Source organism: Amycolatopsis japonica, from assembly GCF_000732925.1.
GTDB classification, from domain to species: Bacteria; Actinomycetota; Actinomycetes; order Mycobacteriales; family Pseudonocardiaceae; genus Amycolatopsis; species Amycolatopsis japonica.
This window is the reverse complement of sequence record NZ_CP008953.1, coordinates 1,524,061-1,578,746: the sequence shown is the minus strand read 5'-3', so window position 1 is coordinate 1,578,746 and position 54,686 is coordinate 1,524,061. Positions and strand designations below refer to the sequence as shown.

60 protein-coding genes (2 of these 60 only partly in view) are annotated in these 54,686 nt (G+C 69.1%); 30 read left to right on the top strand and 30 right to left on the bottom strand.

Going from position 1 to position 54,686, the window contains the following annotated elements; translation table 11 throughout:
* A protein-coding gene (locus AJAP_RS07810; RefSeq protein WP_038509262.1) for a sigma-70 family RNA polymerase sigma factor crosses the window boundary here: on the top strand, nucleotides 1-787 show its 3' portion. Its footprint begins 161 nt before the window's first position; the window shows 787 of its 948 coding nt (coding positions 162-948); the start codon falls outside the window, past its left edge; its stop codon occupies nucleotides 785-787.
* A 2-nt stretch (nucleotides 788-789) separates the two neighbouring features.
* Complete coding sequence (locus AJAP_RS07805) at nucleotides 790-1,584, top strand: alpha/beta hydrolase (protein WP_038509259.1); 795 nt, start codon at nucleotides 790-792, stop codon at nucleotides 1,582-1,584.
* A 4-nt stretch (nucleotides 1,585-1,588) separates the two neighbouring features.
* On the opposite strand, the gene AJAP_RS07800 is transcribed toward AJAP_RS07805, so the two are convergent.
* Together AJAP_RS07800 and AJAP_RS07795 are read right to left on the bottom strand one after the other, a co-directional pair.
* Nucleotides 1,589-2,575 carry an acyl-CoA desaturase gene (locus AJAP_RS07800; protein WP_051972380.1) on the bottom strand — a complete coding sequence of 329 codons (987 nt, stop codon included), beginning with the start codon at nucleotides 2,573-2,575 and terminating at the stop codon, nucleotides 1,589-1,591.
* Between the two features lie 449 nt (nucleotides 2,576-3,024).
* The gene (locus AJAP_RS07795; protein ID WP_051972782.1) at nucleotides 3,025-3,813 is read right to left on the bottom strand and encodes a nitroreductase/quinone reductase family protein; all 789 of its coding nucleotides are present in this window, start codon (nucleotides 3,811-3,813) and stop codon (nucleotides 3,025-3,027) included.
* Nucleotides 3,814-4,238: 425 nt separating this feature from the next.
* Between AJAP_RS07795 and AJAP_RS07790 the strand changes: the two genes are divergently transcribed.
* Nucleotides 4,239-5,495, top strand: coding sequence for an HNH endonuclease signature motif containing protein (locus AJAP_RS07790; protein ID WP_038509256.1), 1,257 nt, complete (start codon nucleotides 4,239-4,241; stop codon nucleotides 5,493-5,495).
* An 89-nt stretch (nucleotides 5,496-5,584) separates the two neighbouring features.
* On the opposite strand, the gene AJAP_RS07785 is transcribed toward AJAP_RS07790, so the two are convergent.
* Nucleotides 5,585-6,049 (bottom strand): GNAT family N-acetyltransferase, encoded by a 465-nt coding sequence (locus tag AJAP_RS07785; protein WP_038522629.1) that lies wholly within the window; start codon nucleotides 6,047-6,049, stop codon nucleotides 5,585-5,587.
* The gene (locus AJAP_RS07780) at nucleotides 6,046-6,933 is read right to left on the bottom strand and encodes an aminoglycoside phosphotransferase family protein (protein ID WP_038509255.1); all 888 of its coding nucleotides are present in this window, start codon (nucleotides 6,931-6,933) and stop codon (nucleotides 6,046-6,048) included. The genes AJAP_RS07785 and AJAP_RS07780 overlap by 4 nt, the downstream gene beginning before the upstream one ends.
* A gap of 103 nt (nucleotides 6,934-7,036) precedes the next feature.
* On the opposite strand from AJAP_RS07780, the gene AJAP_RS07775 reads away from it, so the two are divergent.
* A complete protein-coding gene (locus AJAP_RS07775; RefSeq protein ID WP_228694891.1) occupies nucleotides 7,037-7,504 on the top strand; it encodes a GNAT family protein in 468 nt (155 codons plus the stop codon).
* Here the strand turns inward: AJAP_RS07775 and AJAP_RS07770 are convergent.
* Together AJAP_RS07770 and AJAP_RS07765 are read right to left on the bottom strand one after the other, a co-directional pair.
* Nucleotides 7,475-7,900 (bottom strand): acyl-CoA thioesterase, encoded by a 426-nt coding sequence (locus AJAP_RS07770; protein ID WP_038509254.1) that lies wholly within the window; start codon nucleotides 7,898-7,900, stop codon nucleotides 7,475-7,477. The genes AJAP_RS07775 and AJAP_RS07770 overlap by 30 nt on opposite strands.
* Nucleotides 7,901-7,928: 28 nt before the next feature.
* Nucleotides 7,929-8,705 carry a helix-turn-helix domain-containing protein gene (locus AJAP_RS07765; RefSeq protein WP_038522623.1) on the bottom strand — a complete coding sequence of 259 codons (777 nt, stop codon included), beginning with the start codon at nucleotides 8,703-8,705 and terminating at the stop codon, nucleotides 7,929-7,931.
* 67 nt (nucleotides 8,706-8,772) lie between these two features.
* Between AJAP_RS07765 and AJAP_RS07760 the strand changes: the two genes are divergently transcribed.
* Nucleotides 8,773-9,492 carry a hypothetical protein gene (locus tag AJAP_RS07760; RefSeq protein WP_038509253.1) on the top strand — a complete coding sequence of 240 codons (720 nt, stop codon included), beginning with the start codon at nucleotides 8,773-8,775 and terminating at the stop codon, nucleotides 9,490-9,492.
* A 5-nt stretch (nucleotides 9,493-9,497) separates the two neighbouring features.
* Here AJAP_RS07760 and AJAP_RS07755 read toward each other — a convergent pair whose 3' ends face one another.
* Genes AJAP_RS07755 through AJAP_RS07730 form a run of 6 tightly spaced genes read right to left on the bottom strand, consistent with a single transcriptional unit; the run spans nucleotide 9,498 to nucleotide 14,472 of the window.
* Nucleotides 9,498-9,872, bottom strand: a complete 375-nt coding sequence (locus tag AJAP_RS07755; protein ID WP_038509252.1) for a DUF427 domain-containing protein — start codon at nucleotides 9,870-9,872, stop codon at nucleotides 9,498-9,500.
* Between the two features lie 37 nt (nucleotides 9,873-9,909).
* Nucleotides 9,910-10,674 carry an HAD family acid phosphatase gene (locus AJAP_RS07750; protein ID WP_038509251.1) on the bottom strand — a complete coding sequence of 255 codons (765 nt, stop codon included), beginning with the start codon at nucleotides 10,672-10,674 and terminating at the stop codon, nucleotides 9,910-9,912.
* Between the two features lie 11 nt (nucleotides 10,675-10,685).
* Nucleotides 10,686-11,855 (bottom strand): class I SAM-dependent methyltransferase, encoded by a 1,170-nt coding sequence (locus tag AJAP_RS07745; RefSeq protein WP_038509250.1) that lies wholly within the window; start codon nucleotides 11,853-11,855, stop codon nucleotides 10,686-10,688.
* A 1-nt stretch (nucleotide 11,856) separates the two neighbouring features.
* On the bottom strand, nucleotides 11,857-12,819 hold the full coding sequence (locus AJAP_RS07740; protein ID WP_038509249.1) for a class I SAM-dependent methyltransferase: 963 nt from the start codon (nucleotides 12,817-12,819) through the stop codon (nucleotides 11,857-11,859).
* Between the two features lie 5 nt (nucleotides 12,820-12,824).
* Nucleotides 12,825-13,604, bottom strand: coding sequence for an enoyl-CoA hydratase/isomerase family protein (locus tag AJAP_RS07735; RefSeq protein WP_005167845.1), 780 nt, complete (start codon nucleotides 13,602-13,604; stop codon nucleotides 12,825-12,827).
* Nucleotides 13,605-13,659: 55 nt separating this feature from the next.
* A complete protein-coding gene (locus tag AJAP_RS07730) occupies nucleotides 13,660-14,472 on the bottom strand; it encodes an ABC transporter ATP-binding protein (RefSeq protein WP_037341789.1) in 813 nt (270 codons plus the stop codon).
* Between the two features lie 323 nt (nucleotides 14,473-14,795).
* Between AJAP_RS07730 and AJAP_RS07725 the strand changes: the two genes are divergently transcribed.
* Nucleotides 14,796-15,344: a cysteine dioxygenase gene (locus AJAP_RS07725; RefSeq protein WP_038509248.1), complete on the top strand. Its 549-nt coding sequence runs from the start codon at nucleotides 14,796-14,798 to the stop codon at nucleotides 15,342-15,344.
* Entirely contained in the window at nucleotides 15,341-15,736 is a 396-nt protein-coding gene (locus AJAP_RS07720; RefSeq protein ID WP_038509247.1) for a rhodanese-like domain-containing protein, read from the top strand. The genes AJAP_RS07725 and AJAP_RS07720 overlap by 4 nt, the downstream gene beginning before the upstream one ends.
* On the opposite strand, the gene AJAP_RS07715 is transcribed toward AJAP_RS07720, so the two are convergent.
* The 4 genes from AJAP_RS07715 to AJAP_RS07700 all read right to left on the bottom strand — a co-directional run bounded on the left by AJAP_RS07715 (nucleotide 15,733) and on the right by AJAP_RS07700 (nucleotide 18,495).
* A complete protein-coding gene (locus AJAP_RS07715; protein ID WP_038509246.1) occupies nucleotides 15,733-16,557 on the bottom strand; it encodes a hypothetical protein in 825 nt (274 codons plus the stop codon). The genes AJAP_RS07720 and AJAP_RS07715 overlap by 4 nt on opposite strands.
* Before the next feature lie 76 nt (nucleotides 16,558-16,633).
* Complete coding sequence (locus tag AJAP_RS07710; protein ID WP_038509245.1) at nucleotides 16,634-17,275, bottom strand: hypothetical protein; 642 nt, start codon at nucleotides 17,273-17,275, stop codon at nucleotides 16,634-16,636.
* Nucleotides 17,276-17,292: 17 nt separating this feature from the next.
* Nucleotides 17,293-17,658: a hypothetical protein gene (locus AJAP_RS07705; protein WP_038509244.1), complete on the bottom strand. Its 366-nt coding sequence runs from the start codon at nucleotides 17,656-17,658 to the stop codon at nucleotides 17,293-17,295.
* Between the two features lie 21 nt (nucleotides 17,659-17,679).
* Nucleotides 17,680-18,495 carry a hypothetical protein gene (locus tag AJAP_RS07700; RefSeq protein WP_038509243.1) on the bottom strand — a complete coding sequence of 272 codons (816 nt, stop codon included), beginning with the start codon at nucleotides 18,493-18,495 and terminating at the stop codon, nucleotides 17,680-17,682.
* Nucleotides 18,496-18,854: 359 nt separating this feature from the next.
* On the opposite strand from AJAP_RS07700, the gene AJAP_RS07695 reads away from it, so the two are divergent.
* Complete coding sequence (locus tag AJAP_RS07695; RefSeq protein WP_038509242.1) at nucleotides 18,855-19,049, top strand: hypothetical protein; 195 nt, start codon at nucleotides 18,855-18,857, stop codon at nucleotides 19,047-19,049.
* 1 nt (nucleotide 19,050) lies between these two features.
* Here the strand turns inward: AJAP_RS07695 and glgP are convergent, their stop codons facing one another.
* Nucleotides 19,051-21,591, bottom strand: a complete 2,541-nt coding sequence (gene glgP, locus AJAP_RS07690) for an alpha-glucan family phosphorylase (protein WP_038509241.1) — start codon at nucleotides 21,589-21,591, stop codon at nucleotides 19,051-19,053.
* Between the two features lie 138 nt (nucleotides 21,592-21,729).
* Here glgP and AJAP_RS07685 point away from each other — a divergent pair, with 138 nt between their 5' ends.
* On the top strand, nucleotides 21,730-23,199 hold the full coding sequence (locus AJAP_RS07685) for a neutral zinc metallopeptidase (protein WP_083650089.1): 1,470 nt from the start codon (nucleotides 21,730-21,732) through the stop codon (nucleotides 23,197-23,199).
* A gap of 107 nt (nucleotides 23,200-23,306) precedes the next feature.
* On the opposite strand, the gene AJAP_RS07680 is transcribed toward AJAP_RS07685, so the two are convergent.
* The gene (locus AJAP_RS07680) at nucleotides 23,307-24,269 is read right to left on the bottom strand and encodes a tetratricopeptide repeat protein (protein WP_038522617.1); all 963 of its coding nucleotides are present in this window, start codon (nucleotides 24,267-24,269) and stop codon (nucleotides 23,307-23,309) included.
* A gap of 98 nt (nucleotides 24,270-24,367) precedes the next feature.
* Between AJAP_RS07680 and AJAP_RS07675 the strand changes: the two genes are divergently transcribed.
* Nucleotides 24,368-24,784: a hypothetical protein gene (locus AJAP_RS07675; RefSeq protein ID WP_038509240.1), complete on the top strand. Its 417-nt coding sequence runs from the start codon at nucleotides 24,368-24,370 to the stop codon at nucleotides 24,782-24,784.
* Between the two features lies 1 nt (nucleotide 24,785).
* On the opposite strand, the gene AJAP_RS07670 is transcribed toward AJAP_RS07675, so the two are convergent.
* Nucleotides 24,786-25,085 (bottom strand): thiamine-binding protein, encoded by a 300-nt coding sequence (locus AJAP_RS07670; RefSeq protein WP_016336630.1) that lies wholly within the window; start codon nucleotides 25,083-25,085, stop codon nucleotides 24,786-24,788.
* An 87-nt stretch (nucleotides 25,086-25,172) separates the two neighbouring features.
* Here AJAP_RS07670 and AJAP_RS07665 point away from each other — a divergent pair, with 87 nt between their 5' ends.
* Nucleotides 25,173-25,673, top strand: a complete 501-nt coding sequence (locus AJAP_RS07665; RefSeq protein ID WP_037341773.1) for a MarR family winged helix-turn-helix transcriptional regulator — start codon at nucleotides 25,173-25,175, stop codon at nucleotides 25,671-25,673.
* A gap of 70 nt (nucleotides 25,674-25,743) precedes the next feature.
* Here the strand turns inward: AJAP_RS07665 and AJAP_RS07660 are convergent, their stop codons facing one another.
* Together AJAP_RS07660 and AJAP_RS07655 are read right to left on the bottom strand one after the other, a co-directional pair.
* Entirely contained in the window at nucleotides 25,744-26,112 is a 369-nt protein-coding gene (locus tag AJAP_RS07660) for a DUF3817 domain-containing protein (RefSeq protein WP_037341771.1), read from the bottom strand.
* A 203-nt stretch (nucleotides 26,113-26,315) separates the two neighbouring features.
* Entirely contained in the window at nucleotides 26,316-28,703 is a 2,388-nt protein-coding gene (locus AJAP_RS07655; RefSeq protein WP_038509239.1) for a GH92 family glycosyl hydrolase, read from the bottom strand.
* Between the two features lie 263 nt (nucleotides 28,704-28,966).
* Here AJAP_RS07655 and AJAP_RS07650 point away from each other — a divergent pair, with 263 nt between their 5' ends.
* The 5 genes from AJAP_RS07650 to AJAP_RS07630 are packed head-to-tail and all read left to right on the top strand — an operon-like array spanning nucleotide 28,967 to nucleotide 33,842.
* Nucleotides 28,967-29,953, top strand: a complete 987-nt coding sequence (locus tag AJAP_RS07650; protein WP_038509238.1) for a LacI family DNA-binding transcriptional regulator — start codon at nucleotides 28,967-28,969, stop codon at nucleotides 29,951-29,953.
* On the top strand, nucleotides 29,950-31,005 hold the full coding sequence (locus tag AJAP_RS07645; protein WP_038509237.1) for a class I mannose-6-phosphate isomerase: 1,056 nt from the start codon (nucleotides 29,950-29,952) through the stop codon (nucleotides 31,003-31,005). The genes AJAP_RS07650 and AJAP_RS07645 overlap by 4 nt, the downstream gene beginning before the upstream one ends.
* The gene (locus tag AJAP_RS07640; protein ID WP_038509236.1) at nucleotides 31,002-31,766 is read left to right on the top strand and encodes an ATP-binding cassette domain-containing protein; all 765 of its coding nucleotides are present in this window, start codon (nucleotides 31,002-31,004) and stop codon (nucleotides 31,764-31,766) included. Before AJAP_RS07645 ends, AJAP_RS07640 begins: the two co-directional genes overlap by 4 nt.
* Complete coding sequence (locus AJAP_RS07635) at nucleotides 31,763-32,824, top strand: ABC transporter permease (protein WP_038509235.1); 1,062 nt, start codon at nucleotides 31,763-31,765, stop codon at nucleotides 32,822-32,824. Before AJAP_RS07640 ends, AJAP_RS07635 begins: the two co-directional genes overlap by 4 nt.
* A 28-nt stretch (nucleotides 32,825-32,852) precedes the next feature.
* On the top strand, nucleotides 32,853-33,842 hold the full coding sequence (locus AJAP_RS07630; protein ID WP_038509234.1) for an ABC transporter substrate-binding protein: 990 nt from the start codon (nucleotides 32,853-32,855) through the stop codon (nucleotides 33,840-33,842).
* 252 nt (nucleotides 33,843-34,094) lie between these two features.
* Here the strand turns inward: AJAP_RS07630 and AJAP_RS07625 are convergent, their stop codons facing one another.
* Nucleotides 34,095-34,574, bottom strand: coding sequence for a hypothetical protein (locus tag AJAP_RS07625; RefSeq protein WP_228694890.1), 480 nt, complete (start codon nucleotides 34,572-34,574; stop codon nucleotides 34,095-34,097).
* 71 nt (nucleotides 34,575-34,645) lie between these two features.
* On the opposite strand from AJAP_RS07625, the gene AJAP_RS07620 reads away from it, so the two are divergent.
* The 6 genes from AJAP_RS07620 (at nucleotide 34,646) to AJAP_RS07595 (ending at nucleotide 40,570) form a co-directional block, all read left to right on the top strand.
* On the top strand, nucleotides 34,646-35,692 hold the full coding sequence (locus tag AJAP_RS07620) for a sensor histidine kinase (RefSeq protein ID WP_038509232.1): 1,047 nt from the start codon (nucleotides 34,646-34,648) through the stop codon (nucleotides 35,690-35,692).
* On the top strand, nucleotides 35,689-36,459 hold the full coding sequence (locus AJAP_RS07615; RefSeq protein ID WP_038509231.1) for a LytR/AlgR family response regulator transcription factor: 771 nt from the start codon (nucleotides 35,689-35,691) through the stop codon (nucleotides 36,457-36,459). The genes AJAP_RS07620 and AJAP_RS07615 overlap by 4 nt, the downstream gene beginning before the upstream one ends.
* Complete coding sequence (locus AJAP_RS07610; protein ID WP_038509230.1) at nucleotides 36,456-36,803, top strand: membrane protein; 348 nt, start codon at nucleotides 36,456-36,458, stop codon at nucleotides 36,801-36,803. Before AJAP_RS07615 ends, AJAP_RS07610 begins: the two co-directional genes overlap by 4 nt.
* The gene (locus AJAP_RS07605; RefSeq protein ID WP_038509229.1) at nucleotides 36,803-38,536 is read left to right on the top strand and encodes a sodium/solute symporter; all 1,734 of its coding nucleotides are present in this window, start codon (nucleotides 36,803-36,805) and stop codon (nucleotides 38,534-38,536) included. The genes AJAP_RS07610 and AJAP_RS07605 overlap by 1 nt, the downstream gene beginning before the upstream one ends.
* Nucleotides 38,537-38,603: 67 nt before the next feature.
* Nucleotides 38,604-38,945 (top strand): DUF485 domain-containing protein, encoded by a 342-nt coding sequence (locus tag AJAP_RS07600; protein WP_038509228.1) that lies wholly within the window; start codon nucleotides 38,604-38,606, stop codon nucleotides 38,943-38,945.
* Nucleotides 38,942-40,570 (top strand): solute symporter family protein, encoded by a 1,629-nt coding sequence (locus tag AJAP_RS07595; protein WP_038509227.1) that lies wholly within the window; start codon nucleotides 38,942-38,944, stop codon nucleotides 40,568-40,570. Before AJAP_RS07600 ends, AJAP_RS07595 begins: the two co-directional genes overlap by 4 nt.
* 64 nt (nucleotides 40,571-40,634) lie before the next feature.
* Here AJAP_RS07595 and AJAP_RS07590 read toward each other — a convergent pair whose 3' ends face one another.
* Together AJAP_RS07590 and AJAP_RS07585 are read right to left on the bottom strand one after the other, a co-directional pair.
* Nucleotides 40,635-41,378, bottom strand: coding sequence for an isocitrate lyase/PEP mutase family protein (locus tag AJAP_RS07590; RefSeq protein WP_038509226.1), 744 nt, complete (start codon nucleotides 41,376-41,378; stop codon nucleotides 40,635-40,637).
* A complete protein-coding gene (locus AJAP_RS07585; RefSeq protein WP_016336647.1) occupies nucleotides 41,375-41,839 on the bottom strand; it encodes a carboxymuconolactone decarboxylase family protein in 465 nt (154 codons plus the stop codon). Before AJAP_RS07585 ends, AJAP_RS07590 begins: the two co-directional genes overlap by 4 nt.
* Before the next feature lie 46 nt (nucleotides 41,840-41,885).
* Between AJAP_RS07585 and pdxR the strand changes: the two genes are divergently transcribed.
* Nucleotides 41,886-43,265: a MocR-like pyridoxine biosynthesis transcription factor PdxR gene (gene pdxR / locus AJAP_RS07580; protein WP_038509225.1), complete on the top strand. Its 1,380-nt coding sequence runs from the start codon at nucleotides 41,886-41,888 to the stop codon at nucleotides 43,263-43,265.
* Nucleotides 43,266-43,349: 84 nt separating this feature from the next.
* Here the strand turns inward: pdxR and AJAP_RS07575 are convergent, their stop codons facing one another.
* Complete coding sequence (locus AJAP_RS07575) at nucleotides 43,350-44,030, bottom strand: peptidylprolyl isomerase (protein ID WP_051972780.1); 681 nt, start codon at nucleotides 44,028-44,030, stop codon at nucleotides 43,350-43,352.
* Nucleotides 44,031-44,176: 146 nt separating this feature from the next.
* Here AJAP_RS07575 and AJAP_RS07570 point away from each other — a divergent pair, with 146 nt between their 5' ends.
* Nucleotides 44,177-44,764, top strand: a complete 588-nt coding sequence (locus AJAP_RS07570; RefSeq protein WP_038509223.1) for a hypothetical protein — start codon at nucleotides 44,177-44,179, stop codon at nucleotides 44,762-44,764.
* Nucleotides 44,765-44,880: 116 nt separating this feature from the next.
* Nucleotides 44,881-45,225 (top strand): beta/gamma crystallin domain-containing protein, encoded by a 345-nt coding sequence (locus AJAP_RS07565; RefSeq protein ID WP_038509222.1) that lies wholly within the window; start codon nucleotides 44,881-44,883, stop codon nucleotides 45,223-45,225.
* Nucleotides 45,226-45,229: 4 nt separating this feature from the next.
* On the opposite strand, the gene meaB is transcribed toward AJAP_RS07565, so the two are convergent.
* Both meaB and AJAP_RS07555 read right to left on the bottom strand, forming a co-directional pair.
* Nucleotides 45,230-46,198 (bottom strand): methylmalonyl Co-A mutase-associated GTPase MeaB, encoded by a 969-nt coding sequence (meaB, locus tag AJAP_RS07560; protein WP_038509221.1) that lies wholly within the window; start codon nucleotides 46,196-46,198, stop codon nucleotides 45,230-45,232.
* A gap of 5 nt (nucleotides 46,199-46,203) precedes the next feature.
* Nucleotides 46,204-47,385, bottom strand: a complete 1,182-nt coding sequence (locus AJAP_RS07555; RefSeq protein WP_038509220.1) for an acetyl-CoA C-acetyltransferase — start codon at nucleotides 47,383-47,385, stop codon at nucleotides 46,204-46,206.
* Between the two features lie 131 nt (nucleotides 47,386-47,516).
* Between AJAP_RS07555 and mce the strand changes: the two genes are divergently transcribed.
* Nucleotides 47,517-47,966, top strand: coding sequence for a methylmalonyl-CoA epimerase (gene mce / locus AJAP_RS07550; RefSeq protein ID WP_038509219.1), 450 nt, complete (start codon nucleotides 47,517-47,519; stop codon nucleotides 47,964-47,966).
* Here the strand turns inward: mce and AJAP_RS07545 are convergent.
* Nucleotides 47,960-48,523 (bottom strand): TetR/AcrR family transcriptional regulator, encoded by a 564-nt coding sequence (locus AJAP_RS07545; protein ID WP_037341723.1) that lies wholly within the window; start codon nucleotides 48,521-48,523, stop codon nucleotides 47,960-47,962. The two genes, mce and AJAP_RS07545, sit on opposite strands and share 7 nt — an antisense overlap.
* 16 nt (nucleotides 48,524-48,539) lie before the next feature.
* Nucleotides 48,540-48,908, bottom strand: a complete 369-nt coding sequence (locus AJAP_RS07540) for an SPW repeat protein (protein ID WP_038509218.1) — start codon at nucleotides 48,906-48,908, stop codon at nucleotides 48,540-48,542.
* A gap of 203 nt (nucleotides 48,909-49,111) precedes the next feature.
* On the opposite strand from AJAP_RS07540, the gene ccrA reads away from it, so the two are divergent.
* The 4 genes from ccrA to AJAP_RS07520 all read left to right on the top strand — a co-directional run bounded on the left by ccrA (nucleotide 49,112) and on the right by AJAP_RS07520 (nucleotide 53,366).
* Nucleotides 49,112-50,452: a crotonyl-CoA carboxylase/reductase gene (gene ccrA, locus AJAP_RS07535; RefSeq protein ID WP_038509217.1), complete on the top strand. Its 1,341-nt coding sequence runs from the start codon at nucleotides 49,112-49,114 to the stop codon at nucleotides 50,450-50,452.
* A 104-nt stretch (nucleotides 50,453-50,556) separates the two neighbouring features.
* On the top strand, nucleotides 50,557-51,666 hold the full coding sequence (locus tag AJAP_RS07530) for a coiled-coil domain-containing protein (protein ID WP_038509216.1): 1,110 nt from the start codon (nucleotides 50,557-50,559) through the stop codon (nucleotides 51,664-51,666).
* Between the two features lie 105 nt (nucleotides 51,667-51,771).
* Nucleotides 51,772-52,221: a universal stress protein gene (locus AJAP_RS07525; RefSeq protein WP_037341714.1), complete on the top strand. Its 450-nt coding sequence runs from the start codon at nucleotides 51,772-51,774 to the stop codon at nucleotides 52,219-52,221.
* Complete coding sequence (locus AJAP_RS07520; RefSeq protein ID WP_038509215.1) at nucleotides 52,221-53,366, top strand: adenylate/guanylate cyclase domain-containing protein; 1,146 nt, start codon at nucleotides 52,221-52,223, stop codon at nucleotides 53,364-53,366. The genes AJAP_RS07525 and AJAP_RS07520 overlap by 1 nt, the downstream gene beginning before the upstream one ends.
* Before the next feature lie 145 nt (nucleotides 53,367-53,511).
* On the opposite strand, the gene AJAP_RS07515 is transcribed toward AJAP_RS07520, so the two are convergent.
* Nucleotides 53,512-54,686, bottom strand: partial view of an aldehyde dehydrogenase family protein gene (locus tag AJAP_RS07515; RefSeq protein ID WP_038509214.1) — the 3' portion only. 58 nt of this gene lie beyond the right edge of the window; 1,175 of the gene's 1,233 nt are visible here — the last part of the coding sequence; its start codon lies beyond the right edge, outside the window; the stop codon is at nucleotides 53,512-53,514.

Sequence of the window (54,686 nt, the reverse complement as noted above, 5' to 3'; positions counted from 1 at the left end):
GAGCTCGATGCGCACCTGGCTCTACACCATCGCCACCCGCACCTGCCTCGACATCGTGGCGGCGCGCGGGAAACGCGCGCTGCCGATGGACCTCGGCCCGTCGAGCGAGCAGGTCGTGCTCGAACACGCCCCGTTGACCGAGGTGGCGTGGCTCGGCCCGTACCCCGAGGGCCCGGAGACCCGGTACGAGCGGCGCGAGGCCATCGAGCTGGCGTTCGTCGCCGCGTTGCAGCACCTGCCGGGCAACCAGCGGGCCGCACTGGTGCTCTTCGACGTCCTCGGTTTCCCGGCCGCCGAAATCGCGTCCATAATGGACACTTCGGTGGCGGCGGTGAACAGCGCGTTGCAACGCGCGCGGGCGATCGTGGCGGAGAAGGTCCCGCCGCCCGGCGAGCAGCGGCAACTGGACGACACCCGGACGCGCGAGATCGCCGCGGGCTTCGCCTCCGCGCTGGAGCGTGGTGACGCCGACGCGCTCGTGGCGCTGCTGACGGAGGACGTCACCTGGTCCATGCCGCCACTCGCGCACTGGTACAGCGGTATCGAGGCGGTCTCCGGCTTCGCCGCCGAGGTCCCGCTCGGCCGGTGCCCGAGCTGGCACACCGAGATCGTCACCGCCAACGGGCAGCCCGCCGTCGCCTGCTACCTCGGTGAGTCGGCGGACGCCGTCCACACCCCCTGGTCGATCACCGTGCTGTCCCTTCGTGACGATCGGATCCGCGACATCACCTCGTTCCTCGACGCGGACCTGTTCGCACGGTTCGGCCTTCCCCCGGCGAAGCCTTGAGCGTGCGCAAGAAGGTGTTGATCGCGCTGGCGGTGGCCGTCACCCTCGTCGGTGTGGTCTTCGGTGGCGCGTTCGCCTTCCAGCGCAAGCTGATCTACCTGCCCGAGGCGGGTCCGGTTCCCGGTGCGGCCACGGTCCTGCCCGGCGGCAGGGACGTCACGCTCACCACCTCGGACGGGCTCAGCCTGGCGAGCTGGTACTTCCCGGTCGCGGGCGCGAAAGCGGCCGTACTGGTCGCGCCGGGCAACGCCGGGAACCGGTCGTTCCGCGCGCCGCTGGCCCGCGCGCTGACCGCGCGCGGGCTCTCGGTGCTGCTCCTGGACTATCGCGGATACGGGGGCAATCCCGGCGAGCCGTCCGAGAACGGGCTCGCGCTCGACGTCCGCGCCGCACAGGACTTCCTGACGCGCGAGGCCGGAACGCCCATGATCTATTTCGGCGAGAGCCTCGGCTCGGCGGTCGTCACCGAATTGGCCACCGAACGTCCGCCGTCCGCGCTCGTGTTGCGTTCGCCGTTCGTCGACCTCGCGTCGGTCGGACAACGGCACTACCCGTTCCTGCCGGTCCGCTGGCTGCTGCGGGACGAGTTCCCGACGAAGGACGCCGTCGCCCGGGTGAAGGCGCCGGTGACCGTCGTGTTCGGCGCCGAGGACTCGATCGTCCCCGCCGAGCAGAGCCGTGAGGTGGCACGGGCCGCCGGTGCCAGGACGATCGAAGTCCCCGGCGCGGATCACAACGACCCGGTGTTCTCCGACGGGCCGGAGCTGATCGACGCCATCGCGGGCGCGATCCGCTGACAGCTCAAGCCCGCTGCGTACGACGGCGCAGCGACAACGAGTGGCCGGGATTGAGTTTGCGACCGAGACGGTCGGCCTTCGGCCAGCGGACGTCCGTCGCCCAGCCCGCTTTCTCGAACAGCCAGATCAGCCGTGCGGAGATGTCGAGCTGGCCGCGGCGGACGCCGTGCCGGGCGCCGGTCGGGTCGGCGTGGTGCGAGTTGTGCCAGGACTCACCCATCGAGGCGATGGCGAGCGGCCAGAAGTTCGCGGACTTGTCGCGGGCGGCGAACGGGCGGTCGCCGATCAGATGGCACAGCGAGTTCACCGACCAGGTGACGTGGTGCAGCAGCGCCACCCGGACGAGGCTCGCCCAGAAGAACGCGGTGACCGCGCCCCACCAGGACAAGGTGATCACGCCGCCGAGGACGGCCGGCGCGAGCAACGTCACGACGGTCAGCAGCGGGAACAGGCGATCGATCCGGGCGATGTCACGATCGGTGAGCAGATCCGGGGCGAACCGCCGCGCGTTGGTCTTCTCGCGGTCGAACAGCCAGCCCATATGGGCGTGCCAGAAGCCGCGGGCCAGCGCGGCCGGGGTGGTGCCGAAGCGCCAGGGGGAATGCGGGTCGCCCTCGCGGTCGGCGAAGGCGTGATGCCGCCGGTGGTCGGCCACCCAGCCGATGACCGGGCCCTGCATGGCCATGCTGCCCGCGACCGCGAGGGCGATCCGCAGGCCGCGGTTGGCCTTGAAGGCGCCATGGGTGAAGTAGCGGTGGAATCCGATGGTCACGCCGAGGCCGGTGAGGAAGTAGAACCCGGCGGCGAGGCCGAGGTCCACCCAGCCGAGGCCCCAGCCCCACGCGAAGGGGACGGAGGCGGCCAGTGCCACGAGGGGCACCACCGCGAACAGCTTGACGAGAAGGTTTTCGGTGCGGGACTGCTCTCCCGACAGGAGGGGTTGCGGCGACTGCCGCTCTTCGCTGGCCGGGGGTCTGAGAACTGAGGTCATGTCGCCGTTTCTTGTCGATGGCCGCGGCATGTGCCGGCTGCTGGAGCCTGAGGCACGACGCGGCGCACGAAAGGCATGCCCGCGACGAATTCTGCGCGAGCGTGCTGGGACAACACGACACCCAAAACGTTGGACTGGTCAGTTCAACGAACGACGTCGGCCGATGGTTCCGGTGCGGGATAAGAAGGTTCGCGAAAAAGATCCATGTATCGCTCGCCCTGGGGAGTGGTCGGCTCGTGGGGCTCGTCCTGAGCTGCGAGCGGGTGACTGAACAGCGCACTGTCCGTGCTGTGAGTTTTGACGGTGAAACCTTTCGAGGGGGACCGCTGTTTCGCGGTCTTCGGCGAGGCCGGGGACGATTTCCGCCCGCCTCGCGGCGTCACGCCGAGGGCGCCGCCACCTCTCACGGTACACGCCCCGGGGCCGAAACCCCAGGGCGTCCACCCTGATCAGCCGGTCACTGTCACATTGAGCGCGGCCACGACGCTCCGCTCTTCGTAGGCGAAATGCGCTTCAAGCTTCCCCGCGAGGGCGTCGAACTCGTCACGCAAGCGTGCCGGATCACCCTCGCCGTGCACGTAGCCCTCCACGAGGTCGCGGATCCGCTTCTGCGTCGCCGCGACGACGACATGGTCTTCCCCCAGCTTCGTCAACGTCGGCGCGAGCGCGGGAAACCGTTGTGCCAGCAGGGGAAACGCGCCCATGTCCTCGCCGGTGTGATGTTTGGTCAGCGCCTCGCAGAACGAAACACAGTGCGCCTTCAAGGATTTCTCCATGACGAGCGCGTCGGCGCGGCCGGCCACGATGTCTTCCACCCCGGCGCGTAACGTCCTGAGCTCCTCCCGCAGCCACTCATGGACTTCCACCAGGAAGTCGCCCATCCCTCGCACCCGGTCATCGATCCGGTGCAGGATCACGACCGGCAGCTTGCGCGTCGTTTTCGCCTGATACTCGGCGAATCCCGGCTCCTCGGCGACAATCTTCGCGAACAGCGCGTCACGCTCCGCGGCGGGCGGGATGGACGCGATGGCCTCGTAAGTCTCGGTCTCCGTCTCGATCGTGACCCGATGGTCACGCCGGATGTTGTGGTACCAGCCCGGATGCGCCGGGGCGCCCATGTTCGAAGCGACGACGACGGTCTTGCCGTCGATTTCGAGATACCCCAACGGATTCGTCCGCCGCTGACCGGTCTTGGCGCCGGTGGTGGTGAGCAGGATCAGCCTCCAGCCCTCGAGCATGCCGCTCTTGCCCTGCCTGAATTCTTCGATCACCTGGTCGTTGAAGGTCACTGCGTTCCTTTCCCATCGCCGTGTCGACAGGAGGGCGCGGAACAGTCACTGGAGGAGCACACATACGCCCGTTTTCGGGCGCACCACATGGAGGCGTCATCCCACGACGCGGGGATGAGTGAAAGGAGAGACGGTGTGTGCCGGTCTCTGGTGGCCGAGTAGCCGCTACCTCCATGCGTAGGCCCATACGGGGCTCAGCGACGACGTTAGCACGGGCCGCAGCCGACGCGCACCCACCTTGCTCTCCCCCGCCGCATTTAGTCGACTAAATGCGGCCACTCACGCCCTCCGCATTACCTTAGGCGCCCTACACCTTTCGATATAGTCTGAATACGCTATAGCACAGGTGTTCGAATCGGCGTAGCGTTGATCTTGTGTTCAACGACAGCAGACCCGAGACGACGCCCGCCGAGTGGTGGCGCGTCGACACGGCGACGCTGCACGCCCGCAAACAGGAACTCGAAGTTCTTAAGCGCCAACTGGATGCCGAACAGAACGCGATCCTCGCTGAGATCAATTCCCGGGGGATCCGTGGCTGTAGCGGTCATTCGGCGCTGGCTGGGCTGATACTCGAAGACTTCTTGGTCTCTGACAAGGAAGCCGCCGCCCGCGCCGACCGCGTCCTGGCTCTACATGCCGGTCCGTCGATCGGTGGCGACCCCGAACCGCCCCTGGCGCCGCTCACTGCCGAGGCTGCCGCGGAGGGCACGATCGGCGGCGGCCAGATCGACGCCATCATCAAGACCCTCACCCGGATCCCGTCGAGCGTGCCCGAAGCGGACGTGCGAGCTGGGGAGAAGATCCTCGTCGAACTGGCCAGACATGCGGGACCACGCCAGATCGCCCGCGCCGGACGCCGTCTGCTGGACGAACTCGACCCCGATGGGAAAGAACCCCGCAACGAGGACCCGAAGGAGACCCGGCCGGAGCTGCGGTTCGTCAAGCACCGCGACGGGTCACTCGGTTTGAAAGCCAGGCTCGACCTGGAAACCTACGCGCGGTTGAAGTCCGATCTGGATCCGATGGCCAAGCCGCACAAGGCCATCGACGGAGTCCGGGACTCTCGCACTCAGGACGAACGCTACGGCGACGCCTTCACCGACTACGTCCGCCTGAAGACCACCAGCCGGAACCTCCCCGGCCAAGCAGGCGAAGCCACCCACATCCTCATCACCATGTCCTACGACGACCTGATCCGGGACATCGGTGAAGCCCACCTGGATCTGGTCGGCCCGATCAGTGCGACCGACGCCCGGATCCTTGCCTGCGATGCCCGTGTCCGACCCGGTGTCCTCGGGACGGCGGGCGAACCACTGGACATCGGCCGCTCCAAACGCACCGTGTCGCTGGCGCAGAAATACGCGCTCACCCTCCGGGACGGAGGCTGCGCGTTCCCCGGCTGCGACATGCCCGTCCCCCGGTGCACGGCTCATCACATTGTTTTCTGGCGACACCACGGCGAAACCAAAATCGACAACCTCGTACTCCTGTGCACCAAGCACCACCGACTCATCCACCGCAGCGAATGGAAAGTCCAGATCGCCCAAGACGGCCTACCCGAATTCACCCCACCCGCCTACCTCGACCCGACCGGAACGCCAAGGAGGAACACCATGCACCTCAGGACATAGGCCGACCTCGCGAAGCTTCCGAGACCGAACAGCCGGCCACCTTGAGAACTCACGGCCGGGGTTCGTCCCTGCCCACCGATCAGGCACTCCTAATCCAACGCCAGCTCTCCGACCACCTGGTCTCCGCTCATCTCTCCCGTCAACCGGAAGCCGAGCCTGAGGTAGAAGCGCTCGGGACCGTCCTCGCCGGAATGCCAGGTGGCGGTGAGGCGGTTTCCGCCCCGGCGGCGGATCTCGGCGGCCACGGCCTCGACCGCGAAACGGCCGTAGCCCCGGCCCTGCTCGCCTGCCGCGATGTTGAGGCGCCACAGACCGGAGCGGATGTCGGTGCCCGTGCCGTCGCCCGCGAAGTCGATGTCCAGGAAGGCCATGAGGAACCCCACCAGCCGGTCGCCGTCGAAAATGAGGCGTGGCCAAGCGATACCGGGATACACGAATGCCTCGGCAAGAGACTTCACGACCGGCGCGACCAGATGCTCTTGCGCCGGGTGGACCTTCAGATCGATCGCGGCGTCGAAGTCGGCGGCCGTCACCTCGGCCAGTCGGAGAGTCATGCCCACCCCACCTCCTCCAGCACGGCCCGGATCACGTGCCGCGCGTTGCCCGCCATGGCCTCGTTGATCGTGCGGTAGTACGGCAGCGCGATCAGCGCCTGCGAAAGTGTCCGGCCGCGGCCGCGGCTCCAGGTCGCGTCGTCCACGCCCAGCGCCTCCCGGAAGACGCCTCTCGCGTCGGCGGGCAACAGGTTCCACGCCGGGAACAGGTCGCAGGCCGGATCGCCCACACCCAGGCAACCGAAGTCGATCACCGCGGAAAGGCGGCCACCATCCACCAGCAGATTGCCCGGCATCAGATCGGCGTGCAGCCACACCGCCGGCTCCTCCCACACGGGGATCCGCAAAGCCTCCTCCCAAAGCGCGAGGACGGCGTCGCAGTCGACGTTCTCTTCCGGAATCGTGCGGAGGCTCTCGATCGCCGACCGGGTCTCCGCGTCCAACGTCGCGAGCGGTCCGCCACGGTGCGCGAGAGAAGGCGCGGGTACCGGCGGGACACGGCGCATCGCGAGCACGAACTCCGCCAGGTCTTCGGCCAGCGGCACGGGCGAGCCGAGTGCTTCCGGCCGCGGGTTCTCGCCGGGCAGCCAGCGGTACACCGACCACGGCCACGGGTATCCGTCGGCGGGCACTCCTGCCCCGAGTACCTCCGGGATCGGCGTGGGCAGCTTCGGGGCGAGCCGGGGCAGCCACTTCTGTTCCAATGCGATGTCCTTCGCGCCGCTCTTGGTCAGGGGCAACCGCACGACCAGGTCGTCGCCCAGCCGGAACATGGCGTTGACCGTGCCATCGGAGGGCCATCGTTCGATCGCCTGCCCGGCCCATCGGGGGAACTGTGCCGCGATCAGCTTCCGTACGAGGTTCTCGTCGACCACGACGGTCATCCAACCACCGCCGGGGCATCATCGGGGCAGGCCGATCCTCGCCGGTCCCGAGCCGCTCACCCCGGAGGCCACCATCCGCCCTGCGCGGGCGGGCGAGGACGACGTGGTCCTCGATCTTCTCGCCGAAGCCGCGGCCTGGCTGGCCACGCGCGGGATTCACCAATGGCCGCAACGCTTTCCCGTGGCTTCCGTGCGGCACCAGATCCGGGTGGGTGAGGCGCTGCTGATCGTCGGGCCCGGCGGGCCGGTCGCGACCTGTGCGGTGGCCGAGGCGGATCCCGGGCTCTGGGGCGAAACCACGGAACCGGCCTACTATCTGGGCCGCCTCGCGGTGGCGCGGGAAGCGGCCGGGCTCGGGATCCGGATCGTCGGCTGGGTCGGCGAGAAGGCCGCGGCTCACCACAAGACCTTCGTCCGCGTGGCGACCACGAGGGACAACCCGGCGTTGCGCGGGTACTACGAGCGCGCGGGATTCGAGCACGTCGCGGACCCGCCTGAAGCGAAATGGCCCACCAGCCTCTACGAAAAGCGGGTGACCGAGTCACGGCAAGCCCAGGACCTCCGGCCGTGAGGCGTATTTCCGCCAATACCGTCCCGGCTCCGGGACCAGGCGCCGCGACTCGAGATCCAGCAGTCCGGAGACACTTTCGACCTCGGCCACGACGGCACCGTCCGGCGCCACGAACTCCTGGTCGACCCGGGACACCTTGCCCGGCTCCCAGACGAACCGGGTCAGGACGTCGATCCGCGCGCGGGCACGAAGCTCGCGGCGGAAGCGGATCGTCGTTTCGAGGTTGACCGGGCCGAGGTTCCCCGCCTTCAAGGCCAGCGGGTCCACCCCGGCCGCCCAAACGCATTCCCAGCGCGCGTGATCGGCGTACGCGAGGTAGGCGGGGCCGCGGACGTGGCCGTTGAGGTCGAGATCGTCCGTACGGATGTCGATGGTGACGCGGAAAGGTTCGAGCACTTCCCGATCTTCGCTTCGGCGGGCCGCCTCAGTCTGGAACGTTTCGGCCAGTCCAGGACCGCACGAGCGCGCCGGGGGAAGCGCCCGACAGACGGCGGCATTCCCGCCCGAGATGGGACTGATCCGCGTAGCCCACATCGGCGGCGACGTCGGCGAGCGACGCCTGGTCGCGCGCCACGGCCTCGACCCGCTTCAGGAAACCGTGGAATCGCAGCACCCGCTGCAACGCCTTGGGGCCGACGCCGACGTCGTGCCGGACATGCCGCCGAAGGCCGCGCTCGCTGACGCCCAGCCGAGCCGCTACCCGATCAGTGCGGGCGCCGGGCGCGCTCAACGCGCGAGCGGCCGCGATCGACAGCCCGTCCACCTCGACATCCCGGAGCCTCTCGGCGACCAACGCTTCCAACACCGACCGCGCCTCGCCGGGCGTCCCGCATCCGGCCAGCTCGGACTCCGCACGACGAGCCTGGGCGGCCCACAGGTCACGCAACGGGGTGGCGCCCGCGGAAAGCTCCGTCATCGGCAGGCCCAGCACCGCACCGCCGACGCCGCACCGCAGGCGGAGCCCGGCGGTCCACACCACCGACGGCAGCTCGTGCCGCAGCACCCCGCGCACCGTGGTGACCGCGGCCAGCACCGTCCCGTCCCAGACGAGATCGACACAGCCGTCCGGGAACACCCTCAGCGGACGACGGCAGCCCACCAAGCCCGTCCAGACGCTCTCGACGACGCCGGCCACCGCCGCGACCGGCCTGCTTTCGCGGTACACCGAGCGACCTGACCGTCGACGCAGCGGAACACCCACGTCCGGCAGTATGCCCCCGGCCACCGACAAGATGCGCTTCACTTGATCTTGCTGAAGACTTGCCGTCGTGCTGCTGCCGGTGCTCGACCCGTCCCCCGCCGAGTGGATCTCCCCCAGGCTCGGTGGGGCGTTCGGCGCGGCGGGCCGCACGGTTCCGCGTGGCTACGCCGCGTACGCACGTGTCTGCCATCCCGCCGAGCGTGATCGCGGCGGCTGGGCGAGCTGGCGCGAAGCCGCGGCCGAGACGGGGCGCCGGGCCCATGCCGCCATGCAGTGGCACGCGCTCGTCGGCTCCCCGGATCCGGTGAATCTCACCGGCTCGCTCTGGCGGGGCTCCCCGCCGGACCGGGGCTCGCTGCCGTCACACAGCCTCACCGCGCTGCTGGCCGTGCTCGGCCGGCACACGAGCACACTGAACGGCTGGTTCTGCCTTTGGGAAGGCTACGGCTGGGCCGACGAGGCGACGCTGTCGCGCGAACACCTCGCCGCGCCTCGCCTGCGCCATCCCGGCCGGGACTACCTGCTGTTCCACGGGCCGCTGACGGCCGCGACCGAACTCGGCTGGCGGCCCCGGCCGAACTGGTTCGAGGCGCAGTCGCCCAACCTGTTCTGGCCGGACGACCGCGCGTGGTGCGTCGCCACCGAGGTCGACTTCGACTCGACCCTCGTCGCGGGTGACGAGGCCCTGATCGACGCACTGCTGGACGCGCCGGGCCTGGAGGCCTGGCGCATCGAGTCCGACACCTCGCTCGCGGCCGACGGGGACCGGATCAACCAGCTCCCGTGAGCGGGTCAGCGCTCTTCGATCGAGTCGACCTTCGTCGGGTAGAACGCCACGTGGTCCTTGATCTCGGCGACCGCGTCGTGCGGCGCCTCGTAGGTCCAGACGGCGTTCTCGGCGAGGCCGTCGCCGGTGCGGATGCTGTAGTACGACGCGTCGCCCTTGAACGGGCAGTACGTCGAGTGGTCCGTCCGCTCCAGCAGGTCGAAGTCGACGTCGGCACGCGGGATGTACTGCGCGGGCGGGTAGTTCGCCTCCCGCAGGGTGAGCGCGTTCGCGCTGTCCGCCACGACCTTGCCGCCGATCGTGACGACCACTCGCGCCTCGTTCGGCGCCACCGTGATCGGGTGGTCCGCGCTGGGCTTCAACACCTTTTTGTCAGACATACCGGGCACAGCGACGCCGAACGTGCGGATATTCCCGTCAGGGCAGGTAGTACATCGGATTCGGCAGCTTGACCGGGAATTCGGCGTATCCGCCTTCGAGGTCGCTGAACTGGTCGCCGAAGTTGGCCAGGATGGTCGCCCCGGTCGAGGCGATGTGCTTCCGCGTGCCCGCCTTGTACTGGACGGTGGTGCAGGTCAGCCCGCACGGCAGGTAGTCCGGCGCGGTGGTCTTCGGCTTGAAGAACGCCCCCGCCGGCGCCGGGTAGCCCTCGTTCGCGAGGTTCTTGAGCGACTGCGGGCCCTGGAACTCGTTGCGCCCGGTCAGGAAGTAGATCTTCACGCCGCGCTGCGCGGCCCAGTTCGCCAGTTCCAGCACCGGCTTGTTCGCGACGAACGTGCCCTTGTCGATCGCTTCCTGCTGCTTCTTCGGGTCGAAGCCGAAGTCGTTGTCCGCTTCCCAGCCGTAGGTGACTTCGGCGGTGTCGTCGACGTCGAACACGACGGCGGGGTTCTTCACGCCGCGGTCCAGCCTGCGCGTGAGATAGCGCTTGGCGTCTTCGACTTGGCGCTTGGTGTCGGAGACGAACCGGCTGCCCTCGGAGTACCCGTGCTTGCCGTCGCTGCCGACGACGTCGCCGTAGTAGGCCTTCACGTCGAGTTTGACCTGGCCGATGTTCGCGGGCTCGTGACCGCGCCGCCAGGTGGCGTCGTCGGTGTTCGCGACGGCGGTGGCGCCGCCCGCGAGGACGGCTCCGGCGGCCGCGGCGGCGGCCAGTTTCAACAGACCGGTGAACCGGCTCATGGAAATGCTCCTCACGTCAGCTGTGCGCGGCAAAGGAACGCTACTCCAGAACGACCGATTCTGGTCAGAACCAAAGTAGCTTCTTCACCTCCGCGAGGTTTCAGCTTGCGCCGCAAGGCATCCGGGTCTATATCGAGACCGCGGACGAGGATTTCCAGTCGACCGATATCGTGTTTTTTCAGCAGTACACGAAGATTCTTCTCGCTGTACGGTCCGTGCTCGAACACCCGGAACGCCCGGATTCCCGGCGGCGGAGTGTCGCCGGTCAGGTACGCGATGCGTTCGTCGAGCTGCCACAAACCGTGCCGTGCGGCGTAATGCCGCACGAGTCCGGCACGGACGACGGCGCCGTCGGGGTCGACGATCCATTCGCCCGGCTCGCGCACGGGGATCTCGTCGGGATCGGCGTCGGTGACCGTCCACTGTGCACCGTCCGAACGCAACACCGTCGCGCGGCGCGACACCGTCGAATCCACGCCGCGCCACAGGCACGCCTCGCGGACCTGACCGTCCAAGGAGACCAGTTCGACCTCGTCCGCCCAGGGCGCGATGGAGAAATCGAGCCCCGGCGCGCATTTCACCGAGAGTTCGCGGCCTGGATACGCCTCGACCAGGCCGTCCAGCGGTGGCAGGAATTCGCCGGGCTTCCACGCCCGGCGTCCGGCGGAGTCGCGGCGGGCCGGGTCGGCGACGACGACCGAAGACCGGCTGACCGGCCGCAGCGCGTCGGCCCGGAGCAACGCGGGCGAAACCCCGGCCTCGGCGGCGTTGTGGCGCGCCATCGCCAGCCGGACCTCGTCCAGATCCGAACCCAGCGCCTTCGCGGCGACGCGGGCGATCTCGACCAGGTCCGCGCCGACCGAACACGTCACGTCGTGGACGTCGCGGCCGGCGAGCCGCGAAGCCCGGTGCCGGGCGACGAGTGTGGCGCTGGCCTGTTGAAGGGCGTCGCCGGTGAACAGCCACGAACCCGCGGAGTCCAGTTTGGCCGACGACTTCCGCCGCAGCACCACCGTTTCCAGCACGGCGGCCGCGTGGTCCGGGGCGATCCGGCGCACGGCGGCGACGTCGGCGATGCGGGTCTTGTCGGTCAGCGGCAGGGACGAGCATGCGGCGAGCGCCGCGCTTCCCGCGCCGGAGCGCAGGAAGGCGACGTCGTCGAGCGTGAAGTGGTACGGCAACCTACGAGCGCTTGGTACCGGTGATCATCACGTTGTAGAACAGCTCGCGCGGCAGCACCTTGGCGAGCAGCTTCTTGTCCAATGCGGACAGCCGCAGCCACAGCCGGTACGCGAACAGACGCCAGCGCAGGGTCAGCTTCTCCTGCGGCACGGCGGCCTCGAAGGTGCGGATCGGCCAGCCCGCCAGCGCCGCGGCGAACTCCTCGGTGACCGCGCGGACGTCCTGCGCGCCCGCGCCGCGGGCCATCGACTCGAGTTCGGACGGGTCGAAGGTGTGGATGTCGACCACGGCCTCCAGCGCGGCCGCGCGGGAGGACTCGTCGAGTTCCTCCTGCGGACGGCGCCAGCCGTTCAGCACCGGGATCTTCGTCAGGTTGGTGGTGAGATACCACGTGACCTGGCCGAGTTTGCGCGCGTAGAAGTCGCCGACCTTCGTCGGCTCGCCCGCGAAGACGAACCGGCCGCCCGGCTTCAGCACCCGCAGCACCTCGGCGAACGCCGCGCGGACGTCCGGGATGTGGTGCAGCACCGCGTGCCCGACGACGAGGTCGAAGCTGTTGTCCTCGTAGGGGATCCGCTCCGCGTCGGCGACCCGGCCGTCGACGTCGAGGCCGAGGTTCTCGGCGTTGCGCAGCGCGACCTGCACCATGCCCGGCGAGAGGTCGGTGACCGAACCCTTCTTGATCACCCCGCCCTGCATCAGGTTCAGCAGGAAGAAACCGGTGCCGCTGCCCAGTTCCATCGCGGTCGGGTACGGCTGGCCGTCTTCACCGGCGACGGCGTTGAACACGTCCGTCGCGTAGGAGATGCAGCGCTCGTCGTAGGAGATGGACCACTTCTCGTCGTAGGTCCCGGCTTCCCAGTCGTGGTAGAGCACGTTGGCGAGCTTGGGGTCGTCGAAGGCGGCCTTGACCTCTTCAGCGGTGGCGTGCGGATTCGGCGCCGGATCGTTCACCTGGGTCATCGCGCTTACTTCCCCTCGAAGGTGGCCTTGCCGGGGCCGTTTTCGATGAACGACTTCATGCCGTTGCGCTGGTCCTCGGTCGCCCAGAGCGCGGCGAAGAGGTGGGATTCGAGCTTCAGGCCGCTCGCGAGGTCGGTGTCGAGACCGCCGTCGATTGCGGCCTTCGCGGCGCGAAGCGCGACAGCCGGGCCGTTCGCGAACTGCGAGGCCCACTTGTGCGCGGCGGCGTAGACGTCGTCCGGCGCCACGACCTCGTCGAGGATGCCCAGCGCGAGAGCCTCTTCGGCCTTCACGAACCGGCCGGTGAACACGAGGTCCTTGGTCTTGCTCGGGCCGATGAGCCGCGCGAGGCGCTGCGTGCCGCCGGCGCCGGGGATGACGCCGAGCTGGATCTCGGGCTGCCCGACCTTGACGTTGTCGCCGGCGATGCGGCGGTCGGCGGTCAGCGCGAGTTCGAGGCCGCCGCCCAGCGCGTAGCCGGTGATGGCCGCGACGACCGGCTTCGGGATGTTCGCGATGGTGGCCAGCGACGCCGTCAGCGCGGCGCCGAACTTCGCGATTTCGGGGTACGTGCGCTCGGCCATCTCCTTGATGTCCGCGCCACCCGCGAAGGTCTTCTCACCGCCGTAGAGGATCACGGCGCGCACGTCGTCGCGCTCGGAGGCCTCACGGGCCGCCTCGGCCAGCTCGGCCTGCACCTGGTTGTTCAGCGCGTTGACCGGCGGGCGGTCCAGCCGGATCGTGCCGACCCCGCCTTCGACCTCGAGACTTACGAACTCTCCCACGCCGTCCTCCTTAACCGTCCAAGACAGATTGCAGGCTACCGGTCAGTACGACCCGTCAGCGGCGACGGGCGAAGAAGCGATCACCGGACCGTTCGAGCAGCAGGTCCTGATCGAACGTCTTGGACAGGTTGTCGCTGGTCACGACGTCGTCCACGAGCCCGGACGCCACCGCGCGGCCGTCGCGCAGCAGCAGCGCGTGGGTGAACCCCGGCGGGATTTCTTCCACGTGATGGGTGACGAGCACCATGGCGGGCGCCTCCGGGTCGAGGGCCAGCTCCGAAAGACGGGCGACGAGGTCCTCGCGGCCGCCGAGGTCGAGCCCCGCGGCGGGCTCGTCGAGCAGCAGCATCTCCGGATCGGTCATCAGCGAACGCGCGATCAGGGTCCGCTTGCGCTCACCCTCCGACAGCGTGCCGAAGGTGCGCTCGGCCAGGTGCGCGATGCCGAGCGCGCCCAGGAGCTCCAGGGCGCGGTCGGTGTCGAGGCTGTCGTATTCCTCACGCCAGCGGCCGACGACGGCGTACCCGGCGCTCACCACGACGTCGACGACGCGCTCCTCACCCGGCACACGCTGGGCGATCGCGGCCGAAGTGAACCCGATCCGCGGGCGCAGCTCGAAGATGTTGACCTTGCCGATCCGGTCGCCGAGCAGGTCGACCGTTCCCGAGGTCGGGTGGAGTTCGGCCGCGGCCAGCCGGAGCAGGGTGGTCTTGCCCGCGCCGTTCGGGCCGAGCACCACCCAGCGCTCGTCCAGTTCCACGGTCCAATCGAGGTCGGCGAGGAGGTCGTTGCCTGTTCGGCGGACCCCGACACCGGTCATCCTCACCACGAGGTCGTCAAGTTCGCTGGGCTGGATCGGCTCGCTCACGCGCCCATTGTGTCCGCACTCGCGCGCGTGTGTGCACCGGGCCGCCGGTCGGTGGAAAGCGGCTGGTCCAGGGAGTGGGACGAAGCGACCCGGAAGCGGCCGCTGTGGCAGCATCGAGCACGTGATCAGGTCCGTGTCCGCCGCCTTCCCCGTCATCGGGGGCTCTTTCTGGCGCCGCCGGGCCATCGACCTGCTGCTCGTCGCCTCGTGCGGGTGTACCACCGCGCGACACGGCTGAGTCCTCACTCTTCCGACGGCACTCCCGTGTCGCGCCGCGTTCGGCCCTGCTTCCGAGCCCGCGAACCTTCACGAGGAGCCTCACCGTGACCACGTCCATCACCCCGCGCCAGGACTTCGAGATCCATCCGCAGCTGGTCGACCCGCTGCTGCCGGAACTGCTGCACCCCGACCGTCTGCTGTGGACGCCGCGGGAACTGGCCGACCTGACCTCCACCGTCGCCACCGAACTGACCTCGGGCCTGCGCGGCCTGCTGCGCTTCGACGCCGACCACCGCTGGTGGGCGCGTCTCGCGCTGACCGACGGCGTCGAACTGTGGCTGCTGTCCTGGCTGCCCGGCCAGCAGACCAAGCCGCACGACCACGGCGGCGCGTCCGGCTCGTTCACCGTGCTGCAGGGCGAACTCGGCGAGGAGTACCGCTACCCCGGCGGCCCGATCCGGCGCCGCACGCACGTCGCGGGCGAGGGCATCGGCTTCGGCGCGGGGCGCGCGCACCAGGTGACCGGCATCGGCACCGAGCCCGCCGCCAGCGTCCACGCCTACTCGCCGCCGCTGGTCGCGACCCGCGAATACCGCACGCTCGCCGACGTTCCCGCCGAGATCCCCTCGCTGGCCCCGATACTGGGCCGATGAGCGCTATCGACAACCTGTTGGCCGCCGCCCGGGCCGGACTGGACCGGGCGGCGCCCGAGCAGGCGCTGCGCCTGCAGCGCGACGGCGCCCTGATCGTGGACATCCGCCCCCACGTCAACCGGCTCGAAGAGGGCGAGATCCCGGATTCGGTGGTCGTCGAGCGGATCCACCTCGAGTGGCGGCTCGCGCCGGACAGCGAGTGGCGGCTGCCGCAGGTGAACCCGGACTCGACGGTGATCGTCGTGTGCAACGAGGGCTATTCGTCGAGCCTCGCCGCCGCGGACCTGCAGCGGCTCGGCCTGCCGGGCGCGACCGATCTCGAAGGCGGGTTCCGGGCCTGGCGTTCGGCCGGCCTCCCGATCCGGGAAGGCGGCACGCCCGCCGTTCCCTAGCGGCGGACCGCGAGCCGCGCGATCGAGTCCGGGGAGAGCGGGAGCGCGGCGTGGATCCCGGCGCCTCGCGTCGGCCTGGGGTTGACCAGCACCCCCGTCGCCGCGTCGCGACCGGCGGCGGCGAGCACGACCTCGCGGCCGGTCCGGTGCCGGATCCGGGCCCAGCCCGCGCCGGTGACCGCACGGTACTCGGCCAGCAGACGCTCGTCGGTGAAGACGCAGAGCCACTCGCCGTGCGCGCCGAGGCGGGCCGGGATCGGCGCGCCCGCCTCGTCCGCCGGGCCGCATACCGTGCCGTCGAGGAACATCCGCATGACCGACGGCACGGGCTCGCTCGGATTTCGCTCCCGTTCGGGACGGACGTTCTCGGCGATCCATCGCGAAGCGAGCCTGAAGTCCTCGCCGGTGAGGTCCTCCTGGAAGCCGTCCAGGCTGTTCTTGACACTCCCCAGGAAGTCGTAGAACCGCCTGGTGCAGGTCCGCTCGGAGACGGCGACCCGGCCGCGGCCGACCATGGTCCGGATCCGGCCGACCATGCCCGCCCCGCCGTTCACCGGATCCACGCCGAGGTTGTACGCGGTCCAGACGATCTCGGGCATGAGCGGGTCGGCGAACCGCTCGAGAACGCGGTTCAGCCGCAGCAGGACGATTTCGCGCACCCGGCCCGCCTCGGCGTCCTCGGCGATCCCCCAGATGTCCCGCAGTTCCGGCCCGAGCGCGCGGCGCAGGCCGTCCTGCCGGATCCCGGCGCGGGCGTGGACATGGTGCAGCCGGTCCTTGGCCCTGCGCGATGTTTTCGTTTCCTTCGCCGAAGCCACCATTCCTCCGCGATTCGCGATCGGCCCGGCAAAGTCTATTTCACCGGGCTTTCCCGCATTGTTCGGGGAAAATCGAGAATCAGGGGTTTCCTTTGTTCGCCACCGGCTTGACAAGCGGCGGCATCGACCAGAATCGCCACATGGCGTCGCTCAGTCCCTGTGTCCGCCGGTCGAATTCGGCCGGGTCGGTGAGGAGCAACGCGGGCGCGAGCCCAGTCTGACCGGTGACCGCGTCGGGCGGCGGTGAAATCGGCTTCGCTTCGCGAGCGGGCCGGGGTTCCCGCACCACGCTCCGGTCGACCTCACCGAGCACCGTCTTCAACGCGGCCAGATCCTTGCCCACTTCGGTGAGCGTGGCTGCGGCCCGTGCCGCCGCCTCGGTCCGCTGGGCGATCAGTCTCCGCACGAGCGACGGATCCGAAGTGTCCCGAGCGTTCCTGGTCAACTGCTCCAGGACCGCCACGAAATCGTCCAGCGCCCGCGCGGCGCGGCCGTGCTCCTCCGCGACCACCCGGCACCGGGCGGTCAGCTCGGCCCGGCGGCCCAGATACGCGTCGTGTCCGGGACCGGACCAGCCATGAGGATCGATCTGGCGTACCTCGACGGCTTGGTCCTCCAACGACCGGGAAACCGCTCGCAGGCGTTCCGCCTCGCTTCGGAGCACGCTGACCGTCCCAGCCGTCCAGGGCGCGCTCGGCCCGTCCGGGTCTTCCGGCTTCATCGTCCGTCCTCTTCGCTTCAGCCGAGAACGGCCTGGATGGTGTTGACGTTCCCCGCGTCGAAGGCGAGGGCCCGCCGACTGAGGCTTTCGGCGGCATCGATCAGGTTGACCTTCTCGACCGCCGCTTCTTCACCGTTCCGGTAGTCCCGCGCTGCCTTGCCCAGCCGGTCGCCGAGGCGCCGCACGTCCTCGGCGAGAACGGTGACACTGTGCGCGGAAGCCTCCTGAAAGCTCTCCAGCGCCGCCACGAGCACGGGATCCCCCGCTTCGCTCGCCGTCGCCTTGAACTTCAGCGCCGGTTGCCTGGTGATCATCTCGGTGATGTCGTGGAGCCGGTCGCCCGCCCGGCTCAGTTCGTCGGGAACGGCCTCGAAATCGATCATGTCCGGTGTCCTCGTCTCGGATCAGCATTCACGGGCGAGCCGGGCGATCTCCTCCGGCGGGAGGGGCAAGGTGGCGTCGGCCCCCGCTCCCATCACCGGACTCGGATCGATCAGGATCCCGGTCGGGAAGATCCGGCCCGCGGCCGTCCGCACGACGTCCCGGCCCGTCCAGCGGCCGATCCTGGGCCACCCCGCACCGGCGGACTCGCGATACGCGGCCAGCAGCCCCTCTCCGGTGAAGACGCACAGCCACTCGCCCTGAGCACCGAGTTTCGCCGCGAGCGGGACACCGTCGCCGTCCGCGGGGCCGTGGACAGTGCCGTCGAGGAACATCTTCAGCACCGGTTCCATCGGCGCGCGCAGCCTTTTGATGGCTGTGGACAGTCCGCCCGCGGCCGCCGCGGGTTCCGGTGCACCGGGCCGGATGTTCGCGGCCAGCCAGCGCGAAGCCCGGGCGAGATCCCCGTCGGTGATCGCGCTCTGCCCGCCGCTCAAGCTCTTCACCACGGCCGGCAGGAAGACGTCGTTGAACCGCCGGGTGCAGGTTCGGACACTGCGTTCGACCTCGCCCTGGCCGACCAGCCTTTCGAGCCGCCGGACGACGCCGCTTTCCTCGCCGGGCGAACCGGCACCGAGGTTGTACGCGGTCCAGACGATCACGGGCATTTCGGGTTTCCGGAAGTGGTCCAGCACCCGGTTCAAGCGCACGAGCACGATCTCCCGCACGCGTGACGCCTCGGCGTCTTCCGCGATTCCCCAGCGTTCGAGTAGTTCCGGCCCCATCACCGTGGCGAGCCCGTCCTGCCAGATGCCGTTGCGCTTGTGGATCCCGAGCACGCTGTCCTCGGGTTTTTTCTTTTCCTCGTCGAAGTCACCATTCCTCCCCTGTGCGACCTCAAGTCGAAGAGCCTAGGCGATCACAATGCGCCGCACGAATCACCCCCAATCGCTCGATAAAGCGGCTTTCACCTGCACTTTTGCCATTTATTGGACACCATCCGGGCCCGGGTTCGCCTTTTGTTTGCCACCGACTTGACAACGGGCGGGGATGACCGATCGATGGCAAATGAAAACCGTACGTACGTCTCCTGACCACTTCCTGGCCAAGGTCCCGCAAGGGATGCGCGAAGACGATCCCTTTGCTTAGCGTCGAAGCGACAGCCGCCGATCGAGCGGCCGGGAATCAGGAGCACGGAATGGAACTCGTCGTGATCGCCGGGCTGGCGATGCTGCTCGGTGCCGGAGCGGGCTGGCTCGTTTCGGCGCGGTGGCATCAGCGCCGCCAGGCGGAACTCGTTCACTTCGCCCAGGCATGGGAATACGCGCGGTACGCCGGATACGTCTCGACGCACCGGTACCCGAACGGGACCGGTGCGCCGTTCTTGCGGTGATTCAGGCGTGGACGACGCGGGCCAGTTCCGCGGGCGTGGCCAGCAGACGGTGTTTCGGCAGCACGCGGACGGTGTAGCCGATCGAGCCCGGATGCGGCAGTTTCAGCCGCGCCGCGAACGCGCCGATGCCGTCGCCCGACATGCCGACGGTGACGGGGTCGCTCAATTCGTCCCCGTCGCCCACCTTCCCGACGACGGCCTGGACGTCCACTTCGGACGGTTCCAGGCCGGCGAGGTCGATCCGCGCCCGGATGGTCACCTCGGTGCCGGTGACCATCGGCGCGGAATCCTCGACGAGCAGTTCGGTGTCGAAGATCCGCACCCGCGGCCAGGAAACGTCCAGTTTGGTCCGGTAGTCGGCCAGCGACAACGCGCCGCGGTAGCCGTCACCCGTGGCTTCGGCGACCATCCGGGAGGCGGGCAGGTAACCCGATTCGACGTATTCGCGCACCATCCGCGAAGCCTGCACACGCGGCCCGAGGGTCTCCAGCGTGTGCCACACCATCGACAGCCAGCCGCCGGGCACGCCGTCGGCACCGCGGTCGTAGAACAGCGGCGCGATCTGGTGACCCAGCAGGTCGTAGAGCGCCGCGGCCTCCAGTTCGTCGCGGCGCAGCGGGTCGGTGACACCGTCCGCGGTCGGGATCGCCCAGCCGTTGCTGCCGTCGTAGCACTCGTCCCACCAGCCGTCGCGGATGGACAGGTTGAGACCGCCGTTGAGCGCGGACTTCATCCCCGACGTGCCGCACGCCTCGAGCTGCCGCACCGGCGTGTTCAGCCAGACGTCGCAGCCGCGGTAGAGATAGCGCGCCATGGACATGTCGTAGTCCGGCAGGAAGACGATGCGGCGCCGGACCTCGGGATCGTCGACGAACCGGACGATCTGCTGGATCAGCTGCTTGCCGCCCTCGTCGGCCGGATGCGATTTGCCCGCGACGACGAGCTGGATCGGGCGCCGCTCGTCCAGCAGCAGCGCGCGCAGGCGATCCGGGTCGCGCAGCATCAGCGTGAGCCGTTTGTACGTCGGCACTCGGCGCGCGAAGCCGACGGTCAGCACGTCCGGGTCGAAGACCGTGTCGGTCCACCCGAGTTCGAGCGCGGACGCGCCACGTTGCATCCACGCGGCCCGCACCCGGCGCCGCACCTCCGCGACCAGCTTCTCGCGCAGCTCCCGCCGCAGCGCCCACAGCTGTTCGTCGGTGACGCCGTCCCGCAGCGGCTTGCCCTGTGCCCCGTCGAGGCCCAGCTCCTCGTGGTTGCGCCCGAGCAGCGCGCTCAGCTCGCGCGCCACCCAGGTCGGCCCGTGGACGCCGTTGGTGACCGACGAGACGGGCACCTCGTCGAAATCGAACCCGGGCCACAGCCGGGAGAACATCCGCCGCGAGACGCGCCCGTGCAGGGCCGAGACGCCGTTCGCGCGCTGGGCCAGCCGCAGGCCCATATGAGCCATGTTGAACAGGCCGGGGTTGTCCTCCGCGCCGAGGGCGAGCACGCGGCGCGGGTCGACGTCCGGGACCAGCCTGCCGTCGGTGAAGTACCGCTGGACCAGGTCGACGGGGAACCGGTCGATCCCGGCGCTGACCGGCGTATGCGTGGTGAACACGGTGCCGGCGCGGACGGCGGGCAGCGCCTCGTCGAACGCCAGCCCGTCGGCCTGGATGATCTCGCGGGCCCGCTCCAGCCCGAGGAATCCGGCGTGGCCTTCGTTGGTGTGGAACACCTTCGGCTGCGGATGCCCGGTCAGCTCGCAGTAGCGCCGCACCGCGCGGAAACCGCCGATCCCGGACAGGATCTCCTGCCGGATGCGGTGGTCGGCGTCGCCGCCGTACAGCCGGTCGGTGACCGCGCGCAGGTCTTCGTCGTTCGCCTCGGTGTCGGTGTCCAGCAGCAGCAGCGGGATCCGGCCGACGCGGGCCTTCCAGATCTGCGCGTGCAGCGTGCGCCCGGCGGGCATCGCGACGTCGACCAGCACCGGTTCGCCGCCGTCGGTCAGCAGTTCCAGCGGGAAGGCGTTGGGGTCGATCACCGGGTAGTGCTCGACCTGCCAGCCGTCGAGGGACAGCGCCTGCCGGAAGTACCCGGCGCGGTAGAGCAGCCCGACGCCGACCATCGGCACCCCGAGGTCCGACGCCGCCTTGAGGTGGTCCCCGGCGAGCACGCCGAGGCCGCCGGAGTAGTTCGGCAGCGCTTCGGTGACGCCGAACTCCATCGAGAAGTACGCGACGGCCGGCGGGAGATCGGGGTCGTCCTGCTTCTGATACCAGCGCGGCTCGGCGAGATAGCGGTCCAGATCGGCGACCGCCTCGCGCGCGTGGGCGAGGAACGCGTCGTCCACGGCGAGTTCGTCGAGCCGGGCGGGCGGGAGGGCAGTGAGCATCCGCAGCGGATCGCGAACGCGGTTGAACAGCTCCGCGTCCATCGACGCGAACAGGTCGCGCGTGGGCGGATGCCAGGTCCAGCGCAGATTCGTGGCGAGGTCACCGAGGCCGGAAAGCGACTCCGGCAGGCTCGCGCGGACGGTGAACCGGCGGACTGCTCTCATGAGGAGCGACCATATCGGCAGGGCCCCCGCCCCGCTCAAGACCCACTTCGGGGATTACCTGCACGCGGGCCATAAGCGCTGGGTAGGGTCCGTGCTTGCCGGAGTACGCGGCCCGGTCGGGGCCCTGACGACAAGCGAGTGAACATGATCCAAGGGGGAGCGCGGGGCTTTCGCCGCCCGGCTCTGATCGCGGTCGTGACGGTGCTGGCCCTCGGGCTGAGCGCTTGCAGCGACAAGGGAAGCTCGACCGGTCAGCAAGGCAGCCAGCCGGGCGCCGGTGACGTCGCCGGCCTGCCGATCACGCATTTCGAGAGCGGGCTCAAGCCGAACGCGCCGAAACCGGACCTGCAGGTCCGCAACGAGGACGGCTCCGAAGACGACCAGCTGGCCATCGCCGCGATCGCCGACTCGCAGGCCTACTGGACCGAGGTCATGCCGCGCGATTTCGGGCAGCCGTACGAGCCGCTGAAGTCGCTGCTGTCCTACAGCGCGAAGACCGACGACGAAGAGACCGAATGCGGGAGCGTCAAGAAGCTCGTCAACGCGTTCTACTGCCCGCCGGGTGACCTGGTGGCGTGGGACCGCGGCGTGCTGCTGCCGATGCTGCGCGAGCGGTTCGGGAAGATGGCGGGCGCCGTCGTGCTGTCGCACGAACTCGGGCACGCCGTGCAGTACCGGCTCGCCGAGAAGGCGGGCATCAAGAAGAACACCCCGTCGATCGTCAAGGAACAGCAGGCCGACTGCTTCGCCGGCGGCTACTTCCGCTGGGTCGCCGAGGACAAGAGCAAGTACTACCGGGTCTCCACGTCCGAAGGCCTCAACCAGGTCATGGCGTCGCTGTTCCTGATCCGCGACCAGGCGGGCACCAGCGCGACCAAACAGGGCGCGCACGGCACGGCGTTCGACCGCACGTACGCGTTCCAGGTCGGGTTCGAGAAGGGCCCGAAGGAATGCGCCGCGATGAACGAGGACAACATCAAGGCGCGGATCACCGAGCGCCCGTTCGACAAGGGTGACAAGGGCAAGGGCGACGAGAAGCTCGACGCCGAGATCATCGGGATCCTGAAGAAGAGCCTCGACGAGGCCTTCAAGGGCGCGGGCGTGCCCGGCCCGGAGATCACCGAGGACGGCAACGGCAGCTGCCCCGGCGGCCCCAGCACCCCGCCCGCGTCGTACTGCCCGTCGAACAACACCGTCAGCATCGACATGGCCAAGCTGCGGGAACTCGCCCAGCCGGTCGACCAGCAGGCGGAATGGGAAAGCGGGCACAGCGAGGGCAAGGGCGACTTCGCCGCGTTCTCGGAGATCGCGTCCCGGTACGCGATGGGCATCCAGAAGGGTGTCGGCGCGTCGATCGACAACGCGAACGCGGGACTGCGCACCGCCTGCCTGGTCGGCGCGTGGGCGAAGGCCAGCACCGTGCCCGGTGCGACGCTGCGGCTTTCGGCCGGTGACCTCGACGAGGCCATCTCGGACCTGCTGAGCCCGGAGAGCCTGGTCTCGGCCGACGTCAACGGCAAGCGCGTGGACAACGGTTTCGAGCGGCTCGAGGCCCTGCGGAAGGGCTACCTGGAGAGCTCGTCCGTCTGCTCGACCCAGTACGGCTGATCGGGCTGAACGGTCCGGTCATCGCTCCCTGAAGTGCCATGAAAGGTCCTTTCCTTGCAAAATTTGCAAGGAAAGGACCTTTCATGGCGTTCGGGAGTCGCGGAAGCTCAGTAGAGCGCGCTCGCCAGATCCCGGCGCGCCTTCATGACGCGCTCGTCCGCCGAGTCGAACAGTTCGAACAGCGCCACCAGGTGTTCCCGCACCTTGTTGCGCTCGTCGCCCGCCGTACGCCGCACGGCGTCGATCAGCCTCGCGAAGCCCGCCTCGGGCTGCTGCCCGGCGACCTCGAGGTCGGCGGCGGCGAGCTGGGCGTCGAGGTCGGCCGGGTCGGCGTCGGCCTTCGCGATCGCGTCCGGGCCGGCGGCCTCGGCGCGTGCGGTGAACTTGACCTGCGCGAGCGCGGTCTTGGCCTCTTCGTTCGCCGGTTCGACGTCCAGGATGCGCTCGTAGGCCGCCTGCGCCGCGGCGAAGTCACCGCGTTCGAAGGCCTCCTCCGCCTCGGTGAACCGCGGGTCCTCCGGCACCTCGACACCGCCGCCGTTCTCCTCGGCGGCCTTGATACCGGGCAGCCGGTCGCGCAGCGCGTCGAGCAGCGAACCGAGCCACTTGCGGATCTCGGGTTCGGGCAGGGCACCGGAGAACGCGTCAACCGGCTGGCCGCCACCGATGGCGATGACCGTCGGGATCGACTGCGCGCCGAAGAGCTGCGCGATACGCGGGTTGGCGTCGACGTCCACCTTCGCGAGCACCCAGGCGCCACCGGACTCGGCGGCGAGGCGCTCCAGCACCGGGCTGAGCTGCTTGCACGGGCCGCACCATTCGGCCCACAGGTCGACGACCACCAGCTGCTGCAGGGAGCGCTCGACGACCTCGGTCTGGAAGGTCGCCTCGGTGACGTCGATCACGGCACCACCCGCGGCGGGGGCGGCACCGTCCGCCGGACGAGGTGGGGCAGGAGGCTGTTTCTGGGGCGCTTCGGCACGCGCCTTGAGCGCGGAAAGGTCGACCGCGCCGGAAAGCGCGGCGGACAGGGCCGCCGTCTTCGATGCTGATCCGCGTGGGTGTGTCACGGGTTCCATCCTGGCACGCATCCCCGAGCGTTTCACCGCATGCCCCCGGCTGCCCGCTTGGCAGGACGCCGGTGTTCCGGCAGGCTCGCCACGAGGGGGTGATCGACATTCCGACACGCAGGACGGCCACCGTGGCCATCGCGATCGCCATCGCCGTCACGTGGGTGAGCGTCATCACGGTCCTGATCGCCCATCAGCCCGACCCCGGTGTCGCCAGTCCCGGGCAGCTCCGGGAAGGCCTCACCGCCGCACTCAACGAGCACGACGTCGAGGCCCTCTCGGAACTCATCGACTACCCGCCCGCGTCGGCGGGTGACTTCGCCAAGTCCTATATCGACACGCTGGCCGGCCGCGGCGCCCACGACGTCACGGTGAAGTTCGCGCCGGACGATCTCGCGCCGACCTCGGCCACCGTCAGCGGGAAGCTCGGCGACGGCCGCTCCTTCGGCTATCCGGTGGCCGTCGCGGTCAAGGACAAGCTGTGGCTGGTCTCGTTCACCCCGCCACTCCCCTGACTCAGTCGCTCAGGTGCTTCTCGACGCGCTCCACCTTCGCGGTCAGCTGGCCTTCGTAGCCGGGACGGATATCGGCCTTGAGCACCAGCCCGACCCGTGACGATCCCTCGCCCGCGGCCTCGACGGCCCGCTTGACGACGTCCATCACCTCGTCCCACGAGCCCTCGATGTTCGTGAACATCGCGTTGGTGGAATTGGGCAAGCCGGACTCGCGGACCACTTTCACCGCGCGGGCGACCGCCTCGCTGACACCGCCGTCCTCCTCGGCCGCGGACGGGCTGACACTGAAGGCCACGATCATCTTTCGCTCCTCATTCAGACGGTTTTTCCACGCATAACACCCGGTGGTGCGGCATGGCACGGGTACCCGCTGGTAACTTCGAGCGCCATGAGCCGTCCGTTGCCGTTCGACCCGATCGCCCGCGCGGCGCAGCTGTGGGAAGCCCGTATCGGGCCTTCCGAAACCATGGCCGCGGTGACCGGGATCATGCGCGTGCAACAGATCATCCAGTCCGCGGTGGACGGCGCGCTCAAACCCCACGGGCTGACCTTCGCCCGGTACGAGGCACTGGTCCTGCTGACCTTCGCCCGCGCGTCCCATCTGCCGATGCGCGTGATGGGCGAGCGGCTGCAGCTGCACCCGACGAGCGTCACCAACATCGTCGACCGGCTGGAGAAGGACGGCTTGGTCAAACGCGTGCCGCATCCGACCGACCGCCGGACCACGCTGGTCGAGATCACCGACGAAGGCCGCGCACGCCGCGAAGAGGCCACGAAGGCGGTCACCGAGATCGACTTCGGCTTGACCGGGCTCACCGGCAAGCAGACCGAGCAGCTGACCGACCTGCTCACGAAGGTCCGCAAGGCCACCGGCGACTTCACCGAATAACCCCGGAAGTACGTGAAGGCCCCCTTCACTCGGCTGAGCCGAGTGAAGGGGGCCTTCACGCGCTAAAGAATCAGACGGCGGCGGGTTCCGCGGACTTGGCCGCGAACAGGCCGACACCACCGTGCGACAGCCGCTGCGGGCCGTCGAGCTTGCCGTTGCGCAGCGCCCAGGACTCGAACAGCCAGGTGAACAGCGGCGGGATGCTGGAGAGCAGCGCGAGGATCAGGGTCTTCGGACGCCAGCCGAGCGGCTTCGCCACGGACAGGGAGACCAGCACGTAGAGGACGAACACGACGCCGTGCACCATGCCGAGGACGGGGACGCCGCCCTCGCCGAGCTTGACGGCGTACTTGAGGAACATCCCGACCAGCAGCCCGGCCCAGGAGAGGGCTTCGGCTACCGCGGCCACGCGGAATACTAGAGCGGCCTTGCTGGACACTTTCTCCTCCTGTGGGGTCTCACCACTATGCGTGCACACATGACTACGTCCGACGAGCACTGTCCAAGGCGGACTCGCCAAGAACGTCAACAGCACTGTCGGACGTGGTAATACCAGTGTGAGGCGTGACGGCCCTCACCGGAACACCGGGGGTCGTGATGCTGCTCACGACCCCCGGTGAGAACCGGTCTAAACCACTCGGATCACCCGGCGCAGGGCGATTTCGGCGCACCTTCCGGGCCGGTCGCCCAGGTGGCCTTGGCCACATCCCCGGTGAGCTCGAAGTCCAAAGTGGTCCCGCGCGTCAACTGTTCCAACCCGACATACGCCCGCTGCGAACCGGATCCCAGTCCCTGGACGTACTTGAGCTTCGCCCCGTCGGCGCCGTCGGCCTTGATCGTGATGTCACGACCGTTCTCCAAGTGCACCACGGACTTCTCGAACCGCGGCGCGTTCAGGAGGAACTGCCCGGTTCCCGGCACCGCCGGATAGAGCCCCAGCGCACTGAAGACGTACCACGCGGACATGGTCCCGAGGTCGTCGTTGCCGGTGACCCCGTTGGGCGCGTTGGTGAACAACGTGTGCGCCGCGCGGACGACGGCCGAGGTCTTCCACGGCTGCCCGGTCAGCGTGTACATCCAGGGCGAGTGCAGATCCGGCTCGTTGTTCGGGTTGTAGCGGAACTGGTTGTAGTAGTTGTACGGGCCGACGACCCATTCCTCGCGCACGGTCTTCGCCGGGTCCTTGACCAGATCCCCGTAGGCGAAGAAGTCGTCGAGCCGCTTGCCGACGTTCTCCTTGCCGCCCATCCGCTCGACGAGGCCGGGCACGTCCTGCTGCGTCAGCCACTGGTACTGCCACGACGTGCCCTCGTGGAACCCGTCCGGGCTCTGCGGGGTGTACGGCTTGTCCGCCGGGCTGAACCAGTCCCCACCGGTCACCTTGGGGCGGTAGAAACCGGTGAAGCCGCGATCGCTGACCGAAGAATCCCACAGGGTGCGATAACTGCGACCCTTGTCCGCCAAGGCCTTCGCGTCGTCCTTCTTGCCGAGACCGGCGGCCATGATGGACAGCGAGCAGTCCGCGAGCGCGTATTCCAACGTGGCCGAAGCGCCGTGGTTCGGGTCGGTGTCCTGCCCCTTCTTCGGGAAGTCCTTGTCGTACTGGACGAATCCGTCCTTCTGGTAGCTCGCGTTGCCCGAGCGGCCCTGGAACGGCGAGGACGCGGGCGGGATCTCCCGCGAGTTCTGCAGAAGTGCCTGGTACGCCTTGAGCTCCTGCCCGGACAGCGCGCCGAAACGCCACAGGTCGACCAGGAACGGGGTGACCGGATCGCCGGTCATCGTGTTCGTCTCCTGGTTCGCGTACGCCCAGCGCGGCAGCCAGCCACCCTGGTCGTGGATGGCGAGCACCGACTTCGCGACGTCCTTCGCCCGCGACGGCCGCAGGAGCGCGAGCAGCTGGTTCTGCGTGCGATAGGTGTCCCATAACGAGAAGAACTCGTAATACGTCCAGCCCAGCGCGCGGTGGATCTTGTCGTCGAACCCGCGGTAACGGCCGTCGGCGTCGTTGCCGGTCAACGGTTGCAGCAGCGCGTGGTACAGCGAGGTGTAGAACACCGTGCGGTCGTCCTTCGTACCGCCCTTGATGTCCACTGAGGACAGTTCCTTGCGCCAGGCGCGCTGGGCACCGTCGCGGACCGCGTCGAACGAACGACCCTTCTCCGAGGCCAGGTTGAGCTTGGCGCCGGAAGCGTCCACATGGGAGATCGCCGTCGTCGCGGTGACCTGCCCGCCACCGAAGGTCAGCCACGCGCCGCGCAGCCCTTCACCACCGGCGGACTCCTTCGAGCCCGGCGTGCCGCCCGTCGGCGACCAGGTGCCGAAGGACTTGAACGGCTTGTCGAACGTCGTGGTGAACCAGGTCTTGTACGGCTTCCCACCGCAGAACGCCTGCGACTCGACCATTCCCTCGACCGTCCGGTCGCCGACGACGCGGATCTGGCTCGCCGTCACCGGTTCCTTGTCGTTGGCCTGCCCGACGTTGACGAAAACGTTCGCGTCGCCCGATTTCGCGAAGGTGTACCGCTCGACACCGGTCCGCGTGGTCGCGGTGGTCTCCGCGTCGACGCCGCCGTAACCGGTGAGCCGCACCTTGTAGTAGCCGGGTTTCCCGACCTCGCCCTCGTGCGTGTACGGCGAGGCGTACTTCTTGTGGTCGAACGTCTCGGGTTTCGCGGTGTCGAACGCCGCGCCGGGCCCGACCGCGCCGGTGGTGGGCAGGGTCGACACGAGGCCGCCCTGCTCCCAGCAGCCCGCCCCGGACAGGAAGAAATGCCCGAAGCCGCGGATCGCGGTGTCGTCGTAGCGGTAGCCGGCGTAATGCGACGAGATCGGGCTGACCTGCGTCATCCCGAACGGGGCCGAAGCGCCGGGGAAGGTGTTGCCGTCGTCCTTGGTGCCGATGAAGGTGTTGACCGCGTCCACAGGGTCGCCACCGGGCGCCGCCGCCGCGACGGGCGTGAGAAGCCCGGCGGGAACGACCAGCGCGGTGAGCAACCCGGCGACGCGGGTCGAAGTGCGTGCAGGCATGGGAAAGGCCGCCTCCTGACAACGTTGTCGCTGCCTGCTCACCTTCGACAAGAACAGACCACCTGGTCAAGAGGTCCGCCAAACCCTGTCCGATTCAGGACAGCGACCCGGACGGCCGTAACGGTTCGAACTCGGAAAGCGGACCCAGGACGAACCGGGCATTGACACGGCGGCGTCGCTGGCGTTCAATTCCGGCCACTATGACAACGTTGTCTTCCAGCGGACCGGACAACGGCCACCGCACAACCGGCCGACGGGCCACGATGAGTGACGTGGCCCGGCTCGCGGGCGTGAGCATCAAGACCGTCTCGCGGGTGGTGAACGACGAGCCCGCCGTCCATCCGGACACCGCGGAGCGCGTCATGGCGGCGATCGAGCAGCTCGGGTTCCGGCGCAACCTCGGCGCGCGGAACCTGCGGCGCGGCTCGACGACCGGGACGATCGGCCTGATCGTCGAAGACGTCGGCAACCCCTTCTACTCCGAGCTCAACCGGGCGGTGGAACGTATCGCGACCTCGTTCGGCCGCCAGGTGCTGACCGGGTCGTCGGAGGAGAACTCCGACCGCGAACGCGAACTCGTCCTGGAGTTCTGCTCCCGCCGGGTGGACGGCATCCTCGTCGTGCCCGCCGGGATGCAGCACGGCTATCTGGTCCCCGAGATGCGCGCCGGCACGCCCGTGGTGTTCCTCGACCGGCCCGCCGGCGACATCATGGCCGACACGGTGCTGGTCGACAACATCGGCGGCACCGTCGAAGCGGTCGCCCACCTCGCGAAACACGGCCATCGCCGGATCGCGTTCCTCGCCGACAGTCCCGACATCTTCACCGCGGGCGAGCGCCTGCGCGGATTCCGGGAAGGCTGCGTGCGCAACGGGATCCCCTTCGACGACAGCCTCGTCGTGATGCGGACGCCGACCGCCGAGAGCGTCGGCGACGCCGTGAAACGGCTGCTCACCGGCGCGAATCCGGCCACCGCCGTGGTCGCGGGCAACAACCGGGTCGCCGTGCACCTGCTGCGCGCGCTGGCCCACGCGGAGCGGCGTCCCGCGATGATCAGCTTCGACGACTTCGAACTGGCGGATCTGCTGGATCCGCCGGTCTCCGTGATCGCGCACGACGTGAGCGCGCTGGGCCGGGCGGCCGCGGAACTGCTGTTCGCCCGGGTACAGGGAGATCAATCCGCACCGAGAAAGGTAGTTCTGCCCGTGCATCTCGTAGCCCGCGGTTCCGGGGAGGTCGCGCCTTCATGAGCGGTCACCTCGAACCGATCCGCCTGCCGGCGAACCAGCCGCCGCAGTTCTACCGCGGCGGCGACGCCATCGCGGCGTTGCGGGGCGCCCCGTCGGAGTCCAAATTCGGGCCCGAAGACTGGGTCGGCTCGGCCACCACGATGTTCGGCCAGGAGACCAACGGCCTGACCAAGCTGCCCGGCGGGGTCTGGCTGCGCGACGCCGTCCGCGAGAACCCGGCCGCCTGGCTCGGCGCCAAGCACGTCGAGGCGCTCGGCGACTCGACCGGTCTGCTGGTGAAACTGCTCGACGCGGGCCAGCGCCTGCCCGTGCACTTCCACCCGTCGGACTCGTTCGCGAAGCGGCATTTCGACTCGCACTTCGGCAAGACCGAGGCGTGGATCGTGGTCGGCACCTACGGCGACGACCCGCGCGTCTATCCCGGCTTCAAGGAGACCGTCGACAAAGCGACGGTCAACGAATGGGCCCGCACCCAGGACGCGCCCGCCATGCTCGAGGCGCTGAACAGTGTCGCGGTCACGCCCGGCGACACGGTCTACATCCCGGCGGGCCTGCCGCACGCGATCGGCGAAGGCGTGTTCGTCGTCGAACTCCAGCAGCCGACCGACTTCTCGCTCACCCTGGAATGGCGCGACTTCCTGGCGAACCCGGAGAAGGCGCACCTCGGCATCGGCTTCGAGACCGCCATCGAAACCCTGGACACCACAGGCTGGGACGAAGAACGGCTCGGCTCGATCGTCAAGCGGACCGCCGGCGATGAAGCGTCCACTGTGGACCTGCTCGCCGACGGCAGTGACGCGTTCTTCCGCGCCGACCAGCTCCGTCCGGCTGTTTCGGGTAGGGCGACAACGTTGTCACTCGATCCGTCGTTCGCGGTACTGGTCGTCATGGACGGTGCGGGCACGCTCCGCACCGAACACGGCGGCGAGTACGCGCTACGGAAGGGCGAGACGTACGTGGTCCCGCACGACGCCGGTCAATCCACTGTGGAGGGTGATCTCACGGTCATCCGCTGCCGTCCGCCGGCACCCGAGAAGAGGGAGCGATCGTGAGCGAACTCCTGCTCGACGCACAGAACCTCGTCAAACGCTACGGCTCGGTGGAAGCCCTGCGCGGCGCGTCCTTCCAGGCCCGCGCCGGTGAGGTCACCGCACTGATCGGCGACAACGGCGCCGGGAAGTCCACTTTGGTCAAATGCCTGTCCGGCGCGGAACAGCCGACGTCCGGCAGCATCCTGCTCGACGGATCCGCGGTGGTGCTCGACTCCCCCACCACGGCACGGCGGATGGGCATCGAGACGGTGTACCAGGACCTCGCGGTCGCCCCGGAACTCGACCCGGCCGCGAACCTGTTCCTCGGCAGGGAGATCCATCGCAAGGGGATCCTCGGCAAGCTCGGGATGCTGGACAAGAAGGAGATGAAACGCCAGGCCGTGGAGGAGTTCCAGCGGCTCGGCGTGACCCTGCAGAGCACCGACGTCCCCATCGGCTCGCTTTCGGGTGGGCAGCGGCAAAGTGTCGCCGTCGCGCGTTCGGTCGTCTGGGCGTCGAAGGTCGTGTTCATGGACGAGCCGACGGCCGCGCTCGGCGTCGTGCAGCGCGAACGCGTGCTCGACGTGATCAAGAAGGTGCGGGACAAGGGCATCGCCGTCGTGCTGATCAGCCACAACATGCCCGAGGTGCTGTCGGTGGCCGACCGGATCGAGGTGCTGCGGCTCGGCAAACGCGTCGCCCGGTTCACCGGCGACGGCACGAAACTGGAAGACCTGGTCGCCGCGATGACGGGCGCCCTCGTACAAGAGGAGGCGGCGTGACCGTGTCCACTCCGACGAAGAACGGCTCCGAGATCCAGACCTCTGTGGACGGTGGCTTCGGCAAACGTTCGATCGGGCAACGGCTCATCGGGGCCAACACGTTCTGGATCGCGCTGGTGCTGCTGGCGCTGATCATCGTGTTCACCGCGATCGCGCCCGCCGAGTTCGCGACGCTGTTCACCTTCCAGACCCTGCTCATCGAAACTTCGGTGCTGCTGGTGCTCTCGGTCGGCATGACGTTCGTGATCATCACCTCCGGAATCGACCTCTCGGTCGGCTCGGTGCTGATCTTCGCGGGCATGGTGGCCGGCAAGACGATGGAGGCGCTGAGCCCGGACGGCGACGCGACGAAGGCCGGTTGGGGCGTCATCACCGCCGGGCTCGTGGCGGCCGTCGTCGCGGGCACGATCTGGGGCCTGATCAACGGTTTCCTGATCGCGGTGGCGAACATCCCGCCGCTGATCGTCACGCTCGGCACGATGGGTGCCGCGCTCGGCGCCGCGTACCTGCTGAACAACGGGTCCGACGTGCGCAGCGTGCCGACCGAGCTCAACAAGACGCTCGGCTACGGGACGTCGTTCGGCGGCGTGCCGAACCTGGTGCTGGTGGCCGTGGTGATCACGCTGATCGGCGCCTGGTTGTTGCACACCACCAAATTCGGCCGCTACACCTACGCCGTCGGCTCGAACGCCGAGGGCGCGCGGCGGGCGGGCATCGGGGTGACCGCGCACCTGCTGAAGGTGTACACGCTCACCGGTTTCCTCGCCGGTGTCGCCGGTTTCCTCTCGCTGGCGTACTACGCGTCGACGACGATTTCGGCGCACACCACCGACAACCTCAACGCCATCGCCGCCACGGTGATGGGCGGGACGAGTCTCTTCGGCGGTGTCGGTTCGGTGCTGGGCACGGTGATCGGCGTGTTCATCCCGGCCGTGCTGAAGAAGGGCTTCAACATCACGCAGGTCCAGGACTTCTGGCAGATGATCGCGGTCGGCGCGGTGCTGATCGCCGCGGTCTGGTTCGACCAGCGGCGCCGTCGTCGCCGCAATTCTCGCTGATCCCTACGCACAAAGAGGTGCAATCCCCATGAAGAAGACCCTGCTCGTGACCGGTGCCGCCCTGTCCGCGGCCCTCCTGCTGAGCGCCTGCGGCGGTGGCACCGTCGGCGAGGCGCCGTCGGGCGACTCCGGCGCCAAGACCAACAACAAGAAGCTGTCGCTCATCCCGGGCGTGCAGGCCGAGCCGTTCTACATCTCGATGCAGTGCGGCGCCGAGGCCGAGGCCAAGAAGGCGGGCTACGAGCTCACCACGCAGGCCCCGCAGAAGTTCGACGCGGCCATGCAGACCCAGCTCGTCAACGCGCTGGGCTCCAACCCGCCCGCCGCGCTGCTCATCGCGCCGACCGACGCCCAGGCGATGCTCGCGCCGATCCAGCAGGTCAAGGGCCGCGGCTCGAAGATCATCGAGGTCGACACCGCGCTGAAGGACACCAGCGTGGCCGAGTCGTCGATCTCGTCGGACAACGCCGAGGGCGGCAAGCTCGCCGCGAAGACCATGGCGGAACTGGCCGCGGGCAAGACCGGTTCGGTGCTGGTGCTCGACACCATCGCCGGCACGTCGACCACGAACACCCGCGCGAAGGGTTTCGAGGACGAGCTGAAGAACTACCCGAACCTGAAGTCGGCGGGGGTGCAGTTCACCCAGAACGAGCCCGACCAGGCCGCGTCCAAGGTGACCGCCGCGCTGGCGTCCACCCCGGACCTGATCGGCATCTTCGCGACCAACCTCAACACCGGTGAGGGCGCCGCGACCGGTCTGCGGAACGCGGGCAAGGTCGGCGCGGTCAACCTGATCGGTTTCGACGCCTCGCCGTCGGAGATCGAGGGCCTGAAGAAGGGCGAGTACCAGGGCCTCATCGCGCAGGACCCGGCCGCCATCGGGCAGCAGGGCGTGCAGCAGGCCATCGCGGCGCTGGAGGGCAAGCCGGTGACGCGGAACCTGACCGCTTCGCTGCACTCGATCACCAAGGCGAACATGGACGCGAACGCCCAGTACTTCTACAAGCAGAGCTGCTGACGCGCTTTGGTAATGCCATGAAAGGTCCTTTCCTTGCAAATTTTGCAAGGAAAGGACCTTTCATAGCGTTCGGGACCGGCTCACTCGGCGAACTCGACCAGCTTCCTTCGCGTGAGATGAAGGGGCCTTTCATAGCGAAAGTTGCGATGAAAGGCCCCTTCATCTCACGTGGTCGAGGGGCTGGATGTCATGAAAGGGTCGTTCAGGACGAAAAACGTCCTGAACGACCCTTTCATGACATCCAGGGCGCGCTCACTCGGCGAACTCGACCACCCCAGCGGGCGCGAAGCGCGTGAGAGCCGCGTACAGCCGAGCGCCCCCACCAAGGTGACCCAGCGCGTACGCATACTCGCCGTCCTCAAGCAACACTTCGGGCCCCGAGCCGGTCCAGTCGAGCCGGTAGTGCCACCAGTGCATCCACCGCCCCACCCGCCGCTTCTCCCGGTACACCCGCAGCCGGGTCACCTCGGTCCACCGGACCTCGAACACGCCCGGCACCGAAAACCCCACAGCAGAAATCACCAACGAACTAGCCGACTTCCGCAGAGCGAGCAGGATCAGCCCCGCGAAAGCCACGCTGAGCAGGCTGAACACCACCCCGGAAACCGAGCCGGAGGACAACGCCAGTACGACGGCCACCAGGCCGCCGACGCCGAACACCACGAAACCGACCATCGCGACCCGCCGCATCACGACGTCCAGGCGCACCATCACCGCATCACCGGGGACCATGCCCGGAGCGTAACCGGCGAAACCACGCACCGACGTTAGGATCTAGGCCCCGACGTCGTGGAGGAGGCCGGATGACCACCCGTCTGCCCTGGCGTCCGGCCGCGAGCGCGGATCCGGTGCCGGTGCTCGCCGCCGCCCAGCGCGTTTCCGACGACCTCATGGACGGCCTCGCCGGGCCCCGCGCCCGCCACGCGGCGCACGGCCTCCGACGGCTGTTCGACGTCCCCGGCCTCGGGCTGACCGACCTCTCCGGCTCGCTGATCTGGTCGGGCCGACCGGCCGCCGACGACGTCGTGGTCGCGGCGCTCGACGAGGTCCTCCACTCCGAGACACCGGTGTCCGAACCCGGGCTGCTGGCGATGCCCCTGCACGTCCACGACGAACTGGCCGGGGTCCTCCTGGTCACCGAAACCACGAACGCCGTCGCCCGCCAGGCCGTCGAACTCGTCGTCCACGCGCTCGAACGCGGCAGGCTGGAGGCCTCCGCCGAGCAGGCCGCCGAGGCGGAACTGCGGGCGTTGCGGGCCGAGATCTCGCCGCATTTCGTCTACAACGCGCTCACCGTGATCTCCTCGCTGGTCCGCTCCGATCCGGACCGCGCCCGCGACCTGATGCTCGATTTCGCCGAGTACACGCGCTACAGCCTCGCGCGGCACGGCGAGTACACGATGGTCGCCGAGGAGTTCCGCGCCATCGAGACGTACTTGGCGTTGCAGCGCGCCGTGCTCGGCGAACGGCTACGCGTGCAGGTGCGCGTCGCGCCGGAGGTGCTGGCCGTCGCGGTGCCGTACCTCGTGCTGGAACCGTTGGTGGAGAACGCGATCCGGCACGGGATCGAGCCACGCGCCGAGGCGGGGTTCATCCAGGTTCAGGGAATGGCGGAAGGGAACGACTGCGTGATCAGCGTCGAGGACGACGGTGTCGGCATGGACCCCGCACGCGCGGCGGCGATCCTGGCCGGGCGTGGCGACGACGGCGGCGTCGGACTGGCCAATGTGGACAGAAGGCTGCGCAGCGTCTACGGCCCCTGGTACGGCCTGACGGTGGAGACCGAGTCCGGCGCGGGTACCAGGGTCGTGGTGCGGGTGCCCCGGTTCCAGCCGGGGGTGCTGCCGTGACGAACGGGCTGCGGGTGCTGGCGGTCGACGACGTCCCGCCCGCCCTCGACGAGCTGTGCAGCCTGCTGCGCGAAGCTCCGGAAGTCGCCGAAGTGGTCGCCGCGGGTGACGCGGTCAACGCGCTCAAGCTGTTGCAGGGCAGTCATTTCGACGCCGTGTTCCTCGACATCTCCATGCCGGGACTCGACGGTCTCGAACTCGCCTCCCTGCTGGCGCGGCTCAACGAACCGCCGGTGATCGTGTTCGTCACCGCGCACGACGGGCACGCCGTGGCGGCGTACGGTATCGGCGCGGTCGACTACCTGCTCAAACCGGTCCGCGCGGAACGGCTGTCCGCCGCACTGTCCAAAGTGGTCCGGATGGCGGGCAACCAGGCCGACGAGCCGAAACCCGCGCCGGACGCGATGTCCGCGCTGCCGGTGGAATCCGGCGGGCGCACCCGGTACGTCCGGCGCGACGACGTCCAGTTCGTCGAGGCGCACGGCGATTACGTCCGGTTGCACACGAAATCCGGCGTGCATGTCACGCGGATGCCGATCTCCCGGCTCGAAGAGTATTGGGAGGGAACGGGATTCACCCGTGTCCACCGGGGTTTCCTGCTCGCCGTGGACGCGGTGCTCGAACTGCGCAGCGACACCACCGGCGGGCTGCTGGCGCATACGGAGGCGGGTGACGTGCCGGTGAGCCGCCGCCACGCGCGCGACCTGCGGGATCGGCTACTCGCAGCCGCGCAACGCGGGGAACTGGGCCGGGGAGGCCGCCCGTGAGCCGCGTCAAACGGGTCGCCGTCACCAGCCCGCAGACCCGGCTCGCGCGGTCGCGGCCCCGGGCACGCGGCCGCTGGCGCGTCCCCCGGCTGGCGGCGAGCGACGCCGAGCGCGCGGACCTGCTGTACCGCGCCCAGCGCCGTGGCGGACTCCCCGCGCTGGCCGGGATGTTCGGGCTGGTCTTCGGGCTCCCGCTGGTGTTCGGGATCTTCCCCGGGCTGGATTCGGTGCGGCTGGCGGGAATCCCGCTGTCCTGGCTGATGATCGCGATCCTCCCGTACCCGGCCATGGCCCTGCTGTCGTGGTGGCAGTTGCGCCGGGCGGAAAAGATCGAGGACGAATAGTGGTCGCGGCGCTCTCGGTGGCCCCGGTCGTGCTGGTCACCCTGTTGATCGGGTTGCGCGGGGTCGCGGCCATGCGCACGACGTCGGATTTCCTCGTCGCCTCGCGCCGGATCTCACCGCTGGTCAACTCCGCCGCGGTCTCCGGCGAATACCTGTCCGCGGCGTCGTTCCTCGGCGTCGCGGGGCTGGTGGTGAAGGACGGGATCGGCGCGCTCTGGTATCCGGTCGGGTTCACCGCCGGGTACATCGCGATGCTGGTGCTCGTCGCGGCACCGATGCGGCGCTCCGGCGCGCTCACCGTCCCGGACTTCGCCGAAGCGCGGCTCGCCTCCCCCGCCCTGCGCCGCCTCGCCGCCGTGGTCGTCCTCGTGATCGGAACCCTTTACCTGGTACCGCAATTCCGTACGGCGGGGCTCGTGCTCACCGCGGTCGGCGGGACGCCGTACTGGGTCGGTGTCGTCATCGCGGGCACCGCCGTCAGCGCGACACTGGCGCTCGGCGGGATGCGTGCGGCGACCTACGTCCAGGCCTTCCAGTTCGTGCTGAAACTGCTGCTGTTCATCGTTCCCGCGATCTGGCTGGTCTCCCAGGTGTCCCCGGAGCAGCGGTCGGCTTCGGTGCATCCGGTGGAATTCAGCCACTTCGCCCGCGACACCCGGCTGTCCTTCGAGATCGACGTGACGCTGACCCTGCGCGAGCCGACCACCCTGCTCACGCCGGAAAAGCATGTCGTGCCACCGGGTGAGCTGGTTGCCAGGAGCGGCGAGACCCTGGAATTCGCCGAAGGGACCCCGGTTCCCGCCGTCCGGGGCGGTGCCCCGCTCGGCGGGCCGGACTGGCAACGGCCGCTGCTCGACCTCGGCGACCAGGGCTATCCGCTGCTCGGCACGTGGGCCATCCTGATCGCCACCATGCTCGGCACGATGGGCCTGCCGCATGTCCTGATGCGCTTCCACACCAGCCCGGACGGCCGCGCCGCCCGCCGGACCGCGGCGATCACCGTCGCCCTGCTCGGCGTCTTCTACCTGTTCCCAGGGGTTTACGGCGTTTTCGGCCGGGTGCTGGTGCCCGAGCTGTACGTCTCCGGCGCGACGGACACGGTCGTCGTCGCGTTACCGGCGCAGATCGACGACGGCTGGGCGGGATCGCTGTTCACCGGGCTGCTGACGGCGGGCGCGTTCGCCGCGTTCCTGGCGACGTCGCTCGGATTGCTGCTGGTGATCTCCGGCGCGGTCGCGCACGACCTCGCGCCCGGCGGCCTGAGGAGACTGCGATGGTCGGTACTCGGCGCGGCGGCGGTGATGGTCCTGCTCGCGTTGCCGTCGGCCAGATTGGACGCGGGTGTCCTCGTCACCTGGGGTTTCACCGTGGCCGCGTCGACGTTCTGCCCGTTGCTGGTGCTCGGCATCTGGTGGAACCGGCTCACCGCCGCGGGCGCGATCAGCGGTGTCCTCGCCGGGCTCGTCGCGTCTTCGGGCTCGATCCTGGTGGCCCTGTTCGTCCCCAGCCTGAGCGGCCTGCCCGCGATCCTGGTGTCGCAGCCCGCGCCTTGGTCGGTTCCGCTGGCATTCGGCGTAATGATCGTGGTTTCCTGGCGGGGCAGGCCTCCCGCCTGGTCCACGGCCGCGATGCTGCGGCTGCATTTGGACGATCGCACGGCCGAGACCCCTTCGTCGTGGTCCGACCACCGTTCGTCGACCGTTCGTCGTCTCGGCAGACGTTTGAACCGCTGAAGGTTCCGGTCTCCTTGACCTCTCCTTAACGTGTCGCGGAACACATTCGCGGCGCGAGGAGAGCACGATGAGTACCGAAACGGACACTCCCAGTCCGCCCGACGTCGACTGGGACAAAGCCCATGACAGCGCGGAGTTCAAGGAACTGCGGGCTCGGTTGCGCCGGTTCGTCTTCCCCGTCTCGGCGTTGTTCCTCCTCTGGTACCTGCTCTACGTGCTGCTCGCCGACTACGCGCACGGCTTCATGAGCACGAAGCTGGTCGGCAACATCACCGTCGGGCTGGTCTTCGGTCTGCTGCAGTTCGTTTCGACCTTCGTGATCACGGGGCTCTACGTCCGCTACGCGAACAAGAAACTCGACCCCATCGCGGAGAAGATCCGCACGGACATCGAGAGTGAGGCCAAATGACCCTCGCCGCCGGAGTCGAGGGCAGCAGCCCCGTACTCAACATCACCATCTTCGGCCTGTTCGTGGTGGTCACGCTGTTCGTCGTGTTCCGGGCGAGCCGCAACACGAAGACCGCGTCGGACTACTACGCCGCCGGCCGCGCGTTCACCGGTCCGCAGAACGGCGTCGCCATCGCGGGCGACTACCTTTCCGCCGCGTCGTTCCTCGGGATCGCGGGCGCGATCGCCGTCTACGGCTACGACGGTTTCCTCTACTCCATCGGCTTCCTGGTGGCGTGGCTGGTCGCGTTGCTGCTGGTCGCGGAACTGCTGCGCAACACCGGCAAGTTCACCATGGGCGACGTGCTGGCGTTCCGGATGAAGCAGCGCCCGGTGCGGGCCGCGGCGGCGACGTCCACCCTGGCCGTGTCGTTCTTCTACCTGCTCGCGCAGATGGCGGGCGCCGGTGGCCTCGTCGCGTTGCTGCTCGGGATCGAGAGCAAGGCCGGGCAGGCCGCGATCATCGTGATCGTCGGCATCATCATGATCGCCTACGTGCTCATCGGCGGGATGAAGGGCACCACCTGGGTCCAGATCATCAAGGCGGCGCTGCTCATCGTCGGCGCGCTGGCGATGACGCTGTGGGTGCTGGGCATGTACGGCTTCAACCTCTCCTCGCTGCTGCAGGGCGCGGTGGACAAGGCGGGCAAGGCCGGTGAGGCGCTGCTCGGGCCGGGCAACCAGTACGGCAAGACCGGCACGACGAAGCTCGACTTCCTGTCGCTGGGCATCGCGCTGGTCCTCGGTACCGCGGGCCTGCCGCACGTCCTGATGCGCTTCTACACGGTGCCGACGGCGAAGGAAGCCCGTCGTTCCGTGGTGTGGGCGATCGGCCTGATCGGCGTCTTCTACCTGTTCACCCTGGTGCTCGGCTACGGCGCCGGCGCGCTGGTCGGCGCGGACAAGATCAAGGCCGCTCCCGGTGGCGTGAACTCGGCGGCCCCGCTGCTGGCGCTGGAACTCGGCGGCCCGATCCTGCTCGGCCTGATCGCGGCGATCGCCTTCGCGACGATCCTCGCCGTGGTCGCGGGACTGACGATCACCGCGTCGGCGTCGTTCGCGCACGACGTCTACGCCAACGTGATCAAGAAGGGCAAGGCGACCCCGGCTTCGGAGGTGAAGGTCGCCAGGATCACCGCGCTGGTGATCGGCGCGGTCGCGATCCTCGGCGGCATCCTCGCCAACGGGCAGAACATCGCGTTCCTGGTGGCGCTCGCGTTCGCGGTGGCGGCGTCGGCGAACCTGCCGACCATCCTCTACTCGCTGTTCTGGAAGCGATTCAACACCCAAGGCGCGCTGTGGAGCATCTACGGCGGTCTCGCGGTCTGCATCCTGCTGATCGTGTTCTCGCCCGCCGTCTCGGGGAAGCCTGTCGACGCCAAGACCGGGAAGAGCGCCTCGATGATCCAGGGCGTCGACTTCCACTGGTTCCCGCTGGACAACCCCGGCATCGTCTCGATCCCCGTGGCGTTCTTCCTCGGCTGGCTCGGGACCGTGCTATCCAAGGAGCACAACCAGAAGAAGTACGCGGAGATGGAGGTCCGGTCCCTGACCGGAGCGGGCGCCGAAAAGGCCGTCGCCCACTAGTCGCCGGGACGGTGCGGCCGGCATCCAACGCCCCCGGCCGCACCGCCCCGGTTCCCATTCCCCTTCAGTACGGCAGTTTCCCCGCCGTCAGTTCGGCCAGCTTCGCGCGGAGACCGGCCCTCGCCGACTTCCACAGCCCGGTGCCCAGCGAGATCCGCGCCACCCCCAGTGCAGCGAGCGCGGAGAGATCAGGGCCCGCAGGCATCGGAGAAGCGTTGACCGCCCCCGGCGCCACCGCTTTCACGAACTCGCCCAGCACTTCCGGCGACTTCACCATGATCGGGTAGACGCAGTCCGCCCCGGCTTCCAGATACGCCTTCGCCCGCAAGATCGCGTCGTCCAGGACCGCCCGCTCGTCGGCCGCGCCGAGGAAGACGTCGACGCGGGCGTTGATCACCAGCGCGTCCCCGGCGGCCTCGCGCAACTTCGCGACCCGTTCCGCCTGTGTCTCCACCGGGAGGACGCCGCCCGACGCATGGTCGGTGTCCTCGTAGTTGCAGCCGACGGCGCCCACCTCGGTCAGCCTCGCCGCGAGTTCTCCCGCTTCGAGCCCGTACCCGCCTTCCGCGTCGACGGTCACCGGCACCGAGACCGCCCGCGCGATCCTCGCGGCCGCCGCGAACATCTCGTCGGCGGGCGCGTCCTCCCCGTCGTCGTACCCGAGGACCTTGGCCACGGCGAACGAACTCGTCGCCACGACCGGGAACCCGGCGGCCTCCACGAGACGCGCGCTGTCGGCGTCCCACGCGTTCGGCAGGAGGAGCGGCTCGCCCGCGACGTGCAGTTCTCGCAGCCGCGCCGCGGTCATTCGGCGCGCTCGGGCAGCGGCGCGTGGCTGGTCACGCACATCCGGTTCCAGCTGTTGATCGCGATCGCCTCCCAGACGATGGCGCGGTACTGCTCCTCGGTGAAGACGCGCGTGGCCTCTTCGTAGACGTCGTCCGGGACGTCGTGCAGGGTCGCGACGTTCGTGATCGCCTCGGTGAGCGCGAGCGCGGCACGCTCCTGCTCGGTGAACAGTTCGGTCTCCCGCCAGCCCTGCAGCACGAACAGCCGCCGCGGCGACTCGCCCATCTGCAACGCGTCGTGGGAGTGCATGTCGAGGCAGAACGCGCAGTGGTTGATCTGCGACGAGCGCATCTTCACCAGTTCGAGGATCTTCTGGTCGACGCCCGCGTTGGCGGCGGCCTTCTCGACTTCGGCCTGGAGCTTCGCCATGGCCTGGTAGATCTCGGGCACTCGTTTGCCCACGTGGATTCGCTCGGTCATGACTGCGAATCTAGCGGCGACTGGCCCACGAGTATGGTCCAGTGTCATGGCAGATTCGTGGTCCAGTTCGGGAATAGACGTCCACCTGGACTGGCGGCCCGAAAGCGGCCGGACCGGGCTCGCGACGGCCATCCGCGCGGCGATCCGGGACGGACGCTGGCAAGCTGGCGCAGCGGTGCCCTCGACCAGGGCATTGGCGCAGGACCTGGGCGTCGCCAGGGGAACGGTCACCCGCGTCTACGCCGATCTCGCCGCCGAGGGCTACCTGCGGACGGCGCAGGGCGCCCCGACCCGCGTCGCGACGGCGGGCGCGCTGCCCGCGTCGGCGCCGAGGCCCGTCCCCCGCGACCCGGCGCCGCGCTGGGATCTGCGGCCCGGCAGGCCGAACCTGTCCGCGTTCCCCCGCGCCGCCTGGCTCGCGGCCACCCGCCGGGCCTTGCACCGGGCGCCGATGACGGCGTTCGACTACACGGCCGAATCCGGCGCGGCGGAACTGCGGGAGACGCTCGCCGCTTATCTCGCCCGCAGCCGCGGCGTGATCGCCGACCCCGCGAGGATCCTGGTGTGCTCCGGGTTTTCGCACGCGATCGCGATCCTGGCGCGGGTCCTGCACGCGCGCGGCGCGGACGAAATCGCGTTCGAGAACCCGTCGCTGCACATCTACCGGAACATCGCCGCCGCCAACGGCCCCCGCGTGGTCGGCGTCCCCGTCGACGACCATGGGATCACCGTGTCCTCTTTGGACAGTCCGGCGGTGGTGGTCACCCCGGCGCACCAGTACCCGCTGGGCGTCACGCTCGCCCCGGGACGACGGGCGGAACTCACCCGGTGGGCGGAGGAAACCGGTGCCGTCGTCATCGAAGACGACTACGACGGCGAGTTCCGGTTCGACCACCAGCAGGTCGGCGCGTTGCAGGCGCTGGCGCCGGAACGGGTCGTGTACGTGGGCACGACGAGCAAGACGCTCGCGCCGTCGCTACGCCTGGGATGGATGGTGCTGCCGCGGTTCCTGGTCGAACCGGTGCGCACGGCGCTGGCCGAGAGCGGGGCACGGCCCGCGCTACTGGATCAGCTGGCGATGGCCGAACTGATCGAATCGGGCGCCTACGACCAGCACATCCGCCGCTGCCGGATCGAGTACCGCTCCCGACGGGACAAGCTGCTCGCGGCCCTGCCGGATTCCGTGCTGCCGCAAGGGATCTCCGCCGGTCTGCATTTGGTGCTCCAGTTCCCCGGCGAGGTCCCGAGGGAGATGGAGGTGCTGGCCGCCTGCCGCCGTCGCGCGATCGGGCTCGAAGGCCTCAGCGGCTACTGGATCGGCGAGCCGCAGCGCGAGGGGCTCATCATCGGGTACGGCGCCGCCGCGAAGCACGCTTTCGGCGGCGCCACCCAGGCCTTGCGCGAGGCCATCTTCGAGGTCACCTGACCCTCGCCTCCCGCGTTTCGCCCTCTGAATGCGGTAGTTGGCATCGCGAACTACCGCATTCAGAGGACTAATGCGTGGGGTCACCTAGCAGAACCAGGCACGCGCCCGGAGGATGTCGGTCTTCAGCACCGGGGCGCCGTCGACCGGGGCGGGGTTCTCCGGAGTCGGCTGGATGCCACCGGCGGCGACGTCGTCGAGGGTTTCGAGGCCTTCGTGCCCGACGGTGCCGAAGATCGTGTAGTTCGGCCGCAGCGCGGAGTCGCCGTACACCACGAAGAACTGGCTCCCGTTCGTCGCCGGGCCCGCGTTGGCCATCGCGAGGACGCCGCGCGAATACACCTTGCGCTCACCGGTCGGGTCGGTCGGCGCGGGCGGCAGGCCGACGGGCAGTTCGTCCTTGTACTTGTAGCCGGGGCCGCCCTCGCCGGTGCCGCTCGGGTCACCGCATTGCAGCACCTTCAACGTCGGGTACGCGGTCAGCCGGTGACACGTCGTGCGATCGTAGAACCGGTGCTTCGCCAGGTGCAGGAAGCTCTGCACCGTGCACGGCGCCTTCGCCCGATCGAGGGTCAGATCGATGGTGCCCTGGTTCGTCTTCAGCTGTACCGGGACCTTGCCCCGGTCCGGCGTCCGACGGGGGTCCGGCGGCAGCGGGACCGGGCGCGCGGCCGGGTCGTCCGGCGTCTGCGTGTACTGGCACGGCCCCTTCGTGACCTTCGGCGGCGCGCCTTCCGCCGACGCCGTTCCGGTGCCGGCCGCGAGCATCAGCCCGGCTCCCAGCACTGCCACAAAGACCTTCGCGATCCTCTGCACGGTTCCTGCCTCCCAGCCGTGGACGAAGAAGAGAGCATAGGGTGAATCCCCGGCGCTCACACAGGTCCGGAAGTAGGTCCGCGGTTAGGGTCGAAGCCGTGGAGATCGCCGAACGACACCAATGGCAGCTGAACGCCCTGACCTTCCTGTACGCGTACACGCAGTACGTCCTCGTGCACGAGCGGGTCATGGCGGGGCTGCCGCCGGAGAAACCGGCCGAACTCGACAAACCGCGCATGCTCAGGCTCGCCAAGGTCGTCGACGACATGATCCTCGACTTCCGCAAGGAGGACGGGCTGACCGACCTCGAACGGCGCCGCGTCATCCGCCTCGCCAGGGAGATCAAATCGCACGTCCGGGAGAAGTGGCCGCCGCGCGAACCGTCGCTGACCGAGTGGATCGCCTCGGCGGCGGCGCACTTCTACTGCGAGGAGCACATCAACAACGGCTACGTCCGGATGGGCCGCGTCTTCGATCCCGACATGGCGGACAGGTTCCTGGAGCGGGTCGAGTTCTGCCGGGGGCAGACCGTCACGATCACCACGTACGCCCACAAGGTGGCCGACGGCGAACAGCTCACTTACGGCGAGACGAACCAGCTCGAAGTCTGGAAGGAGGACGCGATCGCCCATCTGGACAATCTCGACAGCGACTTCGGCGACATCAAGATGTACGTCGAATTCTGACCGCTGCCCGTAAGACCAGAGTTGCCTGTCCCGGCGTACCGGGAAATTGACATGCGTCACCGGTGATCGAGATGCTCGAAGCACAGGCTCCTTTTCCACGACTAAAGGAGAATTCCGTGTTCTCGATCAAGAAACGCGTCCTGACCGTGGCGGCCGCCGCTGCCGCCGCGTTCAGCCTGCTCGCCCCGACCGGCACCTCGTTCGCCATCGACCACATCCCTTGCCGCGATGGGGAGAACTTCCTGAAGATCTGGTCGCATCTCGGCGGGAGCAGCAGCGTCGACTGCTACGCCAACCGCGGGCGGATCGGTTTCGGCGGCTGGTGGATCGACCGGATCTACACCGGCAACAACGACCTGATGTACTACGACAGCAATGGCGCCGACGTGCGCATCAACCGGTGGACCGACATCAGTTTCCCGAACCGGCCGCCGAAGGTCCGCGTCATCGAAATCCTCTGAACCCTCACGAACCGCGAAGATCTCCGATGAGTTCTTCGGCCGCCGCGAACGGGTCGAGTTTCCGCGCGACCACGCGTTCGGCCAATTCGGTGAGCCGGTCCCCGGAACGCAGGTCGACGATTTCCGCGCGCAACCGCTGCACGGCGATCGCCTCGACCTCGTCCCGGGCCCGCGCCGCACGACGGCGGGGCAGTTCGTCGCGCCGGACCAGCCAATCGTGGTGTTCGTCGAGCGCGCGGACGACGTCCTCGACGCCTTCGCCGCGCGACGCCACCGTTCGCACGATCGGCTGACGCCAGCTCGGACCGCGGATCTCCCGGCGTACCAACGAGATCATCTGCTTGAGGTCGTGCACGGTCGCGTCCGCGCCCTCGCGGTCGGCCTTGTTGACCACGAACACGTCCGCGATCTCCAGCACACCGGCCTTCGCCGCCTGGATCCCGTCGCCCATCCCGGGCGCGAGCAGGACCACGGTGGTGTCGGCCAGTTTCACGACGTCCACTTCGGACTGACCGACGCCGACGGTCTCGATCAGCACGACGTCGAACCCGGCCGCGTCGAGTACCCGGACGGCCTGCGGCGTCGCCCACGACAACCCGCCGAGATGGCCGCGCGTGGCCATCGACCGGATGAACACGCCGGGATCGGTGGCGTGTTCGGTCATCCGGATCCGGTCGCCGAGCAGCGCGCCGCCGGAGAACGGCGACGACGGGTCGATCGCCAGTACGCCGACGCGCAGGCCTTTCGCCCGTAAAGCCGTGAGCAGCGCGGAAGTCGATGTCGACTTACCGACACCGGGTGGCCCGGTCAGGCCGACTATCCGCGCGTTCCCGGTGTGCGGCGTCAGCTTCGCCGCGACCTCGGGCAACCGCGGATGGGCGTCCTCGACCAGCGACAACAACCGGGCGATCGCGCGGGGGACGCCGTCCCGCGCGCGACCGACCAGTTCGTCGATGTCCAGCTGTACCGGCAAGGGCTTTACGGGACGCGGAGGAGCAGCGCGTCGCCCTGGCCGCCGCCACCGCAGAGGGCGGCCGCGCCGAGGCCGCCGCCGCGACGGCGGAGTTCGTGGATCAGGTGCACGGCGAGCCGCGCGCCGGACGCGCCGATCGGGTGACCGAGGGCGATGGCGCCACCGTCGACGTTCACCTTGTCCGCGCTCACGCCGAGCTTGTCGGCCGAGACCAGGCCGACGGCGGCGAACGCCTCGTTGATCTCGACGAGGTCGAGCGCGTCCGCGGTCAGCTTCTCCTTGGCCAGCGCGGCCAGGATCGCGTTCGACGGCTGCTCGTGCAGGCTGGCGTCCGGGCCGGCGACCACGCCGTGCGCGCCGATCTCGGCGAGCGGGGTCAGGCCCAGCTCCTCGGCCTTGGCCTTGCTCGCGACGATGACCGCGGCCGCGCCGTCGGAGATCTGCGAGGCCGAGCCCGCGGTGATGGTGCCGTCGGAGGCGAAGGCGGGACGCAGCTTCGCGAGGCCTTCGGCGGTGGTGTCGGCGCGGACGCCCTCGTCCTGGGAGAAGACGACCGGGTCGCCCTTGCGCTGCGGGATCGACACCGGCGCGATCTCGGCGTCGAAGCGGCCCTCGGCGATCGCGGCGGCGGCACGCTGGTGCGAACGCGCGGAGAACTCGTCCTGCTGCTCGCGGGTGAGCCCGTAGCGGCTGTTGTACTTCTCCGTCGAAGAGCCCATCGCGACCTGGTCGAAGGCGCAGAACAGACCGTCGTAGGCCATGTGGTCGACGAGGGTCGTGTCGCCGTACTTGAACCCGGAGCGGGACTTCGGCAGCAGATGCGGCGACTGGGTCATCGACTCCTGGCCACCGGCCACGATCAGGTCGAACTCACCCGCGCGGATGAGCTGGTCTGCCAGCGCGATGGCGTCGAGACCGGAGAGGCAGACCTTGTTGATGGTCAGCGCCGGGACGCTCATCGGGATACCGGCGGCGACCGCGGCCTGACGGGCCGGGATCTGGCCCGCGCCGGCGGTGAGCACCTGGCCCATGATCGTGTACTGGACCGCGTCCGGGGAGACACCGGCCTGCTCCAGCGCCGCCTTGATGGCGAATCCGCCGAGTTGTGCGCCCGAGAAATCCTTCAGGGAACCGAGCAATCGCCCGATCGGTGTACGGGCGGCACCCAGGATCACGGAACCGGACACGGCGTCCTCCAAGCATCGGCGCAAGGGCAAAGGGGGTCTTCGCGACCATACCCGGGTCGCGGGCCTCTTGATGGAGCCAGTGTGAGGCGGCGCACGCCGGTCCGCCCGCCCGCGCACCTATCCTGCTCTGCATGAACCAGGCGCTGAAACCGTTCGTGACGGCCATCGACCACGTCGGCATCGCGGTACCCGATCTCGACGCCGCGATCGCCTTCCACGCCGAGCATTTCGGCCTGGAGGTCGCGCACGAGGAGATCAACGAGGAGCAGGGTGTCCGCGAGGCGATGCTGCGCGCGCCGGGCACCGCCGGGACCGAGACCGCGATCCAGCTCCTCGCGCCGCTGCGCGACGATTCCGCGATCGGCAAGTTCCTCGCGAAGAGCGGGCCCGGGCTGCAGCAGCTGGCGTATCGAGTGTCCGATGTGGACGCTGCGGCCGAGGCTCTGCGCGCGCAGGGACTCCGGCTGCTCTACGCCGAGGCGAAACGCGGCACGTCCAACAGCCGGGTGAACTTCGTCCACCCCAAGGACGCCGGCGGTGTGCTGGTGGAACTGGTCGAGCCCGCGAAGGACGGTCACTGACCCCGCGTCAGCGCCGAGGCGATGAAGAGGACTTCGCGGTCGATCTCGGCGGGGTCCCCGTCCTCGGTGTGCCGCGCCGTCGCGTGACGGTGGCTCACCGCCCGCGCGAGCAGGCCCGAGGCCGAATCGACGTCGGCGATCGCGAGTTTGCCGCCGGTCGCGGCGACGATCACCGCCTTCACCTGCCGGACGAGCTGCTGGAACCGTTCGGCCAGCGCGTCGCGGACCGCGCGGTGCGTATCGGCTTCCCGCCACAACAGGTGTGAGAGCGCCAGCGACCGGTTGAACCGCCTGTCGAGTTCCACGACGAGGCCGCGAAGGCTGCCCGCGAGGTCGCCGGGGACCACCACGACGGCCGGTTCGATCCGGGCGTCGGGCAGTTCGGCGACCAGCGCGGCCAGCAGATCCGACTTGCGCCGGAAGTAGTAGTGCACGAGGCCTTTCGGCACGCCAGCCCGCTCCGCGATCCGCGAAGTGGGCGTGGCGTCGAAACCGGATTCGGCGAAGAGCGCCTCCGCGGCTCGCAGGATGCGCTGTTTCGCCGAATCCTCTTTCACGCCGTTCCCTCCCGGGTCAGTGCTGTCCCGCCGTCTTGTGCGTCGCCTGGGCGATTGGCATCGCCGCCGCCCCGGCCACCACGGTCAGGACGCCACCGATCCAAGCGGTCCAGGACGCGCCCATGAAGTCGGCGTATCCCATCACCCAGGGCGAAATGAACAGCAGCGCGCCCAGAACGATCTGGATGCCTTCGCCGTAGACCATGCCAGGCATCGCAAGCGACGCGAGACCGTCGAGGGCGACCAGCGCGCCGAGGACGACGAGCGTCCACATGGCGGTGTTGTCCGTGGTCATCCAGAGGGGTGAAAGCGCGACGACGACACCGATGACCACCTCCGCCCAGTCATGGGGACGGCTCCAAGGGCGCGTCGTGGGTTCATTCATGCGTGCTCACCTCCGAAAATCGGCTGAACCTGCAGGTCGGAGAGATCTCCACGTCCGATGGTCCGCTTGGTTGGCCGGCCGGTCAAGACCGGTCGATAACACTTCGGGATGTGGACGTGCTCCACGTCTCGTACAGTTGTGGACTTGGTTACCCGTGAGTAATTTGTGGCCCCAACGCCATGACCCCAATCGCGGAGGTTTCGATGTCGCAGCTCGGCGAGATCCAGCAGGCCATTCTGAACGATGACCTCGGCGCCGTGGCGTCGCTCGACGTGCCGGAGACCTATCGCGGGGTGACCGTGCACAAGGACGAGGCCGACATGTTCGAAGGCCTCGAAAGCCGGGACAAGGACCCGCGCAAGTCGCTGCACGTGGACGAGGTCCCGGTGCCGGAGCTCGGCCCCGGCGAGGCGCTGGTCGCGGTCATGGCGAGCGCGATCAACTACAACACCGTCTGGACGTCGATCTTCGAGCCGGTCTCGACGTTCAAGTTCCTGGAGCGCTACGGGCGGCTCTCGCCGCTGTCGAAACGCCACGACCTGCCCTATCACGTCGTCGGCTCGGACCTGTCCGGCGTCGTGCTGCGCACCGGCCCCGGCGTGCACAACTGGAAGCCGGGCGACGAGGTCGTCGCGCACTGCCTCAACGTGGAACTCGAAGGCCCGGACGGGCACAACGACACGATGCTCGACTCCGAGCAGCGGATCTGGGGTTTCGAGACGAACTTCGGCGGGCTCGCCGAAATCGCGCTCGTGAAGTCGAACCAGCTGATGCCGAAGCCGGACCACCTCACCTGGGAAGAGGCCGCCTCCCCCGGTCTGGTGAACTCCACGGCCTACCGCCAGCTCGTCTCGCGCAACGGTGCCGACATGAAGCAGGGCGACGTCGTGCTGATCTGGGGTGCTTCGGGTGGCCTCGGCTCCTACGCGACGCAGTACGCGCTCAACGGCGGCGCCATCCCGGTGTGCGTGGTCTCCAGCCCCGAAAAGGCGGAGATCTGCCGGAAGCTCGGCGCGGAGCTGATCATCGATCGCAACGCCGAGGGCTACAAGTTCTGGAAGGACGAAAACAACCAGGACCCGAAGGAGTGGCAGCGGTTCGGCAAGAAGATCCGCGAGCTGACCGGCGGCGAGGACCCGGACATCGTCTTCGAGCACCCGGGCCGCGAAACCTTCGGCGCTTCCGTCTACGCCGCGCGCAAGGGCGGCACGATCGTCACGTGCGCGTCGACTTCGGGCTACATGCACCAATACGACAACCGCTACCTGTGGATGAACCTGAAGCGGATCGTCGGCAGCCACTTCGCGAACTACCGCGAGTCGTGGGAGGCGAACCGGCTGATCGCGAAAGGTCTGATCCACCCGACGCTGTCGAAGACCTACGCGCTCGAAGACACCGGTCAGGCCGCGCTGGACGTCCACCGCAACGCGCATCAGGGCAAGGTCGGTGTGCTCGCCCTTGCGCCGGAAGAAGGTCTGGGTGTCCGCAACCACGAGCTGCGCGAAAAGCACATCGACGGCATCAACGCTTTCCGGAACGTTTAACGCGCCAGAACGCGCTTTCGCCGCGCGTTGCGTGGGTGCTCACCCTTCCGTGACTCCAGCTCGACTACGGTAGAAGGATGAGCCTTGGCGAGGAACGGGAGCTAGTGCCGCTGGGAGCCGGCTTCGACGTGGCGAAGCGCGGTTACAGCCGTGCGCAGGTCGACGAACATCTCGAACGGCTTGACGCCGATCTGAAGATGCTCACCGCCGATCGCGATGCCGCCATCGGACAGGCGGGCGACCTGGCACGGCAGCTGGAGATCGCGCGCGGCGAGATCGCGGATCTGCGCGGGCAGGTCGACAGGCTCGCCCAGCCGCCGACGAGTGTCGAAGGCCTTTCCGAGCGGCTGCAGCGGATGTTGCGGCTCGCGCAGGACGAGGCCGCCGACACCAAGGCGCGCGCGGAAGCCGAAGCCGGGCACATCCGCGCCAAGGCCGAGACCGACGCGAGCGCCATGCGGGCCCGCTACGAGCAGCTGCTCAACGAGCTCGACCTCCGTCGCAAGGAGATGGAGGCCGAGCACCGCGGCGTGCTGGAGAAGGCCCGCGCCGAGGCGAAGGACATCACCGACAAGGCGAAGGCCGAGCGCGACAAGCTCGACGCCGAGGCGCAGCAGCGTCGCACTCAGGTCGAAGAGGACTTCGAGATCGCGATGGCGTCGCGGCGCACCGAGGCCATGCACGCGCTGGCCGAGCAGGAGGCCGCGAGCAAGGCCGAGGCCGCGCGCCGCGTCCGCGAGGCCACCGAGGACGCCGCCGCCATCCGCGCGAAGGTGCTCGAAGAGGAGACGGCGGCCAAGGCCGACATCGAACGCCGTCAGCGCGAGTCCGTCGCCGACGCCAACAAGCGCAAGCAGGACTCGATCACCGAGGCCAACGCCCGGCTCGCCGAGGCGGCCGACGAGGCACGCCGCCGCGTCCGGCAGGCCACCGAAGAGTCCAACCGGCGGATCACCCAGGCCACCGAACGGGTCGAAGCGCTCCGCAAGGTGCGCTCCAGCCTGGCCGAGCAGGTCCGCACCGCCCGGACCGCGCTCGCCGAGGCGACGCACGTGCTCGGCGACGAGCCGCATGTCCCGGCGGACCTGAAGGCGAAGCCGTCGCCCGACGCGGAAGCCACCGTGCAGCTCCGGACGGCCGATGTGCCGAAGGCCACATCCGGCGCGAAGGCTTCACCGCGACCTGCGGCAGCGCAGAAACCGACTGGCGAGTAACCTTTTCACCCGACCGTGCTCACGACGGCCTGCGGGGCCGCCGACGAGCGGTTATCGTCGCTGCTCGCACGCAGGTGCGGGCTGTCAGATCGGTGGAGGTTGCGGATGGCTGCATATCGGACCGTGGTCGTGGGCACGGACGGCTCGGATTCTTCGTTCGCCGCGGTCGACCGGGCGGCGGGCGTCGCCGGGGACTCCGGAGCGACCCTGGTCATCGTGTGCGCCTACTACCCCGCCAACAAGGGCGACGTGGAGAAGGCGCAGGACGTCCTCGGTGACGAGGCGTACCAGGTGGTGGGCTCGGCCCCGGCCGAGGACACCCTCCTGTCCGCCCGCGACCGGGCGGCGAAGGCCGGCGCCAAGAACATCGACACCGCCGCGGTGGTCGGCGACCCGGTCGACTCGCTGCGCAAGGTCGTCGCCGAGCGCTCCGCGGATCTGCTGGTGGTCGGCAACCGCGGGCTGAACACGCTCGCGGGCCGCATCCTCGGCTCCGTGCCGTCCGAAGTCGCGCGGAAGTCCGGGGTGGACGTGCTCATCGTCCACACCACCTGATGCCCGAACCCGGCGAGATCTCGCCCGACGCGCTGCAACAGCGTCTCGAACGGATCCTGCTCGGCGGGAAACGGAAATACACCCGGCTCGAAGTCGCCGAGAAGGCAGGCGTTCCCGAGGAACGCTCTCGGCGGCTTTGGCGTGCGCTGGGCTTCGCGACCGTCGATGACGACGAGGTCGTCTTCACCGACGCCGACATCGAGGCGATCCGCACGGCGGACCAGCTGATGAACTCGGGCCTGATCGATCCGGGCATCGAGCTCGCCGTGACGCGCGCGCTGGGCCAGCACCTTTCGCGGCTCGCGGAATGGCAGGTCCACATGCTGTGGACGATGATCACCGAGAACAAGGAGATCGGCAGCAGCGAACGCCAGATCGGGCGGCTCGTCGAACGGCTGCTGCCCGAGCTGGAGAAGGTGCAGGAGTTCGTCTGGCGCCGCCACCTCGCGGCCTACGCCGGCCGGGCGATGGCCATGCCGGACGAGGATCTCGAGGCCAGGACCGAGGTGGTCGGGTTCGTCGACATGGTCGGCTACACCCGGCTGACCAGGCAGGTCGACGAGGACGAGCTCACCGACATCCTCGACCGGTTCGAATCCGTCGCCACCGAGGTGATCGCCGACCATCACGGACGGATCGTGAAGATGATCGGCGACGAGGTGCTGTTCGTCGCCGATTCCGCCGTCGACGGCGCCGAGATCGCCCTCGCCCTGTCCGAACGCGCCGACGCCGACGAAACCCTGCCCGCCGTGCGCGCCGGCCTGGCGTCGGGACGGATCCTCAGCCGCTTCGGCGACGTCTACGGCTCGGTCGTGAACCTCGCCGCCCGCCTCACCTCGACCGCGCGACCGGGCACCATCCTGGTGGACAAGGAACTCGCCACCGAGCTCTCGGAGTTCCCGCAGTTCGAGGTCCGCACGCGGCGGCCGGTTTCGGTGCGCGGGTACAACCGGCTGCGGCCTTCGTCATTGCGGCGGGCGCGGGACCGGCCTTCGGGCGTGTTCGCGTCTTCACAGCAGCTCGCGGCGGAGATGCTGGGGCTGGCCGACGCCACTCCGGACCCGACGCCTGTTTCGGAGGAGGTCGAGGACGCGACCGCGGACTCGTTGCCGCCTCGGCCTCGGTCGAAGCGGCGGCGGCGCTGATCCCCTGCCGGGGAGAGCAAGGGACCTTTGCTACCACTTCCGACGGCTGCGGACGTTCTCGACCCCAGACGTCATGAAAGGGTCGTTCAGGACATTTTTGTCCTGAACGACCCTTTCATGACGTCGGGGAAGGGAGCGGAGCCCGTCAGGCGGGCAGCACGGCGTATTGCCGCACGTAGAGGTCGGTGTAGGTGACCGGGCCGCGCGGGCCGGGGACCTTGTCCAGGTTGATGCCGGTCTCGGGGACGGCGAGGAGCTTGAAGCCGTCGAGCAGCCGGGTCGGGGCGTTCCAGAACACGCCGGTGCCGGTGTACGCGTCGAAGAACGCGTCGGCGGCTTCGCTGCTTTCGGTCGCGATGCCGGCGGCCAGGCCCGAGGTCCGCTCGTTGGCGATCTCCGCCGCCTCGGGCAGGCCGGAGACCTTCTCGACGGTGACGGTCGCTTCGCGGTCCGAGTCGAGCGCCCATTCGTAGCCGATGGCGTGCTCGTGCGGAGCCAGTGACGGCGTGACGCCGCGTTCGGCCAGCGCGCCGGAGATGCCGGGCCACACGCGGTCGTGCGCGTCTTCGTGGATCAGCAGCAGGTTCAGCCGGTTGCAGACACCGAGCCGGTCGAGGCTGTTGAAGACCAGGTCACGCACCTTGTCGGTGTCGGCCGCTTCGTCGATGTACAGGACGCCGCCGCCGTCGGCGTGGGCCAGCGTGCGGACGCCGTGGACGGCCGCCTCGGTGGCCAGCGCCCTGGTGCTGTCGCCGCTGCCGCGCAGGATGACCAGCGGCACGAGCGCGGGGAACCGGACCAGCGCGGAGGCCGCTTCCCGTTCGGCGCGCGGCACCAGCTGGATGACGTCCGGATCGATGCCCGCTTCGGAGAGCGCGGGGGCGATCACGGTCTCGCGCAGGCGCTGGGCCGAGCCGAGCGCGGCGGAGCCCGTGCGCAGCACGCCACCGTTGCGCGACTTCACCAGCTGCGACGCGACGTCGACCGTGACGTTCGGGCGCGCCTCGTAGTTCGCCCCGATCACGCCGACCGGACGGCGGCGCTCCACCAGCCGCAGCCCTCCGTCCAAAGTGGACACGTCAACGGACCGCTCCTGATGCGGCGCCCCCGCCAGGAGACGGAGCTGTTCGGCCATGCCGGTCAGCCGCTCGGGAGTGATGGTGAGCCGGTCGAGCAGACCCGCGCTCATCCCGTCTTCGCGCGCCTTGGCGATGTCGGCCTGGTTCGCCTCGAGCACGACTTCGGCGTGCTCGACGAGCTTGTCCGCCATGGCGTTCAGCGCGGCGTCGATCGCTTCCGGGGAGGCCGCGGCCAGCGACG

Coding starts and splice junctions, on each gene's coding strand:
- AJAP_RS07705 (WP_038509244.1), bottom strand. CDS start 17,658: ATGATCGATTTCGAGGCCGTTCCCGACGAACTGAGCCGGGCGGGCGAC.
- AJAP_RS07665 (WP_037341773.1), top strand. CDS start 25,173: ATGAGCCGTCCGTTGCCGTTCGACCCGATCGCCCGCGCGGCGCAGCTG.
- AJAP_RS07525 (WP_037341714.1), top strand. CDS start 51,772: ATGGCTGCATATCGGACCGTGGTCGTGGGCACGGACGGCTCGGATTCT.
- AJAP_RS07655 (WP_038509239.1), bottom strand. CDS start 28,703: ATGCCTGCACGCACTTCGACCCGCGTCGCCGGGTTGCTCACCGCGCTG.
- AJAP_RS07780 (WP_038509255.1), bottom strand. CDS start 6,933: ATGACCGTCGTGGTCGACGAGAACCTCGTACGGAAGCTGATCGCGGCA.
- AJAP_RS07575 (WP_051972780.1), bottom strand. CDS start 44,030: ATGCTCGCGGCCGGCACCGGAACGGCGTCGGCGGAAGGCGCGCCGCCG.
- AJAP_RS07595 (WP_038509227.1), top strand. CDS start 38,942: ATGACCCTCGCCGCCGGAGTCGAGGGCAGCAGCCCCGTACTCAACATC.
- AJAP_RS07670 (WP_016336630.1), bottom strand. CDS start 25,085: ATGATCGTGGCCTTCAGTGTCAGCCCGTCCGCGGCCGAGGAGGACGGC.
- AJAP_RS07520 (WP_038509215.1), top strand. CDS start 52,221: ATGCCCGAACCCGGCGAGATCTCGCCCGACGCGCTGCAACAGCGTCTC.
- AJAP_RS07590 (WP_038509226.1), bottom strand. CDS start 41,378: ATGACCGCGGCGCGGCTGCGAGAACTGCACGTCGCGGGCGAGCCGCTC.
- AJAP_RS07750 (WP_038509251.1), bottom strand. CDS start 10,674: ATGAGCCGGTTCACCGGTCTGTTGAAACTGGCCGCCGCCGCGGCCGCC.
- ccrA (WP_038509217.1), top strand. CDS start 49,112: ATGTCGCAGCTCGGCGAGATCCAGCAGGCCATTCTGAACGATGACCTC.
- AJAP_RS07695 (WP_038509242.1), top strand. CDS start 18,855: ATGGAACTCGTCGTGATCGCCGGGCTGGCGATGCTGCTCGGTGCCGGA.
- AJAP_RS07720 (WP_038509247.1), top strand. CDS start 15,341: ATGAGCGCTATCGACAACCTGTTGGCCGCCGCCCGGGCCGGACTGGAC.
- AJAP_RS07645 (WP_038509237.1), top strand. CDS start 29,950: ATGAGCGGTCACCTCGAACCGATCCGCCTGCCGGCGAACCAGCCGCCG.
- AJAP_RS07540 (WP_038509218.1), bottom strand. CDS start 48,908: ATGAATGAACCCACGACGCGCCCTTGGAGCCGTCCCCATGACTGGGCG.
- AJAP_RS07600 (WP_038509228.1), top strand. CDS start 38,604: ATGAGTACCGAAACGGACACTCCCAGTCCGCCCGACGTCGACTGGGAC.
- AJAP_RS07585 (WP_016336647.1), bottom strand. CDS start 41,839: ATGACCGAGCGAATCCACGTGGGCAAACGAGTGCCCGAGATCTACCAG.
- AJAP_RS07620 (WP_038509232.1), top strand. CDS start 34,646: ATGACCACCCGTCTGCCCTGGCGTCCGGCCGCGAGCGCGGATCCGGTG.
- AJAP_RS07755 (WP_038509252.1), bottom strand. CDS start 9,872: ATGTCTGACAAAAAGGTGTTGAAGCCCAGCGCGGACCACCCGATCACG.
- AJAP_RS07625 (WP_228694890.1), bottom strand. CDS start 34,574: ATGGTCCCCGGTGATGCGGTGATGGTGCGCCTGGACGTCGTGATGCGG.
- glgP (WP_038509241.1), bottom strand. CDS start 21,591: ATGAGAGCAGTCCGCCGGTTCACCGTCCGCGCGAGCCTGCCGGAGTCG.
- AJAP_RS07740 (WP_038509249.1), bottom strand. CDS start 12,819: ATGACCCAGGTGAACGATCCGGCGCCGAATCCGCACGCCACCGCTGAA.
- mce (WP_038509219.1), top strand. CDS start 47,517: ATGAACCAGGCGCTGAAACCGTTCGTGACGGCCATCGACCACGTCGGC.
- AJAP_RS07785 (WP_038522629.1), bottom strand. CDS start 6,049: ATGACTCTCCGACTGGCCGAGGTGACGGCCGCCGACTTCGACGCCGCG.
- pdxR (WP_038509225.1), top strand. CDS start 41,886: ATGGCAGATTCGTGGTCCAGTTCGGGAATAGACGTCCACCTGGACTGG.
- AJAP_RS07795 (WP_051972782.1), bottom strand. CDS start 3,813: ATGCTCGAGGGCTGGAGGCTGATCCTGCTCACCACCACCGGCGCCAAG.
- AJAP_RS07710 (WP_038509245.1), bottom strand. CDS start 17,275: ATGAAGCCGGAAGACCCGGACGGGCCGAGCGCGCCCTGGACGGCTGGG.
- AJAP_RS07630 (WP_038509234.1), top strand. CDS start 32,853: ATGAAGAAGACCCTGCTCGTGACCGGTGCCGCCCTGTCCGCGGCCCTC.
- AJAP_RS07715 (WP_038509246.1), bottom strand. CDS start 16,557: ATGGTGGCTTCGGCGAAGGAAACGAAAACATCGCGCAGGGCCAAGGAC.
- AJAP_RS07650 (WP_038509238.1), top strand. CDS start 28,967: ATGAGTGACGTGGCCCGGCTCGCGGGCGTGAGCATCAAGACCGTCTCG.
- AJAP_RS07800 (WP_051972380.1), bottom strand. CDS start 2,575: ATGACCTCAGTTCTCAGACCCCCGGCCAGCGAAGAGCGGCAGTCGCCG.